Genomic DNA, 56,071 nt, shown 5'->3' on the forward strand with positions numbered 1-56,071 from the left:
GCGATTGCGCCGGTCCCGGTCGAAGGGCGAAGGGGGCAGCGAGGCCATCAGATATTATGGCTCGCACCGATCTTCGCCAGGGTGATGGCGAAGAAGAGGATGACGAGGAAGCCGAGGAGCAGCCCGGTGACGAGCGCGCGCGACTTCTGCCGGGCGCGGATCTGGTTCAGTTCCTCCGGGGTCACGACAGCATCCAGCGGTCGACGACCACTGCCCCGAACAGGAGGAAAAGATAGAGAATCGAATATTTGAACAGACGCCGTTCCGGCTTCATCAGCGCGGGATCAGTTTCCCGGCTGCGATAGACCTGGAAGGCGAATGCCACGAACAGCGCCGTGCCGAGCAGCGCGGTGACGCCGTAGATGACCCCAGTCAGACGCATCAGCACCGGCGCCAGCGCGGCGGCGGCCATGATCGCGGTGTAGAGCCAGATCTGGCGACGGGTCGCGCGCTCGCCTGCGACGACCGGCAGCATGGGAATGCCCGCCGCCGCATAATCGGGCCGCACGAACAGGGCCAGCGCCCAGAAATGGGGTGGCGTCCAGAAGAAGGTGAGCATGAACAGCGCAATCGGCAGCGCGCCGATATCGCCCGTCACCGCGGCCCAGCCGATTACCGGCGGGAAGGCGCCGGCCGCACCGCCGATGACGATATTCTGCGCCGTGCGGGGCTTGAGCCATATGGTGTAGACGAAGACGTAGAAGAGGATCGAGACGGTCAGCACCGCAGCGGCGAGCCAGTTGGTCGCCATGCCCATCAGCAGCACCGAGAAGACGGCAAGGCCGACGCCGAAGTGCAGCGCCGACTGGCGGTCCATCCGCCCGGACGGAAGCGGCCGGTTGGCGGTGCGCTTCATCTTCGCGTCGATATCGGCTTCCCACCACTGGTTGAGCGTGGCGGCGGCGCCCGCGCCCAGCGCGATGCAGAGGATCGCCGTAAAACCGAGGACCGGGTTGATATGCCCTGGTGCGGCGAGCAGGCCGCACAGGCCGGTGAACACGACCAGGGTCATGACACGCGGCTTGGTCAGCGCGACGAAATCCCGCCAGTGAGCGGGCATTAGAGACGCGCTTGTCCCGGACATGATCGGCGAACTTGCCATAAACTCCTCATTCAATCAGCCGCGCGCGCCATAGAGGCGCGGGCCGATTCCCGCAATGGACAGACGGTCCCACCCCCCGGTGACTGCCTCATGCGCGGCTCGCCCGGCCAGAACCGGGCGCGCGGGACGCCGATCGTCAGTCGACGATCGGCAGCGTCTCGAACTGGTGGAAGGGCGGCGGGCTGGACAGCGTCCATTCCAGCGTCGTGGCGCCTTCACCCCAAGGATTGCCTTCCGCCTGCTTGCCGGCAACGAGCGACCAGATGAGGTTGATGAAGAAGATCACCATGCCGGTGGCCATCACCATATAGCCCATGGTCGCGACCCAGTTCCAGTGCTCGAACGCGGCTGGATAGTCCGGATAGCGACGCGGCATGCCGCTCAGGCCCAGGAAGTGCATCGGGAAGAACAGCATGTTCACGCCGATGAAGAACACCCAGAAGTGCAGATGGCCGAGGAATTCGCTGTACATCCGGCCCGACATTTTCGGGAACCAGTAGTAGAAGCCCGCGAACAGGCCGAACACCGCGCCCAGCGACAGCACATAGTGGAAGTGGGCGACTACATAATAGGTGTCGTGCAGCACATCGTCGACGCCACCATTGGCCAGCACCACGCCGGTCACGCCGCCCACGGTGAACAGGAAGATGAAGCCCAGCGCCCACACCATCGGAGTCTTGAAGCTGATCGAACCGCCCCAGATGGTCGCGATCCAGGAAAAGATCTTGATGCCCGTGGGAACGGCGATGACCATGGTCGCGGCGGTGAAATACATCTTCACATTCACCGACATGCCGGTGGTGAACATGTGGTGCGCCCAGACGACGAAGCCGACCACGCCAATCGCGACCATGGCATAGGCCATGCCGAGATAGCCGAACACTGGCTTGCGGCTGAAGGTCGAGACGATCTGGCTGACGATGCCGAAGCCCGGCAGGATCATGATATAGACTTCAGGATGGCCGAAGAACCAGAAGAGATGCTGGTAGAGTTCGGGATCGCCGCCGCCGGCCGCATCATAGAAGGTGGTGCCGAAGTTGCGATCGGTCAGCAGCATGGTGATCGCGGCGGCCAGGACCGGCAGCGCGAGCAGCAGCAGGAAGGCGGTGACAAGCACCGACCAGACGAACAGCGGCATCTTGTGCAGGGTCATGCCCGGCGCGCGCATGTTGAGGATAGTGGTGATGAAGTTGATCGCACCCAGGATCGAGCTTGCACCCGCAATGTGGAGCGACAGGATCGCCATGTCGACGGCCGGGCCGGCCGAACCACTCGTCGAGAGCGGGGCGTAAACGGTCCAGCCAGTGCCCGCGCCATTGCCGGTGCCGCCGGGGACGAAGGTCGAGCCGAGCAGCAGGGCGAAAGCGGGGATGAGCAGCCAGAAGCTGATATTGTTCATCCGCGGGAAGGCCATGTCCGGCGCGCCGATCATGATCGGCACGAACCAGTTACCGAAGCCGCCGATCATCGCGGGCATCACCATGAAGAAGACCATGATGAGGCCGTGCGCCGTGATCAGCACGTTCCACAGGTGATAGGCCTGGTCCAGCGTCGCCGTGGGGCCGTCGCTCCACTGCGCCCAGAGGTGCAGATACTGGATGCCCGGATGCGCCAGTTCGGCGCGCATCAGGCCCGAAATGCCGCCGCCGATGATCCCGGCGATGATCGCGAAGATCAGATAGAGGGTGCCGATGTCCTTGTGGTTGGTGGACATGAACCAGCGCTGGAAGAAGGCCGGCTTGTGATCGGCATCATGATGGTCGTGAGCCCCATGGTCAGAGGCGCCGCCGTGATGATCTGCGGTGATGGTGGTCATGGCGTTCCTACCCCTGCATCAAATCTTTTTTGCGCCATCGGCCGGAGCGGCCTGGGCGGTCGTTGCCGCCCCTTCTTTTCTCAGCGAACCGCCCTGCGAAAGCACCCACTGGTCGAACTGCTCGGGCGGCAGCGCCTCGATCGCGATCGGCATGAAGCCGTGGCGCGCGCCGCACAGTTCCGAACACTGGCCGTAATAGACGCCCGGCTTCTCGATGGTGAAGCTCTTCTCATTGAGGCGACCCGGCACGGCGTCCATCTTCACCCAGAGCGAGGGCACGGCGAAGCTGTGGATAACGTCGGCGGCGGTGATGATGAGCTTGACCGGGCGGCCGGCGGGCAGGACGAGACGATTATCGGGCGCGAGCAGATAGGGCTCGCCATTGGCCTTCGCCTTGTCTTCGGGCAGCAGGTTGGACACGAATTCGGGGATGCCCGCATCGGGATATTCATAGCCCCAATACCATTGATAGCCCGTGACCTTGACGGTCAGCGCATCTTTGGGCGCGGGCTTATACTGGTCGGCGAGCAGGCCGATCGAGGGCACCGCGATCGCCAGCAGGACCAGCACGGGGACGACCGTCCATAACACTTCGACGAGGGTATTGTGCGAGGTCTTGGACGGCACCGGGTTGGCGGAGCGGCGATAGCGGATCATCACATAGAGCATCAGCACCAGCACGAAGATGGAGATGATGGTGATGATCGGCAGCAGCATCACGTCGTGCAGCCAGCGCGCGGTCTTGCCGGTGTCGGTGAACTGTTCCTGGAGCGTGTATTCGCCAGGGCGGGGCATGCCGATGCCCTCGGTCGGCTTCATCCGGGGCGGGGCCGCAACCTTTGCGACGGGGGCAGCTTCGGCCGCCGGCGCGGTGGCATTGGCGGCCGATTCGGCGGGAGCGGCGGCATTGTCGGAAGCCGGCGCGGCAACGGCGGCATTCTCTTGAGCAAGAGCGGGACCGTTCATCGCCATAGCGGGCGCAAAGGCCAATAATCCGGCGAGAACGAGTGACTTCACCTTTTTCATAGCCTCTTCATACCCCTAACCCCTTGGCGCCGCTGCGACGAAGCTGCACTTTTCATGCATGGACTTCGCCCGGTCGGTTCTGTCGCGGCTTATAGGCAGGCTTTCCGCCAGCCTCAAGCACAGATGGAGCAGATTTTCTTCGCTGTTGCAACGCACTCCCCACCCGCCTATCTCGCAGGTCCACGCATGGGGGCGTGGACGGGACGCCTTGGGGCGCCCCTTTTGATACAAGGCAGCGGCCCGGAATGCGAACAGGCGACGGGGCCGCGCGACAGGAATAGTGGACGGCATGACTGACGAGGAAGTATTGGCGGAATTCCGGGCGGCAGGGGCGCTGCTCGAAGGGCATTTCATCCTGTCGTCGGGCCGCCGCAGCGCCAATTATCTGCAGTGCGCCCGCGTGCTGATGAACGCCGAGCGCGCCGGCAAGCTGGCCCGCGCCACGGTGCAGCAGTTGCCCCGCGAACTGCGGCAGGAGATCGACCTGGTGGTCTCGCCCGCGATGGGCGGCCTGATCATCGGCCATGAAGTCGGCCGCGCGCTGGACAAGGACGCCGTTTTCCTGGAGCGCCCCGAAGGCACCTTCGAGCTGCGCCGCGGCTTCGCGATCACGCCGGGCCAGAAGGTGCTGATGGTCGAGGACGTCGTCACCACCGGCTTGTCCTCGCGCCAGGCGATCGAGGCGGTTGAGGCGGAAGGCGGCATCGTCGTCGCCGAAGTCGCGCTGGTCGACCGTTCGGCCGGCGAAGTGGACCTGGGCGTCCCCTTCTACCCACTCGTCTCCATCAATTTCCCGGTCTATGACGAAGACGCCGTGCCGCCCGAACTGGCGGCGGTCCCGGCGATCAAGCCCGGCAGCCGGAAGCAGTAGTCCGATGAGCGCGCCCCTTCGCCTTGGCGTCAACATCGACCATGTGGCGACCATCCGCAACGCGCGCGGGGGCGAGCATCCCGACCCGGTCAAGGCTGCCTTGCTGGCGGTGAAGGCCGGCGCCGACGGCATCACCGCGCATCTGCGCGAGGATCGCCGCCATATCCGCGACGAGGATATCGCCATGCTGATGGCGGCGCTGGACGTGCCGCTGAACCTAGAGATGGCCGCGACGCAGGAGATGCTGGACATCGCGCTGCGCCACAAGCCGCATGCCGCCTGCATCGTGCCGGAAAAGCGCGAGGAGCGCACGACCGAAGGCGGCCTCGACGCCGCCGGGCAGATCGAGGTGCTGAAGCCGATCGTCGCGAAGCTGAACGAGGATGGCATTCGCGTCAGCCTATTCATCGAGGCGGATGCCGCGCAGATCGAAGCGGCGATCCAGCTGGGCGCGCCGGTGGTCGAATTCCACACCGGCGCCTATGCGCACCTGACCGGCGAAGCCCGCGCGGTCGAACTGCGGCGGATCGCCGACGCGGCGGCGCTGGCGGCCAAGAACGGCATCGAACCCCATGCCGGCCATGGCCTGACCTTCGACAATGTCGCGCCGATCGCCGCCATCCCGCAGGTCGCCGAACTCAATATCGGCCATTTCCTGATCGGTGAGGCGATCTTCGGCGGGCTGGAAAGCAGCATCCGCGAGATGCGCCGCCAGATGGACCTGGCGCGATGAAGGTGATGCAGCCGTGATCATCGGCCTCGGCTCCGACCTCTGCAATATCGAGCGGATCCAGAATTCGCTCGATCGCTTTGGCACACGGTTCGAGAGCCGCGTCTTCACCGACGTCGAACAGGCCAAGGCCAATCGCCGCCCCTTCACGAAAGCCGGAACGCTCGCCAAGCGCTTCGCCGCCAAGGAGGCCTTTTCCAAGGCGGTCGGCACCGGCTTCAAGGCGGGCGTCTTCATGAAGGATATCGGCGTCATTAACGCGCCGTCGGGCGCGCCGACGCTCAAGCTGACCGGCGGGGCGCTGGCGCGGTTGGAATCGATGGTCCCGGCCGGGCACAAGCCCGTCATTCATCTGACGCTCACCGACGATCATCCATGGGCGCAGGCCTTCGTCATCATCGAGGCGCTGCCCCTGTGACGTCCCGGCCCGACGACCCCAACGCCTCCGACTCCAATGAAAGCCAGCCCGTGACGGCCATCGACCTGCCCGACAATCCCGCCCCCGAAACGCAGGACAGCCAGGACAAGGGCGCTTCGGTCAACTGGCTGCATGAGGTGAAGAGCATCACGCTGCTGATCCTCGCCGTGCTGGCCTTCCACAGCTTCGTCGCCAAGCCATTCTACATTCCCAGCGAATCGATGATGCCGGTGCTGTTGACGGGCGACCGGCTGGTGGTGAGCAAATTCCCCTATGGCTGGTCCTATGTCTCGCCCAGTTTCCACCCCCTGCCCTTCCTGAAGGGCCGCATTCTGGGCCGCCTGCCCGAGCGCGGCGATATCGTCATCGTCAGCCCGCAGAACCGGCGCGAGGATTATATCAAGCGCGTCATCGGCCTGCCCGGCGACATCATCGAGGTGCGCGGCGGGCAGGTGATCCTGAACGGCGTCGCGGTGCCGCAGAAGGTACTGAAACCGCTGCGCATCCCGGTCGACGGCAATGCGCCCTGCTCGCCGCTGCAATTCCCCGGCGCGCGGGTGACGGGCAAGGATGGCCGCGACTATTGCGAACTGCCGGTGCGGCAGGAAATCCTGCCCAACGGCAAGACCTATGTCACCATAGACATGGGGCCAAGCGCGCTCGACTGGTATGGTCCGGTTCGCGTGCCGGCGGATCATGTCTTCCTGATGGGCGACAATCGCGACAACAGCGCCGACAGCCGTGCGCCGCTGGAGGAAAATGGCCTGGGCGGACCGGTGCCGTGGGAAGCGATCGGCGGCCGGGCCGAGTTCATCACCTTCAGCCTGGACGGCGATTCGAGCTGGAACCCGATGAGCTGGATTCATGCCTTTCGCAGTGGCCGCGCAGGGAACAGCCTGCGCCCGGAGAGCGTTGCAGCTCCGAAATAGTCCTGGCTGAATAAGGGGGTTCGGGTTTGAGCGACAAACATGTTCATGTCGAGTTACCCGGCCCGAGCGAAGTCCGCAGCCCACTCGTCCAGCAGGAACTGAAACGCGCGGGCGTCTGGTTCGCGCTCGCCATCGCCATCGCACTGGTCGTGCTGCTGGCGCAGCCGCTGATGCTGGTGATGGGCGCGCTGGTGCTGGCGACGATGATGGATGGCGGCACGCGGCTGCTGGGCCGGATATTGCCGATCGGGCGCGGCTGGCGGCTGGCGATCGTGCTGCTGGGGGCGGTCGCATTCCTCGCCTATACTTTCTACCTCACCGGATCGAGTCTGGCCCAACAGGCACAGGCGATGCGCGGCATCGTCGAGGCGCAGGTGGCGCGGATCGGCGGCTGGATGCAGCAGTTGGGCATCACCACAACGCCCGATGACCTGAAAGGGCTGGCGCAACAGGCGATGAGCAGCATGGGCCGGGTGACGGCGGCCGTCGGCACGGCGGTCGGCGCGATCACCAGCGGCGTCATGATGCTGGTGCTGGCCATCTTCATCGCGGTGGAACCCAAGCTCTACGAGCGCGGCGTCGCCTGGATGCTGCCGATGGAGAAGCGCGCGCATTTCTATGCCATCGCCGACAAGATGGGCTGGACGCTGCGTCGGCTGATGTTCGGGCGCATCATCGGCATGACGGTGGAGGGCGTGGGCGTCTGGCTGTTCCTCTGGGCAGGCGGCGTACCGATGGCGGGGCTGCTCGGCATCCTCACCGGCCTGTTCGCCTTCCTGCCCAATATCGGGTCGATCATCTCCGGCGTCCTCATCATCCTCGTCGGATTTTCGGGCGGGATGCATACCGGCCTCTATGCCTTTGGCGTCTACATGGCGGTGCAGATCGTCGACGGCTATCTGATCGTGCCGATGGTGGCGAAGCGCGCCACCGACCTGGCCCCGGCGCTGGTGCTGGGCGCGCAGATCCTGTTCGGCGCGCTGTTCGGCATCATGGGCCTGTTCCTGGCCGATCCCATCGTCGCGATGATCAAGGTCTATCTGGAGGAACGATCCAAGGCGCTGGCGACGAAACAGATCGTGCGGGAATAGGAAAGTCGCGGCTTAACTTCGCACATTTCCCGCTAGTTTCGACATTAACTGTCCGATGTTGGAAATTATCGTTCGCACAGGGCACTGGATATCGCCCCGACGCTTATCCCTACCAGCCCCGCCCACAATAGGACAGCATGGCGTTGCGATGATGGAACGTCCCGCCTGTTCCGCGCTTTTTCAACATGATAATGTTCGACAATCATGAGAAGAGGAGTCGCGCGATGACCGTGGGCCTGGACAAGGAAAAGAAGCTGCATTTCGACCTGACCAATGTCGGCATGCGGGCGCAGGCAACGGCCGTCGGCCTGTTGCAGCTGTGCCGGGAATTGCGCAGCGCGGGCATATTGGACGATGCCGCGATCGAGCGGATCAAGGGTGCGATCGCCTGCGACATCGAGGTATCGGCCCCCCGTTCCGTCGCGACCGCCGCCTATCGGCAGGATATCAAGGGACGGCTGGACCAGCTTTTTTCCGGCGAAGCGAAGATGGGCAGCGCGGATGCGCTGGCCTTCGGTGCCCGGCCGGGCGGCGCCGGCCAGGAAAAACACTGATCGGGCAAAAGAAAAGGGGCCGACTGGCGGCCCCTTCCTCGACTCATCTGGCTGTGTAGGTCAGTGGCCGGCAGGCGGCACTGCACCCGGCATGGCACCCTGCGGCGGAATGCCACCCTGCTGCTGCATCATCTGCTGCTGCAGCTGCATCAGTTCCGCCTTCGACTTGAAGTCGTGCAGCGACACGTCGAACACCAGCACCGAACCACCGGGGATCGGGCCGTTATCGGCGTCGCCATAGCCGAGCTGCGGCGGAATCCACAGGCGATACTTACCGCCCTTCTTCATCTTCTGAAGACCTTCGGAGAAGCCGGGCACCACGCCGTCAATCGGCATCGGCGCCTGCGGATTCTCGTCGAAGACCGTGCCGTCGAGCAGCGCGCCCTTATATCCGACCAGCGCGACGTCCGCGACGGTCGGGCTGGCGCCCGTGCCTTCTTCCAGCACCTTGTACTGGAGGCCCGATTCGGTCGTCACCACGCCGGCTTCATGCGCATTCTGCGACAGGAAGGCCGCCGGCGACGCCGCGACACCCTGCTGCCCTGCCCAGGCAAGGCCACCCGCGGCCAGCGCGACGGCGGCAATGCCAACCCAGAGCCGCGTCAGCGACCCCTTGGCGATAGGACGAAGGGGAACGGCCGTCGTGGACATGGGCGGAAGCTCGCTAATTCAGGGCAGGAAAGTCGTCGGCAGACGGGGCAGCGGATGCCGCCCCGATACGGCGCTTACTTCGCGCCGTCGCGCTCGGCGCGCTTGCGTTCCATCTTGCGCGCGCGGCGGACCGCAGCGGCCTTTTCACGGGCGCGCTTTTCCGACGGCTTCTCATAGTGGCGACGCAGCTTCATTTCGCGATACACGCCTTCACGCTGCAGCTTCTTCTTGAGCGCGCGGAGGGCCTGGTCGACATTGTTGTCGCGAACGATGATCTGCATAAGTCCGTCAATCTCCAATCAAAAACGGGCGGTTCGCCGGGACAGAAAGTCCTTCCCGACGGCCCGACCGAATAGCAAAGCCAGTGAGTCGTCGCAGGTCACCCTGCGCCATGTGGGCGGCGCCCTACCAGTGCAGGCACGCAAATTCAACCCAAAAGGCCCCAATCTCGACATTTGCGACGAGCGGGCGGATAGTGCGGCCATAAAAGACACAGGAGGATCGCCATGGCAACAGCCGCGCACAAGCCCCACATGTCCACCCAGGAATGGGAGGCGCGCCAGCAACTCGCCGCCTGCTATCGCATCTTCGACCATCTGGGTTGGTCGGAACTGATCTACAATCACATCACGCTGCGGGTGCCGGGAGAAGAAAATAGCTTTCTGATCAACCCCTTCGGCCTTGGCTATCATGAGGTAACGGCGTCCAATCTGGTGAAGATCGATATTGACGGCCAGGTGCTGGACGGCAGCCCCTATCCGGTCAACCGCGCCGGCTTCACCCAGCACAGCGTCTTCCACCGGCATCTGCCCGACGCCCATTGCATCATCCACACGCATACGACGGCGGGCATGGCGGTGAGCGCGACGAAAGAAGGGCTGCGGCCGATCAGCTTCTACGCCGCCGCCTTTATCGGCCAGATCGCCTATCATGACTTTGAGGGCGTCACGATTCGGCCAGACGAGGGCGAAAGGCTGATCGCGCATCTGGGCGACAAGCGGGTGATGATGCTGCGCAACCATGGGACTTTGGTGATGGCGTCGACTTTGCCCGAGGCGTTCCTGAAGCAGTGGCTGCTCCAGCGGGCGTGCGAGATTCAGGTCGCGGCGGGTGCGGCCGGGACGCCGGTCGACATCCCGCCCGACGTGATCGCAGTGCACCAGCGCGATCTGGCGGGCGTGCAACTGCCTGTCGGGCCGGGCGTGCCGGATTTCCAGTCGATGGTCCGGGTGATCGATCGGGTCGATTCGAGCTGGCAGCGGTAAAGGCCAGCAGCCATTCCCTTCGAGCGTGTCGAGGAGCGGTTAGAGGTTTCTCGACACGCTCGAAACGAACGGAGGTGGATGCATCATACCTTCCCGAATCCCCCGCCACCGGGCGTTTCGATGACGAAGGCGTCGCCGGACTGCAATTGCGCCGTCGCGGTGGAGCCGAGCGGTTCCACCATGCCGTCGGCGCGCTCCACCCAGTTGCGTCCCGGCGCGCCCGGCGCGCCGCCGTCGAGACCGAAGGGCGGGACGCTGCGGCGATTCGCGAGGATGCCGGCGGTCATGTCTTCGAGGAAGCGGATGCGGCGCAGGCCGCCATGTCCACCGCGATGCCGCCCCTCGCCGCCCGAATCGGAGCGGATCGAAAATTCCTCCAGCAGGACGGGGAAGCGGGTTTCGAGAATCTCCGGGTCGGTGAGGCGGCTGTTGGTCATGTGGGTCTGGACGACGTCGGCGCCATCGAAATCGGGACCGGCGCCCGATCCGCCGGCGATCGTCTCATAATATTGGTGGCGGTCGTTGCCGAAGGTGAAGTTGTTCATCGTCCCCTGCGCGCCCGCCATGACGCCCAGCGCCCCGAACAGCGCGTCGGTCACGACCTGGCTGGTTTCGACATTGCCCGCGACCACGGCGGCGGGATGACGGGGGCGGAGCATCGATCCTTCGGGCACGATGATGGTGATGGGCTTCAGGCACCCGTCATTCATCGGCACCGCCTCATCGATCAGCGTGCGCACGACATAGAGGACGGCGGCGCGGACGACCGACAACGGGGCGTTGAAATTGCCGGGCAACTGGCCGGAGGAGCCGGTGAAGTCGATCGTGGCGGAATGCGAGTCCGCATCGATCTGGACAGCGACCTGGACAATCGCACCATTGTCCATCGGATAGGCGAAACGGCCATCGGACAGGCGACCGATCAGGCGGCGGACGGCGGCTTCGGCCTGATCCTGCACATGGCACATATAGGCGGCAACGGTGTCGGCGCCATAATCGTTGCTTATTCGTAACAATTCAGCAGCACCTTTGGCGCAGGCGGCGATCTGGGCGGATAGGTCGGCGATATTCTGGTCGATGTTGCGCGCCGGGAAGGGGCCGGCGGCGAGCAGGTCGCGAATCGCGCCCTCGCGGAAATCGCCCCGGTCCACCACCAGCAGATTGTCGAGGATGATACCCTCTTCCTCCACCGACCGGCTGCCCGGCGGCATCGATCCCGGCGTGATGCCGCCGATATCGGCATGATGGCCACGCGCAGCGACATAGAAGGAGGGCGCGTCGCGGCCATCGACGAACACCGGCATAACCACGGTGACGTCGGGCAGATGGGTGCCACCGTCATAGGGGGCGTTCAGCGCATAGACGTCGCCCGGCTGCATCCCGCGATCGTCCAGCGCCGCGCCATCCGCCCCGATGCCACGGCGGCGCATGATGGCGCGGATGCTTTCGCCCATGCTGCCCAGATGCACCGGCATGTGCGGCGCGTTGGCGACGAGGTTGCCCTGCGCATCGAACAGCGCGCAGGAGAAATCGAGGCGCTCGCGGATATTGACCGAGGAGGCGCTGTGTTGGAGCGCAGCGCCCATTTCCTCGGCAATGGCCATGAACAGGCCCCCCATCACCTCCAGCCGCACCGGATCGACCGCACCGGCTTCATCCGATTCCGGCAGCGGTCGCGGCAGGTGGCGGGTGAGGATCAGATTGCCGATCGCATCGACCTGCGCGCGCCAGCCCGGCTCGACCGCGGTGGTGGAGACGGGATCGATGATGAGCGCGGGACCGTCTATTGCGCTGTCGGCGGAGAGACCCGCGCGATCGTAGACGGGCGCGGGCGCGCCGGCATAGTCGACCTGCGCCAACGGCGGCGCGGCTTCGTCGGCGATGGCGACGATGCCGCCCATCGCCTCCTGCGTCGAGGCGATCGCCTCGACCCGCGCCATGTCGACGAGGATGCGGCCTTGTCCCTCGAACCCGAAGCGGGCGCGATGCTGGGTCAGGAAATCGGCCCGCATCACGTCATGATCGGCGAGCCGCACGTCGAACAGGCTGTCGGTGCGATCATAGCGCAGGCGCAGCAGCGTTTCGGTCCGATCGGCCTGCGGCAGGTCGGCGCGGGCGTCATCGGCCAGCGCATCGACGGCGGCATGAAGATTCACCATCGCCGCCGGATCGAGCGGCAGGGCCAGCGTGCGTTCCCGCACCGAGCGACGGTCTGCGAGGCCCATGCCATAGGCGGACAGCACGCCGCCCAGCGGATGGATCATCACCCGGTCCATGCCCAGCGCGTCGGCAACCAGACAGGCATGTTGCCCCCCTGCCCCGCCGAAGCTGGCGAGCGTGTAGCGGCTGACATCATGGCCGCGCGCGACCGAGATGCGCTTGATCGCATTGGCCATGTTGGCGACGGCGACGGCGATAAAGCCCTGCGCGGCCTCCTGCGGCGTCATGGTGCGGCCGGTTTCCGCCTGCACCTGCGCGCAGAGGGCGGCGAAGCGCTGTTCGACGATGTCCCGGTCGAGCGGCTGGTCGCCGTTCGGACCGAACAGGCTGGGGAAGAAGCCGGGCTGGACCTTGCCCAGCATGACATTGCAATCGGTGATGGTGAGCGGGCCGCCGCGCCGGTAGCAGGCCGGTCCCGGCACCGCGCCCGCCGATTCGGGGCCGACGCGGAAACGACCGTCGACGAAGGAACAGATGGAGCCGCCGCCCGCCGCGATGGTGTGGATGCGCATCATCGGCGCGCGCAGGCGCACGCCCGCCACCCGCGCTTCATTGTCGCGCTCATAAGCGCCGGCATAGTGGGACACGTCGGTCGAGGTGCCGCCCATGTCGAAGCCGATGACTTCATGGAAACCCGCCTGCTCCGACGTGCGGGCGAGGCCGACAATGCCCCCTGCCGGACCGGAGAGGACGGCGTCCTTGCCCCGGAACAGGTCGCCCTGCGTCAGGCCGCCGTTCGACTGCATGAACAGCATGTCGGTGTCGTCGCCCAGCGCCGCCTGCAGCCCGTCGACATAGGCGCGCAGCACAGGGGAGAGATAGGCGTCGGCCAGCGTCGTGTCGCCGCGTCCGACCAGCTTGATGAGCGGGGCGACGTCATGGCTGGCGCTGATCTGGGTGAAACCGATCTCGATCGCGATTTCGACGAGACGCCGTTCGTGCGCGGGATAGCGATAGCCGTGCATCAGCAGGATCGCGACGGCGCGCAGCCCCCGGTCATGGGCGGATTGCAGCGTGGCGCGGGCGGCTTCTTCGTCCAGCGGCGTGCGGACGCCGCCGTCGGCCATCAGCCGCTCGTCGATCTCGACCACATCGGCATGGAGCGGGTCGGGCAGGATGATCTGGCGGGCGAACAGGTCGGGCCGCTCCTGCGTGCCGATGCGCAGCGCATCGCGAAAACCGCGCGTCACCGCGAGCAGCACCGGTTCGCCCTTGCGTTCCAGCAGGGCGTTAGTGGCGATGGTGGTGCCGATGCGCAGCGAGCAAGACGGGATCGGGCCATCGCCCGCGCCGGTCAGGCGGCGGACCGCTTCGACGGCGGCGTCGGCATAGCGTTCGGGATCGCTGGAAAGAAGCTTCGCGGTGTGCAGCCGCCCGTCGGGGTCGCGCGCCACCACGTCCGTGAAGGTGCCGCCGCGATCGATCCAAAATTGCCAGGTCATGCGCGACCTGATGGCGGGGTGGGGGCGGATTGGCAAGCGGGCGACTGGAGCCGGCAGGGGGAATGCGGAACGGTTGCAGTCCTGATACCGTTCCGCACCCCAACTCCCGCCACGGCCAAAACCGCCGCGGGAAATGACCGAGTAAGGACGGGGCGGATCGTTCAGACCCGCCCCATCTGAAAGATCAGAATTTCGCGACGACGCCCGCCATCGGGCGGATCGAATGGAAATTGCCGGTGGTGTCGGCCTGAACGCGCAGGCGGACATTGCTGCTCTGCGCCGACCCGCCCATGTCGGCGGGCGACAATTCAATGCCCGCGCCATAGGTCATGCCGTGGAAATCCGGGCTATCCTTGCCGAGCGCGGCGAAATTGGTCCACTGATAGCCGACCTTGCCGAAGATCAGGCTGTCCTTGCCCGCCTTCACGCCGGCGCGGCCCGCCACGCCATATTCCCAGTCGATGTCTCCGGACACGCCCTTGGACGCGGTGCCCTCGACACCCAGCACGACCGGGCCGGCGACATTATAGTTCACGCCCGCGACGCCTTCGACCATGCGGCCCTTGTAGCCGACCGGCGGAATGCCTTCCTTGCTGGTTTCGCTGTCATAATTATGTACGCCGGCCATCACGCCGACATAGGGTTCGATGCGCTTGGCAGAGCCGGCATCGTCCTGCGCCAGGGCGGCGGCGGGAATCAGCGACGCGGCGGCGGCTGCCGTGAAAAGCAGTGTCTTCATGGGTGTGACCCTTTTTGTCTGTGGGAAATTTGCGGCGGTGTGGACCCGCCGGGTCGCAGGATCGGCGCTGCAAGCGTCCGGGCGACGGGTAAGAAATGGCCGGGACCGCCGGAAGGTTTCCTGAACGGATCGCGAAAATCGGGCAAAAGCCGATTATGTGATGGAAAGAACACGGTTTCTGTCAGCCAGATGAACGGAAACCGACTTTTCTGAACAGGGAATAAATGCTTGCACAGCGCGCCTTTAACCATTCACAACCAATTCAAACTGAGGGCGTTATCCCGTCATCAGAAGGACTGTTGAAGGAGACAGGCGATGACTGGGACCACAAGAAGGTTTCTCGCCACCCTTGGCCTGGCCGGTGCGCTGGCCCTGGGTGGCTGCGCCTATGACGACGGCTATGGCTATGGCGGGGTAAGCGTCGGCAGCGGCTATTATGGCGGCGGCTATTACGACCCCTATTATAGCCCCGGCTATTATCCCGGCGGCTATGGCTGGTACGATAATTATTATTATCCGGGCAGCGGCTATTATGTGTACGATCGAGGCGGCAGGCGCCATCGCTGGAACGATGGGCAGCGCCGCTATTGGGAAGGCCGACGGAGCAACCGTCCCGATGATGGCCGCTGGAGCGGAAATCGTCCGGATGACGGCCGCTGGCGCGATCGCAATCGCAATCCGTCGGGTCCGGGCAACTGGACGCCGCCGCGCCGGGACGCGAACGGTAACTGGACCCGGCCGAACCCGCCACGCGGCGACGATCGCGGGTCGGGGCGCGGGCCGGGCCGCTGGCGCGGCAATGACGGCGCGCGCCCGGCGCCGTCCGCCGGATCGCAACCCAATTTCCGCCCACCACAGCAAGGACGTCCACAAATGAGTCAACCGCGCCCGCAGCGCGAATGGGGCGCCCGCCCCTCCCCCGGCATGCGCGCCGATCGCCCCGTCCGGTCGGGCGGCGGCCGTGAGCCTGGCGCACGGGTGCGCCCGGACTGATGCGGGGATTGATAAGGCCCGCCCTGCTGCTTCCCCTCCTGCTCGTCGCTGCCTGCGACGGGCGGGAGGAGAGCGCGATCGACAATATCGCCAACGGCGCTAATTCGACGCAGGTGGAAAATAATGTCCGCGCCGAGGCGATGGCGCTGATGGAACCGCTCAACCCGCCTGCACCCGGCACGCCAGGCGGCCTGCCCGTCGATCCCGCACCGATCGCGGAGGGATCGATCGAACCGGACAGTGCGCAGGGCGCCGCGCAGGTGGTGCAGGGCTATTATGGCCTGCTGGAGGAAAAGCGGTTCGAGGATGCGCAGGATCTGTGGAATCCGGAAGGCGCGATCGGGGCGCAGGATGACGCGCATTTCGAAGCGCGCTTTCGCGGTTTCAGCGAGATTCACGCCAATATCGGCGCGCCCTCCGAGCCGGACGGCGCGGCGGGGTCCGTCTACGTAACCGTGCCGGTGCAGGTCTATGGCCGGATCGCGGCCAATGGCAAACCCTTCTACACGCTGCGACAAGTGGTGTTGCGCCGCGTCGACGATGTGCCCGGATCGACCGAAGAGCAGAAGCGCTGGCATATCGAATCGATCGGAGCCTATGTGCCGCCGCCCGCGACCGACGAGGCCGCAAATGGCGCGGAGGCCGCCAAGGCCATTTCCATGACCGACGGCATGGCGCGCAAGACGCCCTGAACAAGGAAACGCCCGGCCTTTCGAGGGACCGGGCGTTTCTTTTACCCTTTTGGTCGGATCAGGCGACGGTCGCCTTGACGATCTTGCCGGGGGTCTTGGGCGGCTCGCCCTTGGGCAGCGCGTCGACATGCTCCATGCCCGACGTGACTTCGCCCCAGACGGTATATTGGCCGTCGAGGAAGGTCGCGTCGTCGAAGCAGATGAAGAACTGGCTGTTGGCGCTGTTCGGGTTGGCCGCACGGGCCATCGAGCAGACGCCGCGGACGTGCGGTTCGCGGCTGAATTCGGCCTTCAGGTCGGGCTTGTCGGGGTGGCCGCCCATGCCGGTGCCGGTCGGATCGCCGCCCTGCGCCATGAAGCCGGGGATGACGCGGTGGAAGACCACGCCGTCATAGAAGCCTTCCTTTGCGTTTTCGACGATGCGTGCGACATGGCCGGGCGCGAGGTCCGGGCGCAGCTTGATCACGACGTCGCCGCCGCTGTCGAGGGTGAGGGTAAGCGTTTCGTCGGCCATGGAAGTCCTCTCTTGCCGGGGAAGATATGAGTTGTGCCCATATAAAGGCTAATGAGGCCGATGGAAGCGCTCTCTCCCCATTGCTTTTCGTTTGAGCATCGGCGAAAGCGACAAAATGTTACAGGAACCGGACAGTAGGGGGCGCTATGAGCGAGCGCGGCGATTCCGCCGAACCCCTTATGCACGGGGAAGAATTTGAAGACGTCCTGATCGAGGCGGCGGAAGCCAGCCACGACGAGGATGACCGTCTGAAACCCGAATATCTGACCGCCGTGCTCGACGCGGTGGAAGAAGGCGACAGCGAAAAGGCGCGCGACCTCGTTTCGCCGCTGCACCCGGCCGACATTGCCGACCTTCTCGAACTGACCCCGTCGGACCAGCGCGCGGACGTCGCCGCTGCGCTGGGCGACCTGGTCGGCGCGGAAGTGCTGTCGGAACTGAACGACTATGTCCGCGACGACCTGATCGGCGCGCTCGCGCCCGAACAGGTGGCCGAGTTCGCGTCCGAACTGGACACCGACGACGCGGTCGCGATCATCGAGGATATGGAGGAGGCCGACCAGCAGGCCGTCCTCGATGCGATGGAGCCGGAAGATCGCGCCGCGATCCAGTCCGCCCTCTCCTATCCGGAAGAATCCGCCGGCCGCCTGATGCAGCGCGACCTGGTCGCGGTGCCCGAGCATATGACGGTCGGTCAGGTGATCGACTATCTGCGCGACAATCAGGATTTGACCCGCGATTTCTGGGAAATCTTCGTCGTCGATGCCGGGCACAAGCCGATCGGCACCTGCCAGCTGAGCTGGGTGCTGACCTGCCCGCGCGGCATCGCCATGGCCGACCTGATGAAGCGCGAGCAGACGCTGATCCCGGTCGACATGGACCAGGAAGAAGTCGCGCTGCGCTTCCAGAAATATGCGCTGATCTCCGCCGCGGTGGTCGATTCGTCGGGCAGGCTGGTCGGCATGATCACGGTCGACGACATCGTCCACATCATTTCCGAGGAAGCGGGTGAGGATATTCTTCGCCTGTCGGGTGCGGGCGAAGGCGACATCAACGAGCCGGTGATGGACAGCTATCGCGCGCGCGTGCGTTGGCTGCTGACCAATTTGCTGACTGCGTTGGTGGCGTCGACCATCATCGGCATCTTCGAAGGCACGATCCAGAAGATGGTGGCGCTCGCCACGCTGATGCCGATCGTCGCGGGCGTGGGCGGCAATGCCGGCAGCCAGACCATGGCGGTGACGGTGCGCGCGCTCGCCACCAACCAGATCACCGGGTCGAACGCCCGCCGCACCATCATCCGCGAGATTCGCGTGGCGTTGCTCAATGGCGCGACGGTGGCGGTGGTGCTGGGGATCGGCGTCGGGCTGGTGTTCCAGAATATGGCGCTGGGCGGGGTGATAGCTGCGGCGATGATCACCAATATCGTGACGGCGGGGCTGGCCGGCGCGGCGGTGCCGCTGGCGTTCGACCGGATGAACCTCGACCCCGCGGTAGCCTCCTCCATCTTCGTCACAATGATCACCGATTCGATGGGTTTCTTTGCTTTCCTGGGGCTGGCGACGGCCGCGGGATTGACCGGCTGACGCAAAGGCCCATCTAGTGGTCCGATTCTGACATTCGGCACCGCTGGAGGCCATGTCACACACGAATGTCAGAATCTGTTCGGACCACTAGAAATATGTGATTCTAGTGGATTTTACGATTTTGACATTTGCAGACCCATCCCAGCCGTCAGGGGATGCAAATGTCAAAATCAACCCACTAGGGCGTTCCATGCCGTTGAACCTCACCAAGATCGCCTTCCAGAGCGAAAGCCCTGCCTCCCTGCGCGCCTGGCTGGAAAGCCATGACGGCGAAGCCCGCCTCACCACGCGCTATCTGCCCAAGCGGGTGGAGGAGATGGCCGGCGGGTCGCTCTACTGGATTCATGCCCATGCGCTGGTCGGGCGCAGCCCGTTGCTGGGCTTTCAGGAGACGGGACAGGGCCGCTACTGGATCAGGCTGGCGCCGATGCTGATTCCCGTGCGCGCTATGCCGAAACGCGCGCATCAGGGCTGGCGCTATCTGGAGGAGAAGGACGCCCCGCCCGACCTGAGCGGCGGCGAGGCGGACGATCTGGACGCGATGCCGCCCAAGCTGCTGGGCGAACTGACGCGGCTGGGGCTGGTGTAGGGTTAGAGGAATCCCGCCCCCTCCGTTCGTTTCGAGCATGTCGAGAAACGAGGCAGGCCGCGTTCAGCGCAGCCAAAGGCAAGTGTTGCGCTATCCGCTTCTCGACAGGCTCGAAGCGAAGGAATACGGGTGCGTTTCGGATATGCCGACCACACAGTGCGATCTCCCCGAAGGGCTGGTTCAGACCGGTAAATATCGGAAAAGAGGAGAAATGGTGCTGCCGGGGAGGATTGAACTCCCGACCTCAGCCTTACCAAGGATGCGCTCTACCACTGAGCTACGGCAGCACTCTGTTTCTTCGCCGAGGCGCGTCTGCGCTTCGGAGGTCGCGCCTATGGCCGCCTGCGCTGCCCATGTCAAGGCGACTTGCGGCAGAAGATGCATTTTGCTTATGCGCATCGTCATGGCTGAGACGAATGACGAGAAAAAGGCGCGATTGGCGCAAGCGCTGCGGGACAATCTGCGTCGGCGGAAGGCCCAGAGCCGGGAAGCCCAAAATCATGAAATAGCGCAGGAGGGAGCGATGCCGCCCCCTCCTGCCGAAGGTGAAAAAGACTGAGTCTTACAGCGGCGCGCAGGCGGCCTTGAGCCAGGACAGCGCGTCGCCTTCCAGTTGCGGGCCGACAAGGTCCAGCACCGCGGCATGATAGGCGTCGAGCCAGGCGCGTTCTTCGTCGCTCAGAATCTCGGTCGCAATGAGCGTCCGGTCGATCGGCGCGAAGGTCAGCGTCTGGAAGCCCAGCATCGGCTTTTCTGCGCCGGGAATGTCGCGTTCCTCGACCAGCACCAGATTTTCGATGCGGATGCCATATTCGCCGGTCTTGTAATAGCCCGGCTCGTTCGAGAGGATCATGCCTGCCGCCAGCGGCTCGTCGCCGCCGCCGAAGGTCGCGATTCGCTGCGGCCCTTCATGCACTGAGAGGAAGCTGCCGACGCCATGGCCGGTGCCATGGGCATAATCCAGCCCTTGCGCCCAGAGATATTGGCGGGCGAGCACGTCGAGCTGGCCGCCGCGCGTTCCCTTCGGAAAGACGGCGCGGGCGAGCGCGATATGCCCCTTCAGCACCAGGGTGAAGCGGCGGCGCATCTCGTCGGTCGGCGTGCCGATGGCGAGCGTGCGGGTCACGTCGGTGGTGCCGTCGCGATACTGGCCGCCCGAATCGACGAGATAGAGGCTGTTCAGCTCGATCGGGCGATTCGTCTTTTCCTCGACCCGATAATGGACGACGGCGCCGTTCGGACCTGCGCCGCTGATCGTGTCGAAGGACAGGTCTTCGAGCAGGCCGGTATCCTTGCGGAATGCCTCCAGCCGGTCCGAGGCGGAAAGCTCGGTGAGGTCGCCCTTGGGCGCTTCGACCGCGACCCAGTGGAGGAAGCGGCTGAGCGCCGCGCCGTCGCGGGCCTGCGCCGCCTTGTGGCCGGCGATTTCGGTGTCGTTCTTGATCGCCTTGGGCAGGACGGCGGGATCGCGCAGCGACAGCACGGTGGCACCGCCTTCGTCGAGGCCATTGAAGATCGCGGCGACCGCCCGTTCCGGATCGGCGACGACGGTCTTGCCGGCGAAATCTTCGAGCGCGGCGGCGAAATTCACAGCGTCATGCACGCGCACGCCATTGCCCAGATGCTTGGCGACCGCCTCGTCCATCTTCTCCGGCGCGACATAGAGGTCGGCGGTCGCATCGGCATGGACGATGGCATAGGCGAGTGCGACCGGCGTGCGGTCCACGTCCTTGCCACGGATGTTGAAGGTCCAGGCGATCGAATCGAGCGCGGAGAGGACGGCGGCATCGGCCTTTTTCGACACCAGCCAGTCGGCCATGGCGGCACGCTTTTCGGCGGCGGACTGGCCAGCATAAGTGTCGCCATGCACGACCAGCTTCGCATCGCTGCGCGCCGGGCGGTCGGGCCAGACGGCGTCGACGGGATTGGTGTCGACCGCGACCAGTTCCGCGCCCCTGTCGGCCAGCGCCTCGGTCGCCTGTTTCACCCAGGCGCGGGTGTGGAGCCAGGGATCATAGCCGATGCGCGCGCCCTGCCCGGCATGATCCTGAAGCCAGGCGGCGATCGATGTCTGCGGCACGCTTTCATATTGCCAGTGGGCGCCATCCACCTGCTCGCGGACCTGGAGGGTGTAGCGGCCATCGACGAAGATCGCGGCTTCCTCCGGCAGGACCACGGCGCTGCCCGCCGACCCCTGGAATCCCGTCAGCCAGGCAAGCCGCTGGGCATAGGCGCCGACATATTCGCTCATATGTTCGTCGGTCAGGGGGACCACGAAACCGTCGAGCTTCTGGCGCACCAGTTGCGCGCGCAAAGCCTTCAGGCGATCTTCATAACTGGACATCGAACTTTCCCTGCATCATTTGGCCTTGGATCATTCCGGCCTCTTGCGCCGGCGACAATGTCGACAACATAGAGGGGCAGGCGCGCTTATTCCAGCGCAGCCCCTGTCTGAACCATGGATAGTTAATGACCGATCAAAGCCCGCCTGCCCTCCTCCCCCCCGTCGCCGAGCGCCGCCCGCACAGCGTCACGCATCATGGCATCACGGTGGACGATCCCTGGGCATGGCTGCGCGATCCGGGCTATCCCGATGTGAAGGACAAGGATGTGCTGGCCTATCTGGAGGCCGAGAATGGCTGGTTCGAGGGCGCGATGGCGCCGCACAAGCCGCTGCTCGACACGCTGTTCCAGGAGATGAAGGGCCGCATCAAGGAAGATGACAGCTCCGTCCCGCAGAAGGATGGCGACTATGTCTATTGGCGCGCCTTCGAGACGGGCGCGCAATATCGCAAATGGTATCGCAAGCCCGCCGCGGGCGGTGACGACCAGTTGATCCTGGACGAACCGGCGCTGGCGGAAGGGCATGAGTATTTCCGGCTCGGCGCGATGTCGGTCAGCCCGGACGGCCGCTACCTCGCCTATGCGATCGACACCAACGGGTCGGAACGGTTCGAGGCGCGGATCAAGGATTTGTTTTCGGGCGAGATATTGCCCGAAGTGATCCCCGATACGCTGTCGTCGCTGGTGTGGACGTCGGACAGCAAGGGGCTGCTCTATGGTTTGGCCAATGAAAACTGGCGGACCGATAATGCGCGTCTGCACTGGCTGGGCCAGAGTATCGAGAGCGATATCGAACTGTTCCATGAAGATGATGAAGGGTTCCGCGTCTCCATCGGCCTCACCTCCTCGGAAAAATGGATCGTCATCGCGACCGGCGATCATGTCACCAGCGAAGCTTGGCTGATCCCGGCAGATAATCCGACCGCCGAGCCGCTGCTCGTGTCGGCGCGCAAGGCCGGGCGCGAATATGACGTCGATGAGCATGAAGGCACGCTCTACATCCGCACCAATGACAGCCATCCCAATTTCCGGCTGGTGAAGGCGACGCTGGACGCACCCGACCAGTGGGAAGAGGTGATCGGCGCGGACGCGCATTTCTATCTGACCGATTTTACCCTGTTCAAAGGCTTCTACGTTACCGAAGGGCGGCAGGACGGCCTCGACCAGATCGAGTTGCGCGATTATGCGACGCACACGCCCAAGCGCATCCCCTTCCCCGAAGCCAGCTATTCGGCGAGCCTCGACGACAATCCCGAATATGATGTGACCAAGCTGCGCATTGGTTATGAATCGATGGTCACGCCCGACACCATCTACGACTATCATCTGGAAACAGGTGATCTGGAGGTGCTGAAGGTCCAGGAAATTCCGTCGGGTTACGACGCCACCGGCTATGCCGCCGAGCGGCTGATGATCGCGGCGCGCGACGGCACGCAGATTCCGGTGTCGATTGTTTACCCCAAGGATTTCCCGCGCGACGGCAGCGCGCCGCTGCACCTGTACGGCTATGGCGCCTATGGGCTGGCGATGGAGCCGGGCTTTTCGACCAGCCGCCTGTCGCTGCTGGATCGCGGCTTCGCCTTTGCCATCGCCCATATTCGCGGCGGCGATGACCTGGGCCAGCAATGGTATCTGGACGGCAAGCTAGACAAGCGCGTCAACACCTTCACCGATTTCGTCGATGTGGCCAAGGGGCTGATCGAGCTTGGCTATAGCAGCAAGGGCAAGATCAGCATTTCGGGCGGATCGGCCGGTGGCGAGTTGATGGGCGCGGTCATCAATTCCGACCCCGACCTGTGGGGCGCGGTGGTGGCGCATGTGCCGTTCGTGGATGTGCTGAACACCATGCTTGACGAAACTTTGCCGCTGACGCCGGGCGAATGGCCGGAATGGGGCAATCCGATCGAGGATGAGGCCGCGTTCCGCACGATCCAGTCCTATGATCCCTATACCCATGTCCGCGCGCAGGACTATCCGCCGCTGATGGTGACGGCGGGCCTCAACGATCCGCGCGTGACCTATTGGGAGCCGGCGAAGTGGGTGGCGAAGCTGCGCGCGACCAAGACCGACAGCAATATCCTGCTGCTCAAGACCAATATGGGCGCGGGTCATGGCGGCAAGTCGGGGCGCTTTGAAAGCCTGCACGAGACGGCGGAGGAATTCGCCTTCATCCTGTGGCAATTGGGCGTGGAGGGCTGATGGCGTCGAGTTTCACCAAGCAGATAACCGCTCTTCCCGAGCATATCGATGAGTTGGGCCATGTGAACAATGCGGTCTGGGTCCAGTGGATGGAGCAGGTGTCGGTCGAACATTGGCGGCAGGACGCCGATCCTGCCCATGTCGAAGCCTATATCTGGGTCGTGACCCGGCATGAGGTCGACTATCGCGGCAATGTGTCGGAGGGTGACGTGGTGACGGCCCGCACCTGGATACCGGAAGCGCCGCGCGGCGCGCGGTTCGACCGGCTGATCGAGTTCACCGGGCCGGACGGCAAGGTCAAGGTCGCGGCCAGATCCACCTGGGCGATCATCGACAAGGCGTCGGGACGGATATTGCGCGTGCCGGCGGAGGTGGCGGCGAATTTCGTGTAAATTCTACCTCCGTTCGCTTCGAGCGTGTCGAGAAACGAGAAGCGCGTGCTATCCTCTTCTCGACTTCGCTCGAAGCGAACGGAGGTACATTCAGGCCGCCTGCGCCCTGAGCAGCTTGTCGATCGTCAGCGGATAGTCGCGCAGCCTGATCCCGGTGGCGTTGTAGATCGCATTGGCCACCGCCGCGCCCGCGCCGCAAATGCCCAGTTCGCCTACGCCCTTGGCCTTCATCGGCGAACTCTTGTCGTCCAGTTCATCGATGAACAGCACATCCTGATCGGGAATGTCGGCATGGACCGGCACCAGATATTCGGCCATGTCGTGGTTGACGAAAAAACCGAAACGGGTGTCGACGTCCAGCGCCTCCATCAGCGCGGCGCCCGCACCCATGGTCATCGCGCCGATCACCTGACTGCGCGCCGATTTGGGATTGAGGATGCGGCCGGCCGCGAACGCCCCGCCCATGCGGCGGATGCGCACTTCCGCCGTGTCGATATCGACCCCGACCTCGCAGAAATGCGCGCCGAAGGTCGCCTGCGCATAGCGTTTGTCGAGATCGCCATATTCCATGCTGTCTTCCGCCCAGACGCCGTCGCGCCCCGCCAGTACGGCGAGGGTTTGGGACTTGTTGCCCAGCTTGACCAGTCCGTCCTCGAACTGCGCCTGATCAGCGGGATAGCCCGCCTTTTCGGCCAGCTTCGCGCGCAGCGCCATGGCGGCGGCGTAAACGCCAGCGGTCGAACTGTTCGCCCCCCACTGTCCGCCGGAGCCAGCCGATACCGGGAAACGGCTGTCGCCCAGACGCACCGTGACCTGATCGAGTTGCACGCCCAGCATTTCCGCCGCCGTCTGGCCGATGATGGTGTAACTGCCGGTGCCGATATCGGTCATGTCGGTTTCGACGATCACTTTGCCCTGCGCGTCGATGCCCATGCGCGCACCCGATTTGGCGACAAGGTTGTTGCGGAAGGCGGCGGCCACACCCATGCCGACCAGCCAGCGCCCGTCGCGTATCTGGCCGGGCTTTGGGTTGCGCTTCGCCCAGCCGAAGCGATCCGCGCCCGCACGCAGGCATTCCACCAGCTTGCGGCTGGAGAAGGGCCGTTGCGGCCCGGCTTCGGGATCATATTGCACATCGTTGCGGATGCGCAGCTCGACCGGATCGACGCCCGACGCTTCGGCCAGTTCGTCCATCGCCACTTCCAGCGCCAGCAGGCCGACCGCCTCGCCCGGCGCGCGCATCGCGTTGCCTTCGGGCAGGTTCAGCGTGACGAGGCGGTGCGCGGTCATGCGGTTGGCGCCGCGATAGAGGAGGCGCGTCTGCTGAGCCGCCGTTTCCGCGCCGCCGCCGGGCAGGTCGCCCGACCAGACTTCATGCGCGATCGCGTCGATCACCCCGTTCTTGTCCGCGCCCAGCCGGATGCGCTGGATGGTCGCGGGGCGATGGGTGGTATTGTTGGGAATCTGATGGCGGGCGATGGCTACCTTGACCGGGCGGCCGATTTGCTTCGCACCCAGCGCCGCCAGTATCGCGTCGGCGCGCAGGAACAGCTTTGCGCCGAAACCGCCGCCGATATAGGGCGATACCAGCCGGACATTTTGCTTGGGGATGCCAAGCGTCTTGGCGACTTCGCCCACACCCCAGGCCACCATCTGGTTCGCGGTCCAGAGCGTCAGCTTGTCGCCATTCCACGCGGCCGTGGTGGCATGCGGCTCCATCATCGCATGGCTGTGGTCGGGCGTGGTGTAGCTCTGCTCGACCTTCACCGCCGCCTTCGCAAAGGCCGCATCGAAGTCACCCGTCTTGGTGTCGGAGGGGCCGCCGAACCCTTCCGGCGGGATCACCCCGTTCAGCCGCTCGGCCGCGAGGTCGAACCTGCCGCTTTCCGGTGCATAGTCGATGCGCACCAGCCTGGCGGCGTCGCGGGCATTTTCCAGCGTGTCGGCGATCACCAGCGCGACCGCCTGCTCATAATGGTCGACCTGCGGCCCGCCGAGCAGCGGCGCGGTGTTCATATTGCCCTTGCCCAGCTTGCCCGCATTGGCGTGGGTGACGACGCCCAGCACGCCCGGAGCCGCCTCAGCGGCGCGCACGTCCATGGCGGCGATCCGTCCCTTGGCGATGGCGGCGCCGACGATCCAGCCATAGGCGGCGTTGGGGGCGGCGTCATGGCGCTCATAGGCATAGGGCGCGCTGCCCGTTACCTTGGCGGCGCCGTCGATCCGGTCGTGCGGGATGCCGATCACCCGTCCCTTGTCGATCGGGTTGATACCGGCTGGCGTATCGAACTTCATGCCCGTGCCTCCTGCTGCCGGTAGAGCGACGCAAGCGTGCGTTCGACCAGCAGCTTCTTGAAGTCGTTATGATGGGTGGTGCGGGCACCGCTGAGCGCGGCTTCGGCGACCGCCTTCGCGCCCTGCTTCGCCGCTGCATCGGCTGCTGGCACGCGCCAGGGCTTCGCACCGATCCCGCCAAAGGCGAAGCGCGCCGTCCCGTCCTTGCCAAACACCGCCGCCACCGACACCAGCGCAAAGGCGTAGGAGGCGCGGTCGCGCACCTTGCGATAGACATGGGTGCCGCCGATCGGTCTGGGCAGCGTCACGGAGGTGATGATCTCGCCCGGGTTCAGCACCGTTTCCTTTTCCGGCGTGTCGCCCGGCAGAAGGTGAAAGTCGGCGACTGGCACCGAGCGCTTCGTCCCGTCTGCGCCGACCATGTCGACCTGTGCATCGAGCAGCCGCATCGCCACCGCCATGTCGCTGGGATGCTGGGCGAGGCAGGCGTCGCTGACGCCCAATATGGCGAGGCTGCGGCTCATCCCCTTCATCGCGCCGCAGCCGCTGCCCGGCTGGCGCTTGTTGCAGGGCATGCGCGTGTCGTAGAAATAAGGGCAGCGCGTGCGTTGCAGCAGGTTGCCGCCGGTCGTCGCCTTGTTGCGCAACTGGCCCGACGCTCCGGCCACCAGCGCACGGCTGAGCACGGCATAGTCGCTGCGCACCATCTTGTCGGCGGCGAGATCGGTATTGCGCACCAGCGCGCCGATGCGTAGCCCGCCCTCCGCCGTCGGCTCGATCCGGTCGAGGCCGAGATGATTGACGTCAATCAGATGGGCCGGCGTTTCGATCTGGAGCTTCATCAGGTCGAGCAGATTGGTGCCGCCGGCGATGAAGCGCGCGCCTTGGACGGATGCTGCGGCCTTGGCCGCGGCCTCGACGCTCGTCGCGCGTTCATAGGTGAAGGGTTTCATGCCTGCTTCTCCCCGCGCCCAGATTGCTCAGAAACATCCCGCATCGCGGCGATGATGTTGGGATAGGCGGCGCAGCGGCAGATATTGCCGCTCATCCGCTCGCGCAGTTCGACGTCGCTCATCGCGACATGGTCGAGATCCTCGGTCACATGGCTGGGGACACCCGCCTCGATCTCGTCCAGCACCGCCACCGCCGAGCAAATCTGCCCCGGCGTGCAATAGCCGCACTGATAGCCGTCATGGACGATGAAGGCGCGCTGCATCGGGTGGAGCGATTCGGGCGTGCCCAGCCCCTCGATCGTCGTCACCTTCTCCCCATCATGCATCACCGCCAGCGTCAGGCAGCTGTTGATCCGCCGCCCCTCCACGATCACCGTGCAGGCGCCGCACTGGCCATGATCGCAGCCCTTCTTGGTGCCGGTCAGGTGGAGATGCTCGCGCAGCGCATCGAGCAGGGTGGTGCGCGGGTCGAGTTGCAGATGCACCTCACGCCCGTTGACGGTCAGTTCGACGGGGGTCATGCTGGCTCCCTTGCTGCTTTTGGACGGCGCGGCGGTGCCCGTCGCGTGCGAGAGGACGGGCGTCGAGGCCGCGAGGGCTGCGCTGCCCCGCAACAAGCCGCGGCGCGTCAGATGATCGGACGTCATGGCTGGTCCTCCCTGTTGATACGCTGATGAGTACGAAGTGCGACGGCAAATGATCCCGGCCGCCGGGTAACTATCGTCAGATTAGCAGATGTTCCGTCCGTCCCAAAGGCAGGACAAACAATATGCCCCCGCCGATCCAAACAGACGCGATAGGGGCGGTACCGGCCGCGTCCCGGCAGGCATCGGCTAACCAGCGGAAACCGGCGAATCTTCGGACCCGCGAAAGAGAATTTCATTTTTCTGCAATTCTCCCCCTTGCCGACATGGGAAAGCCTTGCTAGTTGGCCGCCACCCGCCGAGAGGGACACACTCTCCCGGCCGCCAAGAGCGGGCGTAGCTCAGGGGTAGAGCACAACCTTGCCAAGGTTGGGGTCGAGGGTTCGAATCCCTTCGCCCGCTCCAGATTTTCATAGGAAAATCAGTGAATTAGCGGCCTTTTGGCCGCTTTTTTATTGGAGACATAGGTGGTTGCAAGGGCCGCTGTCTCCACATTGTCTCCAGATAATCGACAAGTGCCGGCCGGTTCTGGCGAGGGGTGGCGCAAATCGGCGTCAAAGATACCGTCATCCAACGGATCAGTCTGACGGATGAGGCCCTCAGCGATCAGGCTTGGCAACGGAGGCGTGGAGCGTCGTCGTACCCGGCACAGGGCCTTGGGCGACCCTATCTTGCCAGCCCTTCGTCGGAAAGAAGCCCTCGCCATCAAAGGCGAACATTTGTGTCAGGTCTCCGAGGATCTCGGCATCAAGCTCGAGAATGTTACGATCAACATGCTCGGCCGCGCCAAGAAGGTCGTGATCGACAAGGACAACACGACCATCATCGACGGTGTTGGGCAGAAGACCGATATCGATGGTCGCGTCGCGCAACTGCGCCAGCAGATCGAGACCACGACGTCCGACTATGACCGTGAGAAGCTGCAAGAGCGTGTCGCCAAGCTCGCTGGCGGTGTGGCGGTGATCCGGGTCGGCGGCGCGACCGAGGTTGAGGTCAAGGAGAAGAAGGACCGTGTCGACGACGCGCTCCATGCGACGCGGGCCGCGGTCGAAGAAGGCATCCTGCCGGGCGGCGGCATCGCGCTGCTCCGTGCGATCAAGGCGCTCGATGGTCTGAAGGCCGCCAATGACGACCAGCAGTCCGGCATCGACATCATCCGCCGGGCGCTGCGCGCACCGGCGCGGCAGATCGCCGAGAATGCCGGCGAGGACGGCGCCTATATCGTCGGCAAGCTGCTCGAAAGCTCCGACTATAACTGGGGCTTCAATGCCGCCACCGCTGAGTATCAGGACCTCGTCCAAGCGGGCGTGATCGATCCGGCGAAGGTTGTGCGCACGGCGCTGCAGGATGCCGCCTCGGTGGCTTCGCTGCTCATCACCACCGAGGCGCTCGTCGCCGAGGTTCCGAAGGAGGAGAAATCCGCGCCGATGCCGGCGATGGATTATTGATTGTCGGGAGGCCCGGCTGCCCGGGCCTCCTAATTTTCGCCGAGTGTGAACGGCTTTGAATCAAAGGTCATGAGCATCGTCCACACCAATTTGGGGCTGTCACGGCGGCTAAGCCGGCTGTTGAGGGATGAACGGCCGACAGCGGATCCAGACTGGTGAGGCGTAGCGGATAGTTTTCGCACAGCCTGCCCCGCAACGCCCCCAACGGAACGCGGGATCAGGGGAGCGCACACTGCCGTCTTCTCGCGAAGCCGGTCAGGGTTCGCGCATGTTCTTGGCCGCGTTGCACACTTGCTCTGCCCGGAGAGCACGACGGCGGCTGGCCCCCAGGCCCGCGCGCACGCCGCCACGCCGACCGGTCGCCGCAAGGTGGTAAATGGATAGCTATCCATTTGCCACCTTATGAGCACGCCTGGCAAATGCCGAGTGTTTCCCTGTAAATGGCGCATTCGCTGGGTTTCTTAAATAATCACTGAGCATAATATGGGATGACGTTGATCACATGACCCGGCATGGAGTTGGGTCCGTGATCGGAAGGCGCCTGCGATGGTTGCTTTATCTTCACTGATTCCGAGCCTGGAGCGCGAGTTGAAGCGCCTTGGATATCAAGACTCTACGATGAAGCGGTATCGGGGGTGCTGGCGTCGTCTGGAGAGATATTTCGCGGACCGAGGTGTGGAGGAGTTCAGCCTGGACGTCGCAATGGCGTGGGTAGACGCCGCGTGTGATTTCTTTGCCAAGGAAGAGGCCGACACGCTTAAACAGAGTGACATTTATTTGTTTCGTGTCGCCCAGATGCTGGAAGACTTCGCCGTTCATGGTGCCGTGTTGCGTCGCTATGATCGTCGAGCCGATAGGCTTACTGTAGATCAGAACGAACTGATCGGTAAATTCCAGGCTGGTCTACGCGCCGATGGTTGTTCGACCTCGACGGTGCGTACGTATGGGACGCTGGCCGGAGAGTTTCTTGCATTTGTGGAGACACATGGCCGACTCGCGGACTGCGATGCCAGGACGATCGAGGCATTTGTAGTCACCTTGACGGGGTATCAAGCAAAGACGGTTGAGCAAAAGATGTGCGCGGTTCGGTCTTTTCTCAGATTCGCTGCGCGGCAGGGACGGGTCGAAGCCGACATCTTGAACGCTGTCCCGACTGTGAAGTCCAGTAAGCAGGCCAGAGTTCCGTCCGTGTGGGATGCCGCCGATGTGACCAAGATCCTGGATGCCATCGATCGAGGTAATCCCTGCGGTAAAAGAGACTACGCGATCATCACATTGGTCACGCGGCTCGGGCTGCGGAGCATCGACGTTAAGCGCCTGGAACTGGATGATTTCGACTGGCCGGGTAACCAGCTCTGGGTGAGGCAAGCCAAGACCGGACGCCGCATCCAACTGCCGCTCTTGAAAGACGTGGGCTGGGCGGTCATCGACTACATCCGCCACGGGCGACCGACCGCCGATTATCGGCAGGTGTTCTTACGCCATACCGCGCCGATTGGGCCGTTTACTGACCAGGACCATCTGTACCAGATCCTGTGCAAACACGCACGAGTGGCTCATGTGGCGCTGAGCGATAAGCGTCGTCACGGCATGCATTCGCTGCGACATACGCTGGCGACCCGATTGATGGAAGGTGGAACGCCGATCGAACAGATCGCTGACATTCTTGGGCATCAGTCGGTGGTGTCGACGGGGGTGTATTTGAAGACGTCGCTGGGGCTGCTGCGCCGGTGCGCCCTCGACCCCGACGTCACGTCCGAGGAGGTGCTGTGATGCGCACATCCCTGACATTGATCGATGCCGTCAAGGCGATGGTCGCCGAGAAGCGTGCGGTCGGCTATAAATACAATGCCGAGGAAGCGATGCTGCACCGTTTTGTTGCGTTCACACGCAGCCAGTTTCCGGGACTGGAGACGATTACCGAAGCCTCTGCCAATGCGTGGATCGAGGCGGCGCAGAAACGCACGGTGACGACTTCAACCATGCAGGGCCTGACTTCGCCGGTCAGGCACCTGGCCCGGTGGCTGACGCTCCACGACGTAGCAGCCTATGCGCTACCGACAGGCGTGCTGCGTCGCCCCGCCGCTTACGTTCCGCACATATATTCCGACGCGGAACTGGCTGCCTTCTTTGCGCAAACGGATCGCTGCCATTACTGCAGCGCCGTGCCGCTGCGGCACCTTGTCATGCCGGTCTTGTTCAGGACCATCTACGCCTGCGGACTGCGTTGTTCGGAAGCCCGCTTGTTGCGTACCGAGGACGTTGATCTGGCCACAGGTCTATTGCAGATCCGTGACGCCAAGGGCGGTAAAGACCGCCAGATTCCCGTGTCCGAGCCGCTTCGTGTTCGCCTGGCACATTATCACGCCCAGTTCGACTGGATGGGGCACGAGTGGTTTTTCCCGGGACAACGTGGCTGCCCTCTGAGCCTGTGGAACGTTTACAATAATTTCCGCCGCTTCCTATGGCAGGCACGCATCAGCCATGGTGGTCGCGGCCACGGACCACGTGTGCATGATCTTCGGCACAGCCATGCAGTTCACAACCTGCGTAAGTGGTTCGCGGCCGGCAAAGATGTCGGCGCAATGTTGCCGATCCTGCAGACCTATATGGGCCATTCCTCCATCGCAGACACCGCCTATTATTTGCGGCTGACCGCCGAGTCCTATCCCGACATCACCGCGCGATTGGATGAGACGCTCGGTCATGTCGTCCCTTCCCCAACGGGAGAACTGCACCATGGCAACTGATTTTGCGATCCTGTTGCAGCGCTACCTTACAAGCCATTTGGCCGGGCTGCGCGGCGCTTCGCCCAACACGGTCGCCTCCTATCGCGACACGTTCAAGCTTCTCATCATCTACATGCGTGACCAAAAGGCCATTCCGCCCGAGAAGCTCGTTCTCCACTGCATCGATGTCGAGGCCATTACGGGATTCCTGAATTGGCTTGAGAGCGGCCGCCACAACAGCATCTCGACGCGGAACCAGCGGCTGGCGGCGATCAGCTCGTTTTACACCTGGATGCAATCGCAGGAACCCGCCCTGATGGCGCGTTGCCAGGAGATTATCGCAATCCCGATAAAAAGGGGAACCCAGGCCTGCGTGTACCATCTGACAGTTGAGCAGACGCGATGCTTGCTAGCCGCGCCGGATCGCACCACGCGCACCGGCAGACGCGATGCAACGTTGCTTGCGACGCTTTACGACACCGGCGCCAGGGTCCAGGAACTGGTTGACCTGACTGTTGGCGATGTTCGCCTACAAAAACCGGTGGTCATCACGTTGACGGGCAAGGGTCGCAAAACCCGGCATGTCCCTATCGGGGCCAACACGGTTGCACTCCTCGCCAACTACCTGGCCGAGTTCGGTCTCGATAAGCCTGGTCGCGACAGCTATCCGGTGTTCTTCAACCAACAACACGCCAAGCTCAGTCGTGGCGGTGTTGCCTGGATCCTCGACAAATATCGTAACAACGCAGATGCATCTGACCTTATCAAGGCCAAAATAAGCCCGCATATTCTGAGGCATAGCAAAGCGATGCACCTATATGAGGCTGGTGTTCCGCTGCCCTATGTCCGGGATATTCTGGGACACGTCGATTTGTCGACTACCGAGATTTACGCACGCGCTTCCACCGAAGCAAAGCGCAAGGCCCTGGAGACCGCATACGTCGATGTCATCCCCAGCAACCTGCCGGAGTGGAATCAGGACGCCGGGCTGCTCGATTGGCTCACATCTCTTTGATCACCGATTATGCAAAGTGATTACGGAAGAAAGGCAGCAAATCCGCTTCCGGCAGGCGAACAGTGGCCATTTGCCAGCGCTGCTCATAAGGGTGCGTTGTTGGTGAGCGCCGCGCGTGCGGCGCGGTGCTTGGGGCGCTGCCCCTGGCGCCCTTCGGATCGGCTTCCGCCCAGCTTCCTCCGCCTGCGGCTCCGTGCAGCCGGTTCCCCGCGAAGCCGCCCCTCCGGTTGCACCCCCGGTCTCGCCGACGGGCAGGGTTTCAGCGCGGCGCTTCCCGCTGCGCGGAAACCCAAGGAGTATGGAAGATGACCGACACCATCGAAACCGTGGCGACCGAGCAGGCCGAACAGGACAGCCGCATCATTTTCGTGCCGCTGAACAAGCTCAAGAAGTCGCCCAAGAACGCCCGCAAGGTGCCGCACGGCGAAGCCATCATTGAGGCGCTGGCCGCATCCATCGCGCATAAAGGCTTGATCCAGAACATCGTGATCGAACCCGAGATCAAGGACGACAAGCCCACCGGCTCCTATCTCGTCACCGCTGGCGAAGGCCGCAGGCTCGCTTATCTGCTGCGCGCCAAGCGCAAGGAGATCAGGAAGAATCACCTCGTCCGTTGCTGGCTCGACACCGAGAACGATCCTTCCGAGGTGTCGCTGGACGAGAATGTGACCCGGGAGAACATGCACCCCGCCGACCAGTTCGAGCGGTTCCATGAACTGTCTCGTGACAAGGGATGGGGCGCGGAGGAAATCGGCGCGCGGTTCGGCGTGTCCCCTGAGGTGGTGAAGCGCAGGCTGCGTCTCGGCGCGGTCAGCCCGAAGCTGATGGACGTGTATCGGCAGGATGGACTTACGCTCGACCAGTTGGCCGCGTTCACCATCACCGATGACCATTCCCGGCAGGAGCAGGTGTTGGAGAACCTGTCGTGGAACAAGGAACCCTGGATCATCCGGCGCGACCTCACCGCCAGCAATATCCCGGCGACCGACCGGCGGGCCGTGTTCATCGGCGCAGACGCCTATGTCGACGCGGGCGGCACCATCCTCCGTGACCTGTTCACCGAGGATGACGGCGGTTTCTTCGAGGATGCGGGCTTGCTCGACATGCTCGTTTCGGAGCGTCTGCGCGAGGCGGCGGCGAGGGTGCTGGCCGAGGGCTGGAAATGGGCCGAGGCGAGCATCGACTTCCCGCATGGTCATGGGATGCGGCGCTATTATCCGCTGCATGTTGTTCTGTCCGACGAGGACGAGGCGCGGCTTTCCGAGGCGGTGGAGGCTCATGATGCCCTGATCGAAGGCTATGATTCCTATGAGGACATGCCCGAGGCCGTGGCGGCGAAGGCGCAGACATTGAGCGACGAGATCGACGTCATCAGCGCCAAGCGCTCGGACTATGATCCTGCCGTGATCGAGCGTGGCGGCGTGTTCGTCTCACTCGGCTCCAATGGCGAGGTGAAGATCGAGCGCGGCTATGTCCGTGCTGAGGACGAGCCGCAGCCGGAGGCAGACCCGGAGGGCGACAGCGACAGCATCGGCGCGAAGGACGGCGAAACCGTCGAGGGTGACGAGGATGCGGACGAGGAAGAAGAGGTGGAGGACGCCGACGCAGGCAAGCCCATTTCCGATAGCCTCATTCGTGACCTCACCGCCCACCGGACGCTCGGCCTTCGTCTGGCCCTTGGCGAGCAGCCCGACATGGCGATTGTCGCGCTGACCCATGTGCTCGCGTTGGGCCTGTTCTATCATGGGTTCGGCAAGTCTTGCCTCACCGTCACCGCCAAGAGCGAAGACCTCACCGTCCATGCCGAGGGCATCGCGAACACCGAGGCGGGCGAGGCGCTGGCGGCCCGGCATGACCGATGGGGCGAGCAGCTTCCGAGCGAGACGGCGGACCTGTGGCCGTTCCTCGTTGGACTGGACGCCGACAGCCGCACCGCGTTGCTGGCGCATTGCGTGTCGCTCACCATCAATGCGGTGAAGGTGCCGTGGGAGCGTTCCACCGACCGCGTCGAGGCGGCGGAGGGGCTGGCGCAGGCCGTGGGGCTCGAGATGACGGCGACGTGGACCGCGACCGCCCGCAGCTATTTCGGGCGCGTCACCAAGGCGCACATCGGGCAGGCGGTGAGCGAGGCGGTGTCCCCCGAGGCGGCTGAGCGCATTCGGCCATTGAAGAAGGACGCGATGGCCGACGAGGCAGAGCGGCTTGTCGCCGGAACCGGATGGCTGCCCGCCGTCCTGCGCACCGTCGAGCCGGAGCCAGAAGCGTCGGAGGCTGTAGAGGCGGAGGATTTCGAGTCGGACGCACAACCGTCCGAAACGGAGGCCCCTAATACCGAAGCGCAGGACGGTGGGGACGTAGCGGAGCCGATGGACAGTGACCAGTCGCACTACGCGGTTGCTGCTGAATAGGTGACGGGCCGGGGCTGCTACGGCGGTCCCGGCCTTTCCCTTGCGGGTGGCCGGAAAATCGCGGCCGCGCCCTGACCGGGCGCGGCCGCTTGTTTTACATCGTTTGAAGCAATGGGCGATATTACACTCAGTATATGTCGTAGAGCAACGAGACGCTTGGATGATGGAGTGAATAGCGTGGAGGATGAGTGTGAGATCACGAGCAAGGGCGGCGCAGAACGCGCTACCCGGATCGTCCAGGCAACAAGACTCGGCACGCCAATCAACGGCGGGGTCAATTCGCAAACAGGCGACATGATCTTGCTATTTGATGGACAGCCCGTTGATGGGCGGCCCGGCGTGCGACATCGCTTCGAACTGCCGTTCGACCAAAGCGGACCAGCTCTTGAAATCCTGGAGCGTGCGGCGGGCGCAGCCGCCAAATGGGCGGCAGCTCGCGAGGAGGGAGTCGAGCAGGGCGGTATCGTTCCGATGGATTTGCGCCCGCGTGATACGGAATTTGTGATGCTCGGTGAGGATGCGGAATCAGGGCGCCCGCTCCTTGTCGTGCGTCTAGCGGGTGGCCACCAATTTTCATTCTTGCTCGATCAGAAGATCATTGAGCAGCTTCGTATCAGGGAGCAGACCATCGCTCGCGCTTCGGATCATGCCGATCCCTGGGCCACGGTTGCCGAAGACATCGAATGGCTCGGCAGAGAATGGTGCACGCTTTACCAGCCTCCGTCGAACGCGGAGCTTCGGCGTGGAAGCGCCGCGTTGCGACGATTGCTGGTTGAAAATGCGCTCGGCCACGCCTGGCGCAAATTTGGATTCGAGAAGCAGCCCCAGATCTCTGGCCCCGATGTCATGGCGCTACTGTCGCACTACGGCACTGAGCCCCGCCATGTCGTGTCGCTGATAGCAGGTGGCGCCACGCTCAATGGTATCCAGACTTCCATGCTGGGCTGTGCCCGCGCCTTCAACCAATCCACCGGCATCAGCGCCGATGCCGAAGAGGGTTTCGCCGTTGCGACCTTCCATGTTTCGAGAGACGCCCGCCATCCGTCTGAGGAAAGCGAACTGGACGATATGGTTGAGCGTCCATCCCCGCTGTCCAGCTATCTGCGCGCGCCCGGTGCAATTCGACTTGGGCAGGCAATCTCGCGCATGGACATCGTGAAGTATTTTGCGAACTCCGCCGGAGGCGTGCATCTTGAGCACGCGCCCAAATCGCCGGATGGCGCGCGCGATGCCGACAAGGCTGCGCGCGATGATTTGCTGCAAGCCCTTCAAAAAGCGGTGATGGCGGACACGATGGACGGCCTGCACTTCGAGTTGTTGTCGATCGGCCAAGCCATCGGCAGATCGGCTGACATGCACGCCTTGGTACAGGCAATTCGCGGCTAGGTGCCTATCCCCCTAGGGCGGTCAGATGGAAAGGCCCGGCCGCACCCGCATGGGCTCGCTGTGCGTCGCGCCATCAGCAGGCACCACTGTCAGAAGGGGCCAGTGTTGTTCTCCATCGCCCTGTTCCCCCTCTCTCGCTGTCATAGGCCAGTCAGGGAACGGCAGCTAGGATCACAGCTTGGAGCAACGTGTCGCTTCACCGCAATGCCAGTCCCGAAATCATGCACAGCTCCTCCGCCACACGGCCTCTCGAAGGCTTGTCTGGCCGAGGTCCACGCGCCTTCCCGCAACGGCGGTAGGCGGCTTTTTTCCGCCGCCGGGCAAGCCCGACTTTGCATCGCGAAGCAAAAAGGCCACCCGCTGCCGCCAGCCACTTCGTTCTGCCCTTCGGGTGCAGGTCGGTCGTCCCCCGTCCGGACGACAGCCATCGAGGCCGCGATGGGCGCGGTTCGAACAAGCAGGAGATTACGATATGGCTACGATCGGCACCTTCACCGCCAACAGCAAGGGCGAGTTCAACGGCGTCATCAAGACGCTCACCCTCAACACCAAGACGACCCTTCGCCCGGTCGATAAGGAAGGCGAGAAGTCCCCCGACTTCCGAGTCAGCACCGCCGACATGGACATCGGCGCCGCCTGGAAGAAGACCAGCCGCGAGGGCCGCGACTACATTTCGGTCAAGCTGGACGACCCGAGCTTTCCGGCTCCCATATATGCCACCCTTTCCGAGACCGACACCGCTGGCGAATACGCGCTGATCTGGTCGCGCTGACGCCACGCCGGCGCCCCGCTCGAAGTGCGGGGCGTCGGTCATTGGTGGTTCAGAGATGGATTGGGGCGGTGCTGCGACGGAGCTGGATGGGGACGATCAGTTATGCCCAGCGAGCCGAAGCCCACTGTTGATCTCCACGATATTGCCGCTGGGATCGACGACGAGCAATTTGCCCCGTGTCTTATCGGGAAGCTGCGGTTCGACGCACCGTAGCACTGTTTCTTCTGACTTCTGAACCTGGTCACGAATTGCAAACCAGTCTTCGTTCGTGACGACATGACCGAAATGCATCTCATGCCGCTGCTCGATGTCGATCGAGCTATCCGGCTTGTCGTGCAACGTGAGTTGGCCGCCAAATACATAGAGATTGACCGCTCGGTCGTTGAGCATGACGACATCAGCGCCAAAACAGTCGCGATAGAAGGCGATGCACTCCGAGAATGCAGTCACGGGCAACGATAGGTGGAACATGCAGCGCTCCTCAGTTGACTGGGGCACGATGCCGCCTCGGATGAATGCTCGCAACTGGAAATCAGCGCATGAGTTTGGACAATGGATCGTGACATCGGCCAGACGCTTCTAAGGGCGTTGCCCTCGCGCCGGACAAGGGAAGCTGCGCCGTCCGGGCCGGTATCCCCTGTCTTCCTCCGCTTCGCTCTCGTGCAGACCGGGTGAGGGCCGTATCCGCCGCAGCCAGACTCGCGCCATCAATGGCATCGACCAGAATGTGACCCTCAACCGCGCACTTTGGACTTTGGCTGAAGGGATGCAGCGCTTGAAGACCGGGTAATCGCCAGCCAACCGCAGGGCTGGATTTTCAGCCCTGCGGTCTCGCACCTCCGTCACATATGTGCCGTTGCCATTCCGCTTCCCGGATCGTCGGCGTCCATATGTCCCGGCGTCCGCACGGTCGCCCAATAGGCCGCGCTCGCCGGGCTGCGCCCGGCTCGCTATTACTGGCTTCCCAAATAGATAAGGCGACTATAATAGTCGTTTTCATGGCGCATTGGTCGGTGCTTGTGGACGTGATCGTGCATGATCACTTCCCGCCAGGTGCGGGCCGCTCGTGCGCTTCTCGGTTGGACTCAGGAGATGCTTGCAGACAAGGCCCTTGTAGCGCTGACCGCGCTCAAGCGGCTGGAGTCGGAGAGCAACCTGCCGGTGCGCGAGGACACTCGCCATCAAGTCATGAAGGCGTTGGAGAGTGCAGGGGTTGTCTTTCTCGACTCTGATCGCGGCAAAGGTGTCATGGTCGTGCGCGGGGCACCCGACAGACCTGGAAAATAATCGGTCGCTCTCGGTTCGACCTGTCCCGCCCACATCACGCAGCCATAGCCGCGGTGGGCGATTACTTCGATCCATTATGGTGTATAGATCATTCATCATCCGGGGGGATGGGGGCAATGCTAGTGGCGGAGCAAGGCGATGCCGATAGCCACTTTTGATGACCGCGCACCTGACGTGGAGCAGGTCACAGCTTATGACGAGCGCCATCACCAAACCTACTGGCGCCTCCTCGACGCAGCTGAAGAAAATGCCGACTGGTACGAGGCTGTCGGGATCATTTTCGGGATAGACCCGTCTGCCGAGCCGGAGCGTGCCCGCCTCATCTATGATTCCCATCTCGCCCGTGCCCGCTGGATGGCCGAGACCGGTTATCGCCACTATTTGAAACCCTCTGATTCCTAACCATTTTAATTAGAATTTGCTGACCAGGTTCTGGCCCTCGCCGAATGCTGGCTCCAACGCGCTATGGCTTGGTCCGGCTAGCGGGACTTCTCCAGGCTTGTGCAGCCGCGAACATTCTCCGGTGCGCTCGGTGGTAACCGGGTCAGGAGATCCGGATGCCGGTTGCGAAAGACTGGCGTGCCCCGGTGGATGAAACCGGGACTCACGCGCTTCAATATTCCGACATCGCCATTGGCTATCTCAGCCGCAATCCCCGGTATCGCGCAGACTATCGTCGTTCGCTCAGGCGGGTGGGCCGGAGTGAGGTCACCGCCGAGGAGGCGACCACCGCTCTCGTGAAACGCTGGGGGATCAGCTTCCACGCCACGCCATCCTCAGCTTTCGATCCAAAGCTGGTCGCGGCGCGACCGGACCTCTCACCCGATAATGTCATCCTGACGCCCGCGCCGCCGGACCTCGAGCCAGCGCAACCGCTCCGCATCGAAGCCCTGGGCTCCGTTCGGGCGCGAATGATGCTCGACGGTCGCCTCCATGTCATCCTCGCCGATGCCGATGGAGACGTGCACCTCTGGATACTGGACTCGCCAAACCGGCCTCTTGCGGTTTTACTGCCGTTCGGCGCTGATCTCGCCGTGCGCATGGCCGCGGCGGAACGCCTGCGTCGTCGCCTTCGCGGACTGGCGGCGGGCGTACCACCGCTCCGGCCACCGCCGTCCCGTCGTCGGCATCTTTTGACCCTGCTCCGAGTGCTCGATGGTCGGGATGCCGGTGCCAGCCGCAGGGAATTGGCAGCCGTGCTGATAGACGCGGCCGTGCGCGGTTTCAGTGCAGCCGAATGGGTCGAGAGCCGCGAGCGCAAACGGATCAGCCGTTGGCTCGCCGAGGCAGTCGGACTGCGAGATGGGGGATATAAGAACCTGCTGCGCGGGGCCTGAAGGGGACACGGACGTCCCCTCCCATCGTTGTCCCTTCTCCGCACCGGGGTCGGTTCGCCACCATGCCCTCCTGTCCGCCGGTCCCGTCTTCCGGGGCCGGCCCTCATCGGGAGAAGCATCATGGTCCAGCCAGTAGCCGCAATCACGCCACACTATCTCAAGACGCCCGACGCGGCGATCCACCTAGGCCTGTCAGCCCGGACGCTGGAGAAGCATCGCTGCTACGGCACCGGGCCGGTATTCCGCCGCCTCGGCGGCAGGGTCGTTTATGCGATCGATGATCTCGAAGCTTGGGCGGCGCTCGGTACGCGCCGCTCGACCTCCGATCCCGGTTCTGGCGTCGTCCATCCTGCAAAGCGCCTGCCGACTGATTGCGTCCGCCGTTGACCGACATGTCCCAAGGTCGTTTCCATACCGAGCGGTCCAGCGTCGAGCGGACTCAGCTTGAGCTGTTCCGCTCTATCCCAGGCGACTTCGCGGCGCGGGACACGCAGGATCTCATGACCTGGCCCTTCTTCAGCCTCGCGAAGACCAAGCGCACCGCTCCAATCGACTTCCGCATGGGCGCGACGTGGATTTCGGTCGAGCCGGTGCCGGAACATGGGATGGCAACCATTTGGGACGCCGATGTGCTTATCTGGGCTGCGAGCCAGCTTATCGAGGCGCGTGATGCCGGCCGACCGACCTCGCGCCTGATGGTCACGACACCGCACGAGATACTGGCATTTACCGGACGCGGCGCGGGCAAAGCGAGCTATGAGCGGCTCAAAGCCGCGCTCGACCGTCTGCAATCGACGACAGTCGCCACCTCGATCCGTCAGGAGCATCAGCGGCGGCGCCATCGCTTCTCATGGATCAACGAATGGCGCGAGCTGGCTGACGGCAATGGCCGCGCGCGGGGCATTGAACTGATCCTGCCGGACTGGTTCTATGCTGGTGTGGTCGATCGGGCGCTCGTGCTGACGATCGATCCGGCCTATTTCGATCTTACCGGAGGTCTCGAACGCTGGCTCTACCGCGTCGTACGCAAGCATGGCGGACGGCAGAGCGGCGGATGGAGCTTCGACATTCCGCACCTCTATATGAAGTCCGGCGTGCTGTCGCCGCTTCGGCGCTTCGCATTCGAGTTGCGCGCCATCGTGCAGCGCCAGTCGCTTCCTGGTTACGTCCTCTCGCTCGAACAGGCGCTCGGCCGCGAGCGGCTCATCTTCACGCCGGTGCCCGTCGATCCGTTCGATGCTGCCATGCGCCGCGTCGGCCTCAAGCCAGTGAATAACCGGCCATGAGATTCGGACTATCGGGAACAGCCGGATTCGGACTTCCGGGAACGCGAAACACGGACTTTCGGGAACACCTGATCTCCGAAAACCCGCACAAATCCGCGCAGAATCGTTCGCCTTCTAACTATGCTAATAGAAAAGAATACTTCGTATTCTTTCTAACGCAGCCGTTCGCTGTGGATTGCGCGCGCTGTCCAGCACTCAGACGAGCTTGCCGCTCCGGATGTCGAACCCGCGCTTCGCTGCGCCAGTCCGACGCGGCTTTCCAGGAGACCATCCATGACTGATCAGACGCCACCCGGCGTTCGGGCCGATGCGCCCTACGCGTTTCCCCACGATAATCTTACCCATGTCGAACTGACGTGGATCGAACAGAAGCTGGAGCATTGGATACGCTTCGGCCGCGTCGCGCGGGACCGCATCATTACACGCCGTACACGCGTCGTGAGCTTCCGGCCCGGCGCAATCTTCGCCTTTGTGCGGTGGGCGTCCAATGATTTCGGTACGATCACCTCGCGCATCGACGTGGTGCGCGCGGTCGCTCCCGGCGAACCCTACACGACACTGCCTTTCGTGCGGCCGGGCGGAGAAATCCTTCTCAGGATCGAGGGATGGCCGAAGGTGCGTGAAGTGCTTGCTGCAATCGACGTTACCGAAGCGGCCAGCGTCGATCCCTGCGATGCCGCGCCCGATCACTGGCGGCACGTCAACAACCGTATTGCCGCCGGACAGTCACCCCGCGCTTACACGATGGAGCGCCATCGTGCCTGGTTACGGCGCCGGGAGATCGAGGGATGAACGCGATCGAGGCATGGTTGGGAAGTCTCCCCGGCCACACCTACGCCAATGTCCGGCAACCCCCGATTTCCACCATCAATCTCGCCCACCTGATCCCCCTGTCAGTGGTATGGGCGGGGCCGGAACGGGACGAGCATTTCGGTGCGCCCCCCTTGCTCTATGGCAAGACCGAAGGCTCGACCCCGTTCCGGTTTTCCCTTCACGTCGGCGATGTCGGTCACACGCTGGTCGTCGGCCCGACCGGCGCCGGCAAGTCCGTGTTGCTCGCGCTGATGGCGATGCAGTTCCGCCGCTACGAGAACGCGCAGGTCTTCGCCTTCGACTTCGGCGGCAGCATCCGCGCCGCCGCGATCGGCATGGGCGGCGACTGGCAGGATTTCGGCGGGATGCTCGCCGACGAGGCCGGCGACGGCGTGCAGCTCCAGCCGCTTGCCCGCATCGACGATCCGGCAGAACGCGCCTGGGCGGCCGAATGGCTGGCGGCGATCCTCGCGTCCGAAGGCGTTGCGGTCGATCCGCAGGCCAAGGAGCATCTGTGGTCGGCGCTCGGGTCGCTGGCGTCCGCGCCGATCGGCGAGCGCACGCTGACCGGACTTTCCGTGCTGTTGCAGAGCCAGCAGCTCAAGCAGGCACTGGCCTCCTACTGCATTGGCGGGCCTTGGGGCCGGCTGCTCGACGCCGAGGCCGAGCGTCTCGGCGAAGCTGACGTGCAAGCCTTTGAGACTGAGGGCCTGGTCGGGACCGGCGCGGCCGCAGCCGTCCTGTCCTACCTTTTTCATCGTATCGAGGGCCGGCTGAACGGCTCGCCGACGCTCATCATTATCGACGAGGGCTGGTTGGTCCTCGACAGTCCCGACTTCGCTGCGCAGCTCCGCGAGTGGCTGAAGACGCTGCGCAAGAAGAACGCCAGCGTTGTCTTCGCCACGCAGAGCCTCGCGGACATCGAGACCAGCAGCATCGCGCCCGCCATCATCGAGAGCTGTCCGACGCGCATCTTCCTGCCGAACGAGCGCGCCGCCGAGCCGCAGATCGCAGCGATCTACGAGCGGTTCGGCCTCAACGCCCGGCAGATCGAAATCCTCAGCCGGGCGACGCCGAAGCGCGACTATTACTGCCAGTCGCGGCGCGGCAACCGGCTGTTCGAGCTGGGGCTCGGCGAGGTCGCGCTGGCCTTCGCCGCCGCGTCGTCGAAGTCCGACCAGCTCCGCATCGCCGAGATTACCGACACCCACGGCCAAGCCGGGTTCGCGGCCGAGTGGCTGCGCCATCGCGGCTGCGCCTGGGCGATCGAACTTCTTCCCTCCAGCCAGCAGGAGTTACCGCTATGACAAAGATGAGTCTCCGCCGCGCCATCCTGGCTGGCGTTCTCGCCAGCACGGTCGCCATGCCGATCCTCGCGCCGATGCCGGCCTACGCGCAGTTCGGCGGGATCGTCTATGATCCGACCAACTATGCGCAGAACGTACTGACGGCCGCGCGGTCGCTTCAGCAGATCAACAACCAGATTCAGCAAATCCAGAACCAGGCGACGAGCCTCATCAACGAGGCGAAGAATCTCGCCTCGCTGCCGTTCAACCAGCTCCAGCAGCTTCAGCAGCAGGTCCAGCGCACCCAGCAGCTTCTCGGCGAGGCGCAGCGCATCGCCTACGATGTTCAGAGCGTCCAGCAGGCGTTCAACGGCCGCTACAAGGGCGCCGCGCTCACCGGCTCCCACGCGCAGATGGTCGCCAACGCCAACGCGCGTTGGGAGGATAGCGTCGGTGCGTTCGAGGACGCGCTGCGCGTGCAGGCCGGCGTTGTCGGCAACATCGACGGCACGCGCACCACGATGGACGGCCTGGTCTCGGCCAGCCAGTCCGCGACCGGGGCGCTCCAGGCCGCGCAGGCGGGCAATCAGCTTCTCGCCCTGCAATCGCAGCAGCTCGCGGACCTGACGGCTGCGGTCGCGGCTCAGGGCCGCGCGCAGGTCCTGCAATCCGCCCGTGAGGCGGCCGAGGAGGCCGAAGGCCGCGAGCGCTTCCGCCGCTTCATGGGCAACTGATCGCCCATGTCGCGGACGGCGAAGATCGCGGGCGTGGCGGTTCTGGCCGGCTTGATGATGACGGTGGCGATCGTCGCCGTCGTCAGACCCGAGGAGCCCGCGCCCGCACCGCCGCTCGTCCTGCCGGCGGAAGAGGGCCAGGACCGGCTCGCCCGCGAGCTGGATCGCTGCGCCACCCTGACCATGCCGGACTCGGGCTGCGAAGCCGCCTGGGCCGAAAACCGCCGACGCTTCTTCCGCCAGGGCGCGCCCACCCCCGACACCGAGCGCGATGATGGCTTGTCGTCGTCCGCCGAAGGCGCCGCACCATGAACGACACGTCCGTCATCGACACCTTCCTGGGCGTCTTCACCAATTACATCGACAGCGGGTTCGGCCTGCTCGGCGGCGAGGTGGCGTTCCTCTCGACCACGCTGATCGCCATCGACGTGACGCTCGCCGGCCTGTTCTGGGCGTGGGGCGCCGACGAGGACGTGCTTCAGCGCCTCGTCAAGAAGACACTCTTCATCGGCACCTTCGCCTTCATCATCGGCAACTTCTCCAACCTCGCCAACATCGTGTTCCAGTCCTTCGCCGGCCTCGGTCTTCAGGCGAGCGGCGGAGCGATGTCGATCGCCGATTTCATGAAGCCCGGCATGATCGCGGCGAAGGGCCTCGAAGCCGGCAAGCCGCTGATGGATGCGGCGGGCCAGTTCTCCAACCTCTGGGCCGTGTTCTCGAACCTCGCGCTCATCCTCGTGCTGCTGCTCGCCTGGGTGATCGTCGTGCTCGCCTTCTTCATCATCGCGGTGCAGGTCTTCATCACGCTGATCGAGTTCAAGCTGGTGACGCTCGCCGGCTTCATCCTGCTGCCCTTCGCTTTCTTCAACAAGACCGCCTTCATGGCCGAGCGTGTCCTGGGTCATGTCGTCTCGACCGGCATCAAGGTGCTGGTCCTCGCCGTCATCACCGGCATCGGCACTACGCTGTTCAGCCAGTTCACCGGCGCGAACCTCGGCGTAGCGCCCGACATCAATCAGGTCATGGCGATAGCGCTCGCCGCGCTGTCGCTGCTGGGCCTCGCCATCTTCGGCCCCGGAATCGCCAACGGTATCGTCTCGGGCGGGCCGCAGCTCGGAGCGGGCGCCGGGGCCGGGACGGCGCTCGCCGCAGGCGGCGCGCTGATCGGCGGCGCCGCCGCAGCCCGGCTCGGCGTGGGCGCGGCCGGTTCCGCCATTGGCGCCGTTGGCCGGATGACCGGCGCTGCCGCGCGTGGCGGAGCGCAGGCCGCAGGCGGAGCCGCCAGCGCCTACAGCCTCGGCTCCCTCGGCAAGAGCGGCGCAGGCGCCGTGGCCGGGGGCATGTCCGCGGTCGGCCAGGCGGCGGCGGGAAGCGCGGCCAGCGCCGTGCTCTCGCCCTTGCGCAAGACGACCGCCAAGGGCGGCGCAGCGATGAAGGCCAGCTTCCGCTCGGGCGCTCGCGCCGGCTTCACCGCCGGCGGCGGCACGATCACCGGCGGGCCGGCGGACCCGGCTTCGACGGCGAGCGCCGCAGCCGCTTCCCCGGCCGCCAGCGGAGCCGGCGCACCCGCCTGGGCGGCCGCGATGAAGCGCCGCCAGTCCGTGAGCCACGGCGCGACCGTCCTCGCCCACACGATGAAGGCCGGCGACAGCCACGGCGGCGGAGCCGGTCCCGACATCAAAGAGAAGGACTGATTCATGTTCAGACGCCCCACCATCCGCTATAGCCAGACGCCCGAACCCACGACGCCTTACCGGCGCGCCGCCCAGGTGTGGGATGACCGCATCGGCTCCGCGCGCGTCCAGGCGAAGAATTGGCGGCTCGCCTTTTTCGGCGCGCTGGCGCTCTCGGGCGGGTTGGCCGGCGGTCTCGTCTGGCAATCGGCACGCGGCCATATCGTCCCCTGGGTCGTTCAGGTCGATCGGCTGGGCGAAGCGCAGGCAGTTGCGCCGGCCGAGGCCGACTACCGTCCGACCGATCCGCAGGTCGCATTCCATCTCGCCCGCTTCATCGAACAGGTCCGCGCGATCCCGGCCGATCCGGTGATCGTCCGGCAGAACTGGCTCAGGGCTTACGACTTCACGACCGACAAGGGCGCGCTGGCGCTCAATGATTATGCGCGTGCCAACGACCCGTTCACGCAGGTCGGCAAGGTTCAGGTCGCGGTGGATGTGTCGAGCGTGATCCGTGCCTCGCCCGACAGCTTCCGCGTCGCCTGGACCGAACGCCGCTATCAGGACGGCAGCCTCGCCGCCACCGAACGCTGGTCGGCGATCCTCACCGTCGTCGTCCAGCCCCCGCGCACGCCCGACGCTCTGCGCAAGAATCCGCTCGGCGTCTTCGTCAACGCCCTCAACTGGTCAAAGGAGCTGTCGCAATGACACGCATGTCCCCCCGTCATGCCGCCTGCGCGGCAATGCTGCTTTCCGCAACCGCGCTTGCCGGCTGCACTACCACATCGGCGAAGCCGCCGGCCATCGCCTATGACGATCCTCCGGTGGAGATTGCGGCGACACCAGCCGCGGAACCGTCTCGTGCAGTCGAGGTGGTGACGATCCCCGAGCCGCTGCCGCTCCCCGGCCAGTTGAAGGCGCTGGCGCAAAGCGCAGCGCCGCCCGAGCCCGCCGATCCCCGCCGCCGCGTCGGCGCCGCCAATACGGCGGCCCGCGTGCAGCCTGCCCGCGACGGCTTCCTCAACGCCATCCAGCAATATCCGTGGACCGACGGCGCGCTCTATCAGGTCTATGCCGCGCCTGGCCAAGTGACGGACATCGCGCTTCAGGAGGGCGAGCAGCTCGTGGGGCCAGGGCCGGTCGCGGCCGGCGACACCGTGCGCTGGCTTATCGGCGATACGATCAGCGGCAGCGGCCCGACCGCGCGCGTGCATATCTTGGCGAAGCCCACACGACCCGACATCGCCACCAACCTCGTCATCAACACCGATCGGCGAACCTACCATCTGGAGCTGCGCGCGACGCCTTCGACCTATATGGCGTCGGTCTCCTGGACCTATCCGCAGGACCAGCTCATCGCGCTGCGCAGCGCCAATGCCGCAGCGGCTTCGACCGCGCCTGTGGCATCCGGCATCGACGTGTCCGCGCTCAATTTTCGCTACCGGATCGAAGGCGACCGCGCGCCGTGGAAACCGCTGCGCGCCTTCGACGACGGCCGCCAGGTCTTCATCGAGTTTCCGGCCGAGATCTCGCAGGGCGAGATGCCGCCGTTGTTCGTAACCGGCGCGGCCGGCGACGCCGAGCTGGTCAATTATCGCGTGCAGGGCCGCTACATGGTGGTGCACCGGCTGTTCGCCGCCGCCGAGCTGCGCCTGGGCGACCGGCGTAGCGAGCAGCGCGTCCGCATCGTGCGCGACGACGCGCGCAGGGGGCGGCCGTGAGCGATCCAGTTGAACCGTCCGCCGCCGCGCCGGCTGCGCCGCGCTCCGATCCCCAAGCCTTCCAGCTCAGGGGCGACCCACCGCGCGTCATGCGCCTGTCGCGCAAGGCGCTCGCCGTCATGGGCGTCGCCGCCGGCCTCGGCATCGGCGGCTCACTGATCTATGCGCTCAAGCCGGCCGCCGAGCGGGAAGCCAAGGAACTCTACAACACCGAGAGCCGCGCGACGGCCGAGACCATCACCTCGGGGCCGCGAGACTATGCGCAGGCGCCCAAGCTCGGCCCGCCGCTTCCCGGCGATCTCGGCGGCCCGATCGTCTCTGCCCAGCAGCGCGGCGAGAATGTGCCTGTGCCGCCGGTCGGCGCACAGCCAGGCCAGCCCGATCCGCGCACCCAGGCCGCGGAGACGGCTCGCCAGCGCATCGGCCAAGAGCGCGATGCCGCCCGCATGAGCGGCGTTTTCCTCGGCGGCAACGCCGGAATGGCGCCCGCTCCATCGCCGGTCCTAGCCGACCAGGCCGCACAGCCGCCACAGCAGGCGAACGCGGCGCAGGGCGATCAGGCCGCAAAGCGCGCATTCATGGCGCAGGCGTCGAACCAGCGCACGGCGAGCGTCGAGCGGCTGACCGCGCCAGCATCGCCCAACATCGTGCAGGCCGGCAGCATCGTGCCCGCAGCGCTCATCACCGGCATCCGTTCCGACCTTCCCGGCCAGATCACCGCGCAGGTTACGCAGAACGTCTATGACACCCCCACCGGCCGTATCCTGCTCATTCCGCAGGGCGCACGGCTGATCGGCGAATATGACAGCGAGATCGCCGCTGGGCAGACGCGCGTGCTGCTCGCCTGGGATCGGCTCATCATGCCGGACGGCCGCTCGATCGTTCTCGAGCGCCAGCCCGGCGCTGACGGAGCCGGCTCCGCGGGCCTACAGGACCGCGTGAATCAGCATTGGGGCAATCTGCTGAAAGCCGCCGCCGTCTCGACGCTGCTCGGCCTCGGTGCCGAACTGGGCGCGGACAGCGAGGACGACCTGACCCGCGCGCTGCGGCGAGGCTCGCAGGACACCATCAATCAGACCGGCCAGCAGATCGTGCGGAGGCAATTGAACGTGCAGCCGACGCTCACCATCCGGCCGGGGCATCCGCTGCGCGTGGTTATTACGCGCGACCTTGTATTGGAGCCGGTTGGAGGCACACGATGAGCAAATTGAAGCTGGGGCCGCTGGCCGACGATCGGCCGGTCAAGCTTTCCGTGGAGCTACCCGCAGCGGTCCATCGGAATCTCGTCGCCTATGCTGCGGCGCTCGCCGCCGAGACCGGGGCGACGGCGGTGCCGCCCGAGAAGCTGATAGCGCCCATGCTTATCCGGTTCATGGAAACCGACAGGGCCTTTCGCCGGCACCGCGCGCAGGGGAATTGAAGGCGTGTTCCCTTGCCGTCAGTTGCCCATGAACTTCTTGAAACGCTCCCGGCCTTCAGCTTCGGTCACGGCTTGCTTCGCGTTGGCGCACTCGTCGCCGCGCGCCGTTCCTTGAGCGCATTGCGCCACAACCTGCCGCGCTTCATCGAGATGCGCTGCGAAATATTGCGTTCCGCGTGGCGCGGGCGGTGCCTGGGCAGAAGGGAGCGGACCCGCGGCAGCCGCCGTTTGACCGACCGGAGCGATTACGGGACGCAACGCGAAGCCAGCCCCAAACCCGAGGGTCAGCGTGACCAGCACGATGATGAGCGTCCTGCCTCGCGTCATGACGGTTCCTTTCCCGATTGCTCTGTCAATGGTTGCGGCCCCGGCATAGGTGGCAACGAATAGCGGACGGCCACGAAATCGAGGAAGCGCTGCAGCACGGCGTTCTCATTATCCTCTCGCCAATAGCCCGAGAATCCGACCCGCATATGCCCGTTGGTCTCGTGGACCTCGCGGAACGCCACTCCAGGCACCTGGATACCAAGCGCGGATTCCACGACGATTGAGAGGCGCCCGCCGAGTGCAATAGCGCTGAGTACCGTGTCGCGCCCGATATCATCCATGTCAATCTCCGGCGCGTAGCCGGGCATGCCGAGCTTGCCCAAGAGCATATTACGCGTCTCCGGGCCAGGATCTCGTTCGGTCAGCAGGAAGCGTTCGCCGGTCAGGTCGGTCCAGTGGATGCGTTCGCGCTCGGTTAGCGGATGACTTTCTGGCATCGCTACCAGGATGCGCTCGCTCCATAACGGCCGACTTGTGAGGCCCGGGTAGGGTGCCTCGCCGATCATGATCGCGATGTCGAGCAGGCCGCTTTCGATTCCCGCCAACAGCATCTCGCGGTCCCGCTCGAATGCGCGCAGTTTCACCTCCGGATAGCGCTCGTCGAACTCGCTGAGGGTCGCGTGCAGGTTGCCGGCAGAGCAAGAGGTGTAGAAGCCTATTGCCAGCCTGCCGACATGACCGTTTTGCGTGGCGCGCACCCAAGCGTTCAGTTCCTCGAATTCTCGCACGATGCGTCGCGCCGTCCGCAGATAAGTATCTCCGTTGTGAGTCAGCGTCGCGCCGCGCGTACCGCGATCGAACAGGGCCATGCCCAGTCGTTTTTCGACCTCGATGATGTGTCGGCTGAGTGTCGCCTGCTTGATGTTCATACTGCGCGCCGCCCGGCTGAAGCTGCCAGCTTCGGCCGCTGCGATCAGATAGCGAAGCTGGCGCAATTCGATCATGGCTGTTCAGCAGGCCTCTGATCGAAGAGCTATCAATCTGCCCAAGGATCAGACGAGGCCAGCGCCACAACATCGTCGATAGAGAGTAAAGTTGGCGGAGACAGTGGAAATTCGCCCGCGGCCGTGAGGGATAGCAAGGCGCCGATATGCTCTGCGATGGCAATGGCAGAATAGGCCATAGGAAACGCATCGACGGTCTCCCGCGCGGTGGGTGGGAAATAGCGTGCGCGGAAGCCGGGCTTGAACACTGAATCCCAGATATTGAGCGATTGCCCCCCGGTTTCCGACTTCCCGCTGAAGATGGCATAGCTCGGCAAGGCTTCGGGTCGATCGACAAGCGCGCGATGCACGAACTCGTCGACCTTCTCCAGAACGATGCTCTCGGCCCCCGCGTCTCGAACCTGCCGGGCCGAAGCGAACAGTGCATACGCGCCGTCCAGTGATCCGCCGACCCGGCCGCCATCGCCTCCCTGTGGGGTGTAGCCCAAATGGGCCATGACCCGGAAACCTTCCCGCGTCAGCCGCTCGACTATGGCAATGACCGCTTCCGAATGAACCTCCAGCTTGACGACGTCGGCGCCGGCACGGCGCATTCGGTCGGCGCTGCGGATCGCAACCTCACCATTGATGACCGATCCGTCCGGCATGTCGCCGACGATATAGGGAGCTTCGTAGGGAAAAAGCTGTTTTGCCCGATGCGCAACCTCTTTGACCAATCCGGCCATGATATCGAGGAACAGGGCCTGCTCGCCCTTCGCCAGGCGGGTGCTGTCCCGCCCCAGGTGCGTCATCAGGTAGGAATCCGAGACCATCAGGCAATCGAGCCGAATAGGCCTTGTTGACGTCGGCAGCGCCGATCGCCTCGCGCGTTTCCAGCGTTGCGGCGCGCAGGAGATATTTGATCGGGAAATGGCGCGCGTCCAGCAGCGCGCCGCGCAGTGGCCCGGACACGATGCCTTCGTCATCCAGCCGGTCGAGTTGCCGCTCGACGGACGCGCGCAACAGGCTTCGATAGACGCCTGGCCTGCCCAGATGACGGCCTAGCCCTTCGATGACGGCGCCCAGATTGAGCTGGATCGTGATGGTGATCAGCATCTGCGCGATGGCCGCTGTGTCGGTTTGGGTGATACGCGAATCTTGCAGCCTTCCGATCCAGGCGTCCGCCGCGGGAAAAGCCACAAGCAGGGCGGAAGCATCGATCCGGGGGGAGTCGTTATCTTTGAGCAGCAGGCGCAAGCCACCCTCGCCCCGACTGAAGAGCAGCACGGAGTTCTGCTGATTGGCCTCGAGTTCGATGCCGTAATGCGCCGCCAGGCGAAGATGGACGCTCAGGAGCAGGTCACAAAACTCGCTGAGGAACCGCTCAACGTCGTCCCCATAATACCGATCTGCCAGATGCAGCGCGTAGGGACGGCCATCAGGCATCGGCGCCATCAAGGCCGCGACCGGCACCGGCTCGCAGCCGTCGAGCCCTTCGGGATAGCGGCGGACGATGTAGGCGAGGAATCGCTCCCCGGCGTGATGCGCCCCGCCGCTTTCGTCGGTGAGAAGAAGCTTTGCCCGGAGCGCCGCGTCATCGGCCCGTATCGCCTCCAACAGCGAATGGACGACATGGCCGTCGTTGATCGTGACCGGCTTGATCGCGCGCAAGTTGAGGCGGCCGAGCGTGCTGATCGCCAGCGGCAGCTTGATATGGAGGCCGGGTTCCTCGACGACCGCCACGGCCCGCACCGAGAGCGTGGGCGCGACTTCGAGATAGTCCCGTGGCGCCATGTAGGCGCGATCGGTCAACCCTGCCTTGGCCAGGATCTCGTCCATTCTCTCGCCGCGCATGAACGGATGGACGGGCAGGAGCGCGTGCGTCTGCTCCAGCGCTGGATCGAGCCCCACATCGGCGAACGACGGCCAACTGGCAGGCACTTCACCTTGCACGGACAGACCGTCCCTGGGGAGGGCGAGCCAGGCTAGGCGGAACGACTGCTGATATTCCGGACCATAAGCGATGAGATCGTCGGCGGCAAAACCGTGCTTCGCCCGCGCTGTAGGATAGAATGGATGATCGATGAAGGATGCCAACCTGTCGTTGGCAAGCATCTGCTTGTGCCATTCGGGATGGGCGGCCAGGCGTGCGGCGGCAGGCGGGGCGGTATCGCGGGCCGCGTCGCAGATGGCGCCCTGTTCGATCGCGGCCTGGCATTCGTCGAGAAAGGCAGAAACATTGCCGCTGTCCTCACCTTCGAGCCCGGCCTTCATGATCTCGAGGAACTCAGTGACGCTGTCGACGAGGCGCGCGCCTTGCCGCGCTACATGAACGAACGGCGGTGCGCAGACACGCCACGTCTGCATGAACCCGTCAGGCTCGACCGGTATGAAAAGCGTGCCGCCATCCGCGGCCTCATAGGCGAGATAGTGATCCGTGGGTGCGATCAGCCTGTCGAAGGGCGCTCTCTCGGCTAGAATGACCGTCCCGTGCACGATTTCCCGATAGTTTTCGCGCACGAGGCAATCTGCCACGCGCCTCAGGATATAGCGGCTGTGATCGCGGACCGATGGCGCAGGTTTGACAGCGGTGGCGATGTTCATCGTTATTCTCCTGAGGACGGGTGGCTGGAAGCGGCTAGTCGATCGCGTATCGCAGCGTGAACATCACGGACCGCGGAGCGCCTGGCATGTTGAGGTTCCCCACGGTGCCATGAGCCGACACAATGTAGTCGCGGTCGAAGATGTTGCGGATGTTGAGTTGCGCCTTGAACTTGCCCAGACGCGCCCACGCCATGGCGTCAGCGGTCACATATTCGGGTAGAACGACGGTGTTCGCGAGGTTGGCCTGACGATCGCCGACATAGTTGACGCCGCCGCCAAGGCCGAAGCGGTCTCCGAAGTTCCGCATCAGCCAGAAGCTTGCGCTGTGGGTCGGCGTCAGGGTGGGCCGGTTGCCCTGAATGGGAACACCGGAATCCAGCGCCGGCGATTTGGTGATGCGGGCATCGAGGTAGGCATAGCTGGCGATGGCCTGCCATCCTTCCGCCAGTTCTAGCTGCGCCGCTGCTTCGATACCGCGCGTGCGCTGCACGCCCACCGGCACGACCCTGAGCAGAACCGCCAGTCCGGATCGCCATAGTCGACACCCCAGCCACCGCCGAGATTGACGATCCGCAAGTCCAGACCATGCTCGTTCGCCCAGGACCGGGCGAGATCGAGTTCCATCGCGCAGAGCGCGGCATGTCCGGCAGCATCACGATTGTTCGAGACCGTGTGGAAATGGAATCCCTCGAACCGCAGTGCCGGACAATGCGCCAGCAGCTTCAGGGCGTCGGGGATATCGGATTGCGCGATGCCGAACTGGGTTGCCGCTCCCCCCATGGTGAGGGTTGCTCCCGGCACTGGGCCGGCAAAGTTCACACGCAGCAATATGGGCAGGACCGCACCCGCCTGTGCCGCAACGGCGTTCGCGAGGCGCAACGTGTGCAGGCTTTCCACATGGAGCCGTTCGACACCCTGCGCCAGGATCAACTCGATATCCTCGCGCGTGCGCGCGGGTCCGCCCATGATGATCCGGACTCCGGCGCCGACCGCATCTCGCACTTTCAGGATTTCGCCCGATGAGGCGACCTCGAATCCGGCAACGTGCGGCGCGAGCGTTCGCAATATCCGGGGGTCGTTGTTGGCCTTGACGGCATAGAACAGTTCCGCCCGGGGCGGCAGCGACCTCACCACTTCCAGCACGTGCCGCCGCAGCGCATCGAGATCGTGCAGGAAGGCGCAGGTCGGCCGTTCGCTGTCCACCACGGCGACGACTTGCGCGGCGCTTGGCTTCAACAGCGTCATGATAGCGCCACCGTCGATTGCTGCAGTGCATATCCATCCCGCAGCGCAGGTCGGAGGGGATTGGGTATCTCGACATAATCGGGCCGTTCCCCGCGACCGGCGAAACAACTCGTGAAATTCGCTTTGGCAGGCAGGGTTTCCGCTTCGAGAAGCCAGGCGACGAGGCTGGCGGTGGGGCTGTCCTCGGCGGCGGTGGACAATGCCTCGGCAATGGAGCGCCAGAGGTCGCCTTCCGGCGCATCAGCCAGAAGAGAGACTGCCGCGACTACATGGTTCAACTGATTGCTGATCAGGTAGTAGACTAGGCGCTGGCGCGCTTCCTCGGCGAGGAAGAATACCGATGGATTGAGTTCGAGCCCCGGCGCGATGCGTTCGAAGCGCTCGCGATCTATGCTGACCCCTTCCAGGTCGCGCACGATCAGGCGGGCTGGAGTTCCCCGGTCCAACTCCAGAAGGCTGTTTTGGCTGTGCGCTTCGAGGCTGACGCCTGTTCTGGCGAACAGGCGCAGCGGCGGGAGTATGGCCGTCTGGACGTAAGCGCGTAGCCAGGCTTGCGCCGCAGCGAGACCGGAAAAGCCGCAGCCCATGGTCTCTAGCATCGGCCGGCCATCGTTCGGCGATGGTTCGAGCAGGCCAGCCAGTACAAATGCTTCTCGCCGAGGCGCATCGCGCAGGACGACGGCCGTAATTGCTTCGAGGCCGGGACGATCGATCCAGACAGCGCCGGGCTCATCGAGCACGTCGAGGCCGCAGGCGGCAACCTGTTTCGCAATCGCCGCAAGCGCCTGCTCTGCCGCCATGCTTCGGGCGATCTGGTCGCGCGGGTTGGTGCGCGCGAAATTGGTGATCCGGGCCGCAATCGGGAGCTTGAGGAACATATTGGCGCTGGGTGCGAACACGGTGCGGACCGATGATGTCGGCTGCATCGTCGCGCCGGTGGGCAGGGTGAGGATCGCGCGTCCCCGCGCGACGAGATCAGCGAATGATGGATCGGTTTCGAGGCGCGCGGCCTGCCAGGGGTGGCTCGGAATCAGAAGGCGGCCGCTGATCGCGTTTTCCGGCAGGCCGGAAAGATCGGCGAGGATGCGGCGTACACGCTCCTGGGCCTGCCTGTCGCGCCACAGCGCCGCCCCGACATCGGTCTCGGCGATGATCCAGCGCAACTGGAAACCACGGGCGCGCTCCGGCGCATAACAGTCAATATCGTCCGCCGAAAAGCCATCTATGCTCTTGGCAAATGGATGGAATGGATGCCCGTGCCATAGGCTCTGCTCCAGTCCCATGGGGGAACAATCGATGGGACGCGCCGCGCAGGCCAGAGCGTGCTCCTCTGCGCCCTTGAGCGCTTTGATGAGGCGCTCCTTGATCGCCGGCGAGATAGAGCCATTTTCCTCTGTGAGCGCATCCGCCATCAGGCTTGCGATGAGAATAGGGTCATCCGTCGCCGTTGCGGACCCATCGGCTTGTTCGATCAATACGGGCAGCCGCCAACGATGAAAGCCCCCCGGCGATGCCCGCAGGCACGAGGCGCGCAACCTGTTCGCACCCACGTTCAAGGTGCAGGCTTCACCCTCGACCGGCACGGATTCGGTCATGCGTTCCC

At 64.5% G+C, this 56,071-nt stretch carries 54 protein-coding genes, 2 tRNA genes and 4 pseudogenes (2 of these 60 running past the window's edge); 37 read left to right on the forward strand and 23 right to left on the reverse strand.

The window, feature by feature from the left end; all coding sequences use genetic code 11:
• The 5 genes from DM806_RS17025 to coxB all read right to left on the reverse strand — a co-directional run.
• A protein-coding gene (locus DM806_RS17025) for a cytochrome c oxidase assembly protein (protein ID WP_179044372.1) crosses the window boundary here: on the reverse strand, positions 1 to 48 show its start. Its footprint begins 528 nt before the window's first position; the window shows 48 of its 576 coding nt (coding positions 1-48); it begins with the start codon at positions 46 to 48; its stop codon lies beyond the left edge, outside the window.
• Entirely contained in the window at positions 48 to 185 is a 138-nt protein-coding gene (locus tag DM806_RS17030; RefSeq protein WP_179044373.1) for a hypothetical protein, read from the reverse strand. Before DM806_RS17030 ends, DM806_RS17025 begins: the two co-directional genes overlap by 1 nt.
• Positions 182 to 1,102: a heme o synthase gene (locus DM806_RS17035; RefSeq protein WP_179044374.1), complete on the reverse strand. Its 921-nt coding sequence runs from the start codon at positions 1,100 to 1,102 to the stop codon at positions 182 to 184. Before DM806_RS17035 ends, DM806_RS17030 begins: the two co-directional genes overlap by 4 nt.
• Positions 1,103 to 1,238: 136 nt before the next feature.
• Complete coding sequence (gene ctaD, locus DM806_RS17040) at positions 1,239 to 2,918, reverse strand: cytochrome c oxidase subunit I (RefSeq protein ID WP_179044375.1); 1,680 nt, start codon at positions 2,916 to 2,918, stop codon at positions 1,239 to 1,241.
• An 18-nt stretch (positions 2,919 to 2,936) separates the two neighbouring features.
• The gene (gene coxB / locus DM806_RS17045) at positions 2,937 to 3,944 is read right to left on the reverse strand and encodes a cytochrome c oxidase subunit II (RefSeq protein WP_179044376.1); all 1,008 of its coding nucleotides are present in this window, start codon (positions 3,942 to 3,944) and stop codon (positions 2,937 to 2,939) included.
• 289 nt (positions 3,945 to 4,233) lie between these two features.
• Between coxB and pyrE the strand changes: the two genes are divergently transcribed.
• The 6 genes from pyrE (at position 4,234) to DM806_RS17075 (ending at position 8,537) form a co-directional block, all read left to right on the forward strand.
• Entirely contained in the window at positions 4,234 to 4,815 is a 582-nt protein-coding gene (gene pyrE, locus DM806_RS17050; RefSeq protein ID WP_179044377.1) for an orotate phosphoribosyltransferase, read from the forward strand.
• 4 nt (positions 4,816 to 4,819) lie between these two features.
• Positions 4,820 to 5,548: a pyridoxine 5'-phosphate synthase gene (locus DM806_RS17055; RefSeq protein WP_179044378.1), complete on the forward strand. Its 729-nt coding sequence runs from the start codon at positions 4,820 to 4,822 to the stop codon at positions 5,546 to 5,548.
• Positions 5,549 to 5,561: 13 nt separating this feature from the next.
• The gene (gene acpS, locus DM806_RS17060; RefSeq protein ID WP_179044379.1) at positions 5,562 to 5,963 is read left to right on the forward strand and encodes a holo-ACP synthase; all 402 of its coding nucleotides are present in this window, start codon (positions 5,562 to 5,564) and stop codon (positions 5,961 to 5,963) included.
• A gap of 50 nt (positions 5,964 to 6,013) precedes the next feature.
• A complete protein-coding gene (lepB, locus tag DM806_RS17065) occupies positions 6,014 to 6,892 on the forward strand; it encodes a signal peptidase I (RefSeq protein WP_179044437.1) in 879 nt (292 codons plus the stop codon).
• A gap of 26 nt (positions 6,893 to 6,918) precedes the next feature.
• Positions 6,919 to 7,983: an AI-2E family transporter gene (locus DM806_RS17070; RefSeq protein ID WP_179044380.1), complete on the forward strand. Its 1,065-nt coding sequence runs from the start codon at positions 6,919 to 6,921 to the stop codon at positions 7,981 to 7,983.
• 224 nt (positions 7,984 to 8,207) lie between these two features.
• On the forward strand, positions 8,208 to 8,537 hold the full coding sequence (locus DM806_RS17075; RefSeq protein WP_179044381.1) for a hypothetical protein: 330 nt from the start codon (positions 8,208 to 8,210) through the stop codon (positions 8,535 to 8,537).
• Positions 8,538 to 8,597: 60 nt separating this feature from the next.
• Here DM806_RS17075 and DM806_RS17080 read toward each other — a convergent pair whose 3' ends face one another.
• The gene (locus DM806_RS17080) at positions 8,598 to 9,188 is read right to left on the reverse strand and encodes an FKBP-type peptidyl-prolyl cis-trans isomerase (protein WP_179044382.1); all 591 of its coding nucleotides are present in this window, start codon (positions 9,186 to 9,188) and stop codon (positions 8,598 to 8,600) included.
• 74 nt (positions 9,189 to 9,262) lie between these two features.
• On the reverse strand, positions 9,263 to 9,469 hold the full coding sequence (rpsU, locus tag DM806_RS17085) for a 30S ribosomal protein S21 (protein ID WP_056686590.1): 207 nt from the start codon (positions 9,467 to 9,469) through the stop codon (positions 9,263 to 9,265).
• Positions 9,470 to 9,694: 225 nt separating this feature from the next.
• Here rpsU and DM806_RS17090 point away from each other — a divergent pair, with 225 nt between their 5' ends.
• Positions 9,695 to 10,453, forward strand: a complete 759-nt coding sequence (locus tag DM806_RS17090; RefSeq protein ID WP_179044383.1) for a class II aldolase/adducin family protein — start codon at positions 9,695 to 9,697, stop codon at positions 10,451 to 10,453.
• Positions 10,454 to 10,536: 83 nt separating this feature from the next.
• Here DM806_RS17090 and DM806_RS17095 read toward each other — a convergent pair whose 3' ends face one another.
• The gene (locus DM806_RS17095) at positions 10,537 to 14,115 is read right to left on the reverse strand and encodes a hydantoinase B/oxoprolinase family protein (RefSeq protein WP_179044384.1); all 3,579 of its coding nucleotides are present in this window, start codon (positions 14,113 to 14,115) and stop codon (positions 10,537 to 10,539) included.
• A 184-nt stretch (positions 14,116 to 14,299) separates the two neighbouring features.
• Entirely contained in the window at positions 14,300 to 14,854 is a 555-nt protein-coding gene (locus DM806_RS17100; RefSeq protein WP_179044385.1) for an outer membrane protein, read from the reverse strand.
• 315 nt (positions 14,855 to 15,169) lie between these two features.
• Between DM806_RS17100 and DM806_RS17105 the strand changes: the two genes are divergently transcribed.
• Both DM806_RS17105 and DM806_RS17110 read left to right on the forward strand, forming a co-directional pair.
• Positions 15,170 to 15,847 carry a peptidase gene (locus tag DM806_RS17105; RefSeq protein WP_179044386.1) on the forward strand — a complete coding sequence of 226 codons (678 nt, stop codon included), beginning with the start codon at positions 15,170 to 15,172 and terminating at the stop codon, positions 15,845 to 15,847.
• Entirely contained in the window at positions 15,847 to 16,539 is a 693-nt protein-coding gene (locus tag DM806_RS17110) for a hypothetical protein (RefSeq protein ID WP_179044387.1), read from the forward strand. Before DM806_RS17105 ends, DM806_RS17110 begins: the two co-directional genes overlap by 1 nt.
• A 58-nt stretch (positions 16,540 to 16,597) precedes the next feature.
• On the opposite strand, the gene DM806_RS17115 is transcribed toward DM806_RS17110, so the two are convergent.
• The gene (locus DM806_RS17115) at positions 16,598 to 17,053 is read right to left on the reverse strand and encodes a peptidylprolyl isomerase (protein WP_179044388.1); all 456 of its coding nucleotides are present in this window, start codon (positions 17,051 to 17,053) and stop codon (positions 16,598 to 16,600) included.
• Between the two features lie 146 nt (positions 17,054 to 17,199).
• On the opposite strand from DM806_RS17115, the gene mgtE reads away from it, so the two are divergent.
• Together mgtE and DM806_RS17125 are read left to right on the forward strand one after the other, a co-directional pair.
• The gene (gene mgtE / locus DM806_RS17120) at positions 17,200 to 18,639 is read left to right on the forward strand and encodes a magnesium transporter (protein WP_179044389.1); all 1,440 of its coding nucleotides are present in this window, start codon (positions 17,200 to 17,202) and stop codon (positions 18,637 to 18,639) included.
• Positions 18,640 to 18,829: 190 nt separating this feature from the next.
• On the forward strand, positions 18,830 to 19,228 hold the full coding sequence (locus DM806_RS17125) for a DUF1489 family protein (RefSeq protein WP_179044390.1): 399 nt from the start codon (positions 18,830 to 18,832) through the stop codon (positions 19,226 to 19,228).
• A gap of 212 nt (positions 19,229 to 19,440) precedes the next feature.
• On the opposite strand, the gene DM806_RS17130 is transcribed toward DM806_RS17125, so the two are convergent.
• Positions 19,441 to 19,515, reverse strand: a tRNA-Thr gene (locus DM806_RS17130).
• 104 nt (positions 19,516 to 19,619) lie between these two features.
• On the opposite strand from DM806_RS17130, the gene DM806_RS17135 reads away from it, so the two are divergent.
• The gene (locus DM806_RS17135) at positions 19,620 to 19,787 is read left to right on the forward strand and encodes a hypothetical protein (protein ID WP_179044391.1); all 168 of its coding nucleotides are present in this window, start codon (positions 19,620 to 19,622) and stop codon (positions 19,785 to 19,787) included.
• 3 nt (positions 19,788 to 19,790) lie between these two features.
• Here the strand turns inward: DM806_RS17135 and DM806_RS17140 are convergent, their stop codons facing one another.
• Positions 19,791 to 21,572 (reverse strand): aminopeptidase P family protein, encoded by a 1,782-nt coding sequence (locus DM806_RS17140; RefSeq protein ID WP_179044392.1) that lies wholly within the window; start codon positions 21,570 to 21,572, stop codon positions 19,791 to 19,793.
• Positions 21,573 to 21,697: 125 nt separating this feature from the next.
• Here DM806_RS17140 and DM806_RS17145 point away from each other — a divergent pair, with 125 nt between their 5' ends.
• Together DM806_RS17145 and DM806_RS17150 are read left to right on the forward strand one after the other, a co-directional pair.
• Complete coding sequence (locus tag DM806_RS17145) at positions 21,698 to 23,770, forward strand: S9 family peptidase (RefSeq protein ID WP_179044393.1); 2,073 nt, start codon at positions 21,698 to 21,700, stop codon at positions 23,768 to 23,770.
• Positions 23,770 to 24,162: an acyl-CoA thioesterase gene (locus DM806_RS17150; protein ID WP_179044394.1), complete on the forward strand. Its 393-nt coding sequence runs from the start codon at positions 23,770 to 23,772 to the stop codon at positions 24,160 to 24,162. Before DM806_RS17145 ends, DM806_RS17150 begins: the two co-directional genes overlap by 1 nt.
• Positions 24,163 to 24,252: 90 nt before the next feature.
• Here the strand turns inward: DM806_RS17150 and paoC are convergent, their stop codons facing one another.
• From paoC to paoA, 3 genes are read right to left on the reverse strand one after another with little or no spacing between them, the layout of a single operon-like run.
• Entirely contained in the window at positions 24,253 to 26,457 is a 2,205-nt protein-coding gene (gene paoC / locus DM806_RS17155) for an aldehyde oxidoreductase molybdenum-binding subunit PaoC (protein WP_179044395.1), read from the reverse strand.
• Positions 26,454 to 27,410: an FAD binding domain-containing protein gene (locus DM806_RS17160; protein WP_179044396.1), complete on the reverse strand. Its 957-nt coding sequence runs from the start codon at positions 27,408 to 27,410 to the stop codon at positions 26,454 to 26,456. The genes paoC and DM806_RS17160 overlap by 4 nt, the downstream gene beginning before the upstream one ends.
• Complete coding sequence (paoA, locus tag DM806_RS17165; RefSeq protein WP_179044397.1) at positions 27,407 to 28,057, reverse strand: aldehyde dehydrogenase iron-sulfur subunit PaoA; 651 nt, start codon at positions 28,055 to 28,057, stop codon at positions 27,407 to 27,409. Before paoA ends, DM806_RS17160 begins: the two co-directional genes overlap by 4 nt.
• A gap of 327 nt (positions 28,058 to 28,384) precedes the next feature.
• Here paoA and DM806_RS17170 point away from each other — a divergent pair.
• The 8 genes and pseudogenes from DM806_RS17170 (at position 28,385) to DM806_RS17205 (ending at position 37,812) form a co-directional block, all read left to right on the forward strand.
• A tRNA-Gly gene (locus DM806_RS17170) sits at positions 28,385 to 28,459 on the forward strand.
• A 323-nt stretch (positions 28,460 to 28,782) separates the two neighbouring features.
• Positions 28,783 to 29,502 (forward strand): annotated as a pseudogene (locus DM806_RS17175) (TCP-1/cpn60 chaperonin family protein); the annotation flags it as partial.
• Positions 29,503 to 30,048: 546 nt separating this feature from the next.
• Entirely contained in the window at positions 30,049 to 31,275 is a 1,227-nt protein-coding gene (locus DM806_RS17180) for a site-specific integrase (protein ID WP_218647524.1), read from the forward strand.
• Positions 31,275 to 32,252: a tyrosine-type recombinase/integrase gene (locus DM806_RS17185; protein ID WP_179044398.1), complete on the forward strand. Its 978-nt coding sequence runs from the start codon at positions 31,275 to 31,277 to the stop codon at positions 32,250 to 32,252. Before DM806_RS17180 ends, DM806_RS17185 begins: the two co-directional genes overlap by 1 nt.
• Positions 32,242 to 33,246 carry a site-specific integrase gene (locus DM806_RS17190; RefSeq protein WP_179044399.1) on the forward strand — a complete coding sequence of 335 codons (1,005 nt, stop codon included), beginning with the start codon at positions 32,242 to 32,244 and terminating at the stop codon, positions 33,244 to 33,246. The genes DM806_RS17185 and DM806_RS17190 overlap by 11 nt, the downstream gene beginning before the upstream one ends.
• A gap of 305 nt (positions 33,247 to 33,551) precedes the next feature.
• Positions 33,552 to 35,654: a ParB/RepB/Spo0J family partition protein gene (locus DM806_RS17195; RefSeq protein WP_179044400.1), complete on the forward strand. Its 2,103-nt coding sequence runs from the start codon at positions 33,552 to 33,554 to the stop codon at positions 35,652 to 35,654.
• Between the two features lie 177 nt (positions 35,655 to 35,831).
• Entirely contained in the window at positions 35,832 to 37,040 is a 1,209-nt protein-coding gene (locus DM806_RS17200) for a hypothetical protein (RefSeq protein ID WP_218647525.1), read from the forward strand.
• A gap of 472 nt (positions 37,041 to 37,512) precedes the next feature.
• Entirely contained in the window at positions 37,513 to 37,812 is a 300-nt protein-coding gene (locus DM806_RS17205) for a DUF736 domain-containing protein (RefSeq protein WP_179044402.1), read from the forward strand.
• 96 nt (positions 37,813 to 37,908) lie between these two features.
• On the opposite strand, the gene DM806_RS17210 is transcribed toward DM806_RS17205, so the two are convergent.
• Complete coding sequence (locus tag DM806_RS17210; RefSeq protein ID WP_179044403.1) at positions 37,909 to 38,283, reverse strand: VOC family protein; 375 nt, start codon at positions 38,281 to 38,283, stop codon at positions 37,909 to 37,911.
• A gap of 193 nt (positions 38,284 to 38,476) precedes the next feature.
• Between DM806_RS17210 and DM806_RS28020 the strand changes: the two are divergent.
• The 15 genes and pseudogenes from DM806_RS28020 to DM806_RS17280 form a co-directional block, all read left to right on the forward strand.
• Positions 38,477 to 38,602: pseudogene (locus tag DM806_RS28020) on the forward strand (DUF932 domain-containing protein); the annotation flags it as partial.
• 245 nt (positions 38,603 to 38,847) lie between these two features.
• A complete protein-coding gene (locus tag DM806_RS17215) occupies positions 38,848 to 39,099 on the forward strand; it encodes a helix-turn-helix domain-containing protein (RefSeq protein WP_179044404.1) in 252 nt (83 codons plus the stop codon).
• A 138-nt stretch (positions 39,100 to 39,237) separates the two neighbouring features.
• Positions 39,238 to 39,501 (forward strand): DUF2285 domain-containing protein, encoded by a 264-nt coding sequence (locus DM806_RS17220; RefSeq protein ID WP_179044405.1) that lies wholly within the window; start codon positions 39,238 to 39,240, stop codon positions 39,499 to 39,501.
• A gap of 155 nt (positions 39,502 to 39,656) precedes the next feature.
• Complete coding sequence (locus DM806_RS17225; RefSeq protein WP_179044406.1) at positions 39,657 to 40,436, forward strand: DNA -binding domain-containing protein; 780 nt, start codon at positions 39,657 to 39,659, stop codon at positions 40,434 to 40,436.
• A gap of 120 nt (positions 40,437 to 40,556) precedes the next feature.
• A complete protein-coding gene (locus tag DM806_RS17230; protein ID WP_179044407.1) occupies positions 40,557 to 40,823 on the forward strand; it encodes a helix-turn-helix transcriptional regulator in 267 nt (88 codons plus the stop codon).
• Positions 40,824 to 40,828: 5 nt separating this feature from the next.
• Positions 40,829 to 41,722: a replication initiator protein A gene (locus DM806_RS17235; RefSeq protein WP_179044439.1), complete on the forward strand. Its 894-nt coding sequence runs from the start codon at positions 40,829 to 40,831 to the stop codon at positions 41,720 to 41,722.
• Positions 41,723 to 41,995: 273 nt separating this feature from the next.
• Complete coding sequence (locus DM806_RS17240; protein WP_179044408.1) at positions 41,996 to 42,514, forward strand: DUF2840 domain-containing protein; 519 nt, start codon at positions 41,996 to 41,998, stop codon at positions 42,512 to 42,514.
• Positions 42,508 to 43,842: pseudogene (locus DM806_RS17245) on the forward strand (TraG/VirB4 family ATPase); the annotation flags it as partial. The gene DM806_RS17240 and the pseudogene DM806_RS17245, both read left to right, overlap by 7 nt.
• Positions 43,839 to 44,555 (forward strand): P-type conjugative transfer protein TrbJ, encoded by a 717-nt coding sequence (gene trbJ / locus DM806_RS17250; RefSeq protein ID WP_179044409.1) that lies wholly within the window; start codon positions 43,839 to 43,841, stop codon positions 44,553 to 44,555. The pseudogene DM806_RS17245 and the gene trbJ, both read left to right, overlap by 4 nt.
• A gap of 6 nt (positions 44,556 to 44,561) precedes the next feature.
• Entirely contained in the window at positions 44,562 to 44,867 is a 306-nt protein-coding gene (gene trbK-alt / locus DM806_RS17255; protein ID WP_179044410.1) for a putative entry exclusion protein TrbK-alt, read from the forward strand.
• Entirely contained in the window at positions 44,864 to 46,249 is a 1,386-nt protein-coding gene (trbL, locus tag DM806_RS17260; protein ID WP_179044411.1) for a P-type conjugative transfer protein TrbL, read from the forward strand. Before trbK-alt ends, trbL begins: the two co-directional genes overlap by 4 nt.
• Before the next feature lie 3 nt (positions 46,250 to 46,252).
• Positions 46,253 to 46,936 (forward strand): conjugal transfer protein TrbF, encoded by a 684-nt coding sequence (gene trbF / locus DM806_RS17265; protein ID WP_179044412.1) that lies wholly within the window; start codon positions 46,253 to 46,255, stop codon positions 46,934 to 46,936.
• Positions 46,933 to 47,949 (forward strand): P-type conjugative transfer protein TrbG, encoded by a 1,017-nt coding sequence (gene trbG / locus DM806_RS17270; RefSeq protein ID WP_179044413.1) that lies wholly within the window; start codon positions 46,933 to 46,935, stop codon positions 47,947 to 47,949. Before trbF ends, trbG begins: the two co-directional genes overlap by 4 nt.
• Complete coding sequence (locus tag DM806_RS17275; protein WP_179044414.1) at positions 47,946 to 49,151, forward strand: TrbI/VirB10 family protein; 1,206 nt, start codon at positions 47,946 to 47,948, stop codon at positions 49,149 to 49,151. Before trbG ends, DM806_RS17275 begins: the two co-directional genes overlap by 4 nt.
• Positions 49,148 to 49,369 carry a DUF2274 domain-containing protein gene (locus DM806_RS17280; RefSeq protein ID WP_179044415.1) on the forward strand — a complete coding sequence of 74 codons (222 nt, stop codon included), beginning with the start codon at positions 49,148 to 49,150 and terminating at the stop codon, positions 49,367 to 49,369. Before DM806_RS17275 ends, DM806_RS17280 begins: the two co-directional genes overlap by 4 nt.
• Before the next feature lie 18 nt (positions 49,370 to 49,387).
• On the opposite strand, the gene DM806_RS17285 is transcribed toward DM806_RS17280, so the two are convergent.
• The 7 genes and pseudogenes from DM806_RS17285 to DM806_RS17315 all read right to left on the reverse strand — a co-directional run.
• Positions 49,388 to 49,696, reverse strand: coding sequence for a hypothetical protein (locus DM806_RS17285; RefSeq protein WP_179044416.1), 309 nt, complete (start codon positions 49,694 to 49,696; stop codon positions 49,388 to 49,390).
• Complete coding sequence (locus DM806_RS17290) at positions 49,693 to 50,640, reverse strand: LysR family transcriptional regulator (RefSeq protein ID WP_179044417.1); 948 nt, start codon at positions 50,638 to 50,640, stop codon at positions 49,693 to 49,695. The genes DM806_RS17285 and DM806_RS17290 overlap by 4 nt, the downstream gene beginning before the upstream one ends.
• A gap of 32 nt (positions 50,641 to 50,672) precedes the next feature.
• Positions 50,673 to 51,605, reverse strand: coding sequence for a 3-methyl-2-oxobutanoate hydroxymethyltransferase (locus DM806_RS17295; RefSeq protein ID WP_306294774.1), 933 nt, complete (start codon positions 51,603 to 51,605; stop codon positions 50,673 to 50,675).
• Positions 51,514 to 53,223, reverse strand: a pseudogene (locus tag DM806_RS27330) (IucA/IucC family protein); the annotation flags it as partial. The gene DM806_RS17295 and the pseudogene DM806_RS27330, both read right to left, overlap by 92 nt.
• A 34-nt stretch (positions 53,224 to 53,257) precedes the next feature.
• Positions 53,258 to 53,713 carry a TonB-dependent receptor domain-containing protein gene (locus DM806_RS17305; RefSeq protein WP_372859598.1) on the reverse strand — a complete coding sequence of 152 codons (456 nt, stop codon included), beginning with the start codon at positions 53,711 to 53,713 and terminating at the stop codon, positions 53,258 to 53,260.
• Positions 53,674 to 54,468 carry an alanine racemase gene (locus tag DM806_RS17310; RefSeq protein WP_179044419.1) on the reverse strand — a complete coding sequence of 265 codons (795 nt, stop codon included), beginning with the start codon at positions 54,466 to 54,468 and terminating at the stop codon, positions 53,674 to 53,676. Before DM806_RS17310 ends, DM806_RS17305 begins: the two co-directional genes overlap by 40 nt.
• A protein-coding gene (locus tag DM806_RS17315) for an IucA/IucC family protein (protein WP_179044420.1) crosses the window boundary here: on the reverse strand, positions 54,465 to 56,071 show its 3' portion. 94 nt of this gene lie beyond the right edge of the window; the window shows 1,607 of its 1,701 coding nt (coding positions 95-1,701); its start codon lies off the right edge, out of view — the gene reads right to left on this strand; its stop codon occupies positions 54,465 to 54,467. Before DM806_RS17315 ends, DM806_RS17310 begins: the two co-directional genes overlap by 4 nt.

It is taken from the genome of Sphingobium lactosutens (assembly GCF_013393185.1).
Lineage (GTDB): Bacteria > Pseudomonadota > Alphaproteobacteria > Sphingomonadales > Sphingomonadaceae > Sphingobium > Sphingobium lactosutens_A.

Excerpts from the sequence above, each read along its gene's own strand:
- paoC (WP_179044395.1), bottom strand. The coding sequence starts at position 26,457 with ATGAAGTTCGATACGCCAGCCGGTATCAACCCGATCGACAAGGGACGG.
- DM806_RS17295 (WP_306294774.1), bottom strand. The coding sequence starts at position 51,605 with ATGACGAAGGCATCGTGTCCGGGCCACTGCGCGGCGCGCTGCTGGACG.
- coxB (WP_179044376.1), bottom strand. The coding sequence starts at position 3,944 with ATGAAAAAGGTGAAGTCACTCGTTCTCGCCGGATTATTGGCCTTTGCG.
- trbF (WP_179044412.1), top strand. The coding sequence starts at position 46,253 with ATGTTCAGACGCCCCACCATCCGCTATAGCCAGACGCCCGAACCCACG.
- DM806_RS17280 (WP_179044415.1), top strand. The coding sequence starts at position 49,148 with ATGAGCAAATTGAAGCTGGGGCCGCTGGCCGACGATCGGCCGGTCAAG.
- trbK-alt (WP_179044410.1), top strand. The coding sequence starts at position 44,562 with ATGTCGCGGACGGCGAAGATCGCGGGCGTGGCGGTTCTGGCCGGCTTG.
- DM806_RS17080 (WP_179044382.1), bottom strand. The coding sequence starts at position 9,188 with ATGTCCACGACGGCCGTTCCCCTTCGTCCTATCGCCAAGGGGTCGCTG.
- paoA (WP_179044397.1), bottom strand. The coding sequence starts at position 28,057 with ATGACGTCCGATCATCTGACGCGCCGCGGCTTGTTGCGGGGCAGCGCA.
- DM806_RS17180 (WP_218647524.1), top strand. The coding sequence starts at position 30,049 with ATGGTTGCTTTATCTTCACTGATTCCGAGCCTGGAGCGCGAGTTGAAG.
- DM806_RS17290 (WP_179044417.1), bottom strand. The coding sequence starts at position 50,640 with ATGATCGAATTGCGCCAGCTTCGCTATCTGATCGCAGCGGCCGAAGCT.
- DM806_RS17235 (WP_179044439.1), top strand. The coding sequence starts at position 40,829 with ATGTCCCAAGGTCGTTTCCATACCGAGCGGTCCAGCGTCGAGCGGACT.
- DM806_RS17195 (WP_179044400.1), top strand. The coding sequence starts at position 33,552 with ATGACCGACACCATCGAAACCGTGGCGACCGAGCAGGCCGAACAGGAC.
- DM806_RS17140 (WP_179044392.1), bottom strand. The coding sequence starts at position 21,572 with ATGTCCAGTTATGAAGATCGCCTGAAGGCTTTGCGCGCGCAACTGGTG.
- DM806_RS17215 (WP_179044404.1), top strand. The coding sequence starts at position 38,848 with ATGATCACTTCCCGCCAGGTGCGGGCCGCTCGTGCGCTTCTCGGTTGG.
- mgtE (WP_179044389.1), top strand. The coding sequence starts at position 17,200 with ATGAGCGAGCGCGGCGATTCCGCCGAACCCCTTATGCACGGGGAAGAA.
- trbL (WP_179044411.1), top strand. The coding sequence starts at position 44,864 with ATGAACGACACGTCCGTCATCGACACCTTCCTGGGCGTCTTCACCAAT.
- DM806_RS17230 (WP_179044407.1), top strand. The coding sequence starts at position 40,557 with ATGGTCCAGCCAGTAGCCGCAATCACGCCACACTATCTCAAGACGCCC.
- DM806_RS17150 (WP_179044394.1), top strand. The coding sequence starts at position 23,770 with ATGGCGTCGAGTTTCACCAAGCAGATAACCGCTCTTCCCGAGCATATC.
- DM806_RS17190 (WP_179044399.1), top strand. The coding sequence starts at position 32,242 with ATGGCAACTGATTTTGCGATCCTGTTGCAGCGCTACCTTACAAGCCAT.
- DM806_RS17135 (WP_179044391.1), top strand. The coding sequence starts at position 19,620 with ATGCGCATCGTCATGGCTGAGACGAATGACGAGAAAAAGGCGCGATTG.
- ctaD (WP_179044375.1), bottom strand. The coding sequence starts at position 2,918 with ATGACCACCATCACCGCAGATCATCACGGCGGCGCCTCTGACCATGGG.
- DM806_RS17225 (WP_179044406.1), top strand. The coding sequence starts at position 39,657 with ATGCCGGTTGCGAAAGACTGGCGTGCCCCGGTGGATGAAACCGGGACT.
- DM806_RS17210 (WP_179044403.1), bottom strand. The coding sequence starts at position 38,283 with ATGTTCCACCTATCGTTGCCCGTGACTGCATTCTCGGAGTGCATCGCC.
- DM806_RS17105 (WP_179044386.1), top strand. The coding sequence starts at position 15,170 with ATGACTGGGACCACAAGAAGGTTTCTCGCCACCCTTGGCCTGGCCGGT.
- pyrE (WP_179044377.1), top strand. The coding sequence starts at position 4,234 with ATGACTGACGAGGAAGTATTGGCGGAATTCCGGGCGGCAGGGGCGCTG.
- DM806_RS17185 (WP_179044398.1), top strand. The coding sequence starts at position 31,275 with ATGCGCACATCCCTGACATTGATCGATGCCGTCAAGGCGATGGTCGCC.
- DM806_RS17285 (WP_179044416.1), bottom strand. The coding sequence starts at position 49,696 with ATGACGCGAGGCAGGACGCTCATCATCGTGCTGGTCACGCTGACCCTC.
- trbG (WP_179044413.1), top strand. The coding sequence starts at position 46,933 with ATGACACGCATGTCCCCCCGTCATGCCGCCTGCGCGGCAATGCTGCTT.
- DM806_RS17095 (WP_179044384.1), bottom strand. The coding sequence starts at position 14,115 with ATGACCTGGCAATTTTGGATCGATCGCGGCGGCACCTTCACGGACGTG.
- DM806_RS17310 (WP_179044419.1), bottom strand. The coding sequence starts at position 54,468 with ATGACGCTGTTGAAGCCAAGCGCCGCGCAAGTCGTCGCCGTGGTGGAC.
- rpsU (WP_056686590.1), bottom strand. The coding sequence starts at position 9,469 with ATGCAGATCATCGTTCGCGACAACAATGTCGACCAGGCCCTCCGCGCG.
- DM806_RS17220 (WP_179044405.1), top strand. The coding sequence starts at position 39,238 with ATGCCGATAGCCACTTTTGATGACCGCGCACCTGACGTGGAGCAGGTC.
- DM806_RS17055 (WP_179044378.1), top strand. The coding sequence starts at position 4,820 with ATGAGCGCGCCCCTTCGCCTTGGCGTCAACATCGACCATGTGGCGACC.
- DM806_RS17035 (WP_179044374.1), bottom strand. The coding sequence starts at position 1,102 with ATGGCAAGTTCGCCGATCATGTCCGGGACAAGCGCGTCTCTAATGCCC.
- DM806_RS17205 (WP_179044402.1), top strand. The coding sequence starts at position 37,513 with ATGGCTACGATCGGCACCTTCACCGCCAACAGCAAGGGCGAGTTCAAC.
- DM806_RS17115 (WP_179044388.1), bottom strand. The coding sequence starts at position 17,053 with ATGGCCGACGAAACGCTTACCCTCACCCTCGACAGCGGCGGCGACGTC.
- DM806_RS17160 (WP_179044396.1), bottom strand. The coding sequence starts at position 27,410 with ATGAAACCCTTCACCTATGAACGCGCGACGAGCGTCGAGGCCGCGGCC.
- DM806_RS17090 (WP_179044383.1), top strand. The coding sequence starts at position 9,695 with ATGGCAACAGCCGCGCACAAGCCCCACATGTCCACCCAGGAATGGGAG.
- DM806_RS17145 (WP_179044393.1), top strand. The coding sequence starts at position 21,698 with ATGACCGATCAAAGCCCGCCTGCCCTCCTCCCCCCCGTCGCCGAGCGC.
- DM806_RS17110 (WP_179044387.1), top strand. The coding sequence starts at position 15,847 with ATGCGGGGATTGATAAGGCCCGCCCTGCTGCTTCCCCTCCTGCTCGTC.
- trbJ (WP_179044409.1), top strand. The coding sequence starts at position 43,839 with ATGACAAAGATGAGTCTCCGCCGCGCCATCCTGGCTGGCGTTCTCGCC.
- DM806_RS17100 (WP_179044385.1), bottom strand. The coding sequence starts at position 14,854 with ATGAAGACACTGCTTTTCACGGCAGCCGCCGCCGCGTCGCTGATTCCC.
- DM806_RS17075 (WP_179044381.1), top strand. The coding sequence starts at position 8,208 with ATGACCGTGGGCCTGGACAAGGAAAAGAAGCTGCATTTCGACCTGACC.
- DM806_RS17125 (WP_179044390.1), top strand. The coding sequence starts at position 18,830 with ATGCCGTTGAACCTCACCAAGATCGCCTTCCAGAGCGAAAGCCCTGCC.
- DM806_RS17240 (WP_179044408.1), top strand. The coding sequence starts at position 41,996 with ATGACTGATCAGACGCCACCCGGCGTTCGGGCCGATGCGCCCTACGCG.